35 protein-coding genes (1 of these 35 running past the window's edge) are annotated in these 40,579 nt (G+C 72.0%); 13 read left to right on the top strand and 22 right to left on the bottom strand.

The window, feature by feature from the left end:
* Positions 1–151 precede the first annotated feature (151 nt).
* Positions 152–1,393 carry a polysaccharide lyase family 1 protein gene (locus ACGFJ7_RS22855; RefSeq protein WP_392643638.1) on the top strand — a complete coding sequence of 414 codons (1,242 nt, stop codon included), beginning with the start codon at positions 152–154 and terminating at the stop codon, positions 1,391–1,393.
* Between the two features lie 50 nt (positions 1,394–1,443).
* Positions 1,444–2,061 carry an NAD(P)-binding domain-containing protein gene (locus ACGFJ7_RS22850; protein WP_360258637.1) on the top strand — a complete coding sequence of 206 codons (618 nt, stop codon included), beginning with the start codon at positions 1,444–1,446 and terminating at the stop codon, positions 2,059–2,061.
* Here the strand turns inward: ACGFJ7_RS22850 and ACGFJ7_RS22845 are convergent.
* Both ACGFJ7_RS22845 and ACGFJ7_RS22840 read right to left on the bottom strand, forming a co-directional pair.
* Positions 2,058–2,774: a zf-HC2 domain-containing protein gene (locus ACGFJ7_RS22845; protein WP_360258640.1), complete on the bottom strand. Its 717-nt coding sequence runs from the start codon at positions 2,772–2,774 to the stop codon at positions 2,058–2,060. The two genes, ACGFJ7_RS22850 and ACGFJ7_RS22845, sit on opposite strands and share 4 nt — an antisense overlap.
* On the bottom strand, positions 2,771–3,304 hold the full coding sequence (locus ACGFJ7_RS22840; RefSeq protein WP_360258643.1) for a sigma-70 family RNA polymerase sigma factor: 534 nt from the start codon (positions 3,302–3,304) through the stop codon (positions 2,771–2,773). Before ACGFJ7_RS22840 ends, ACGFJ7_RS22845 begins: the two co-directional genes overlap by 4 nt.
* A gap of 215 nt (positions 3,305–3,519) precedes the next feature.
* Here ACGFJ7_RS22840 and ACGFJ7_RS22835 point away from each other — a divergent pair, with 215 nt between their 5' ends.
* On the top strand, positions 3,520–4,365 hold the full coding sequence (locus ACGFJ7_RS22835) for a hypothetical protein (RefSeq protein ID WP_360258646.1): 846 nt from the start codon (positions 3,520–3,522) through the stop codon (positions 4,363–4,365).
* A gap of 55 nt (positions 4,366–4,420) precedes the next feature.
* Here ACGFJ7_RS22835 and ACGFJ7_RS22830 read toward each other — a convergent pair whose 3' ends face one another.
* On the bottom strand, positions 4,421–5,032 hold the full coding sequence (locus ACGFJ7_RS22830) for a DUF998 domain-containing protein (protein ID WP_360258649.1): 612 nt from the start codon (positions 5,030–5,032) through the stop codon (positions 4,421–4,423).
* A gap of 241 nt (positions 5,033–5,273) precedes the next feature.
* A complete protein-coding gene (locus ACGFJ7_RS22825) occupies positions 5,274–5,795 on the bottom strand; it encodes a GNAT family N-acetyltransferase (protein WP_392643622.1) in 522 nt (173 codons plus the stop codon).
* Positions 5,796–5,819: 24 nt separating this feature from the next.
* Here ACGFJ7_RS22825 and ACGFJ7_RS22820 point away from each other — a divergent pair, with 24 nt between their 5' ends.
* Complete coding sequence (locus ACGFJ7_RS22820; protein ID WP_392643620.1) at positions 5,820–7,109, top strand: GH1 family beta-glucosidase; 1,290 nt, start codon at positions 5,820–5,822, stop codon at positions 7,107–7,109.
* Here the strand turns inward: ACGFJ7_RS22820 and ACGFJ7_RS22815 are convergent.
* Both ACGFJ7_RS22815 and ACGFJ7_RS22810 read right to left on the bottom strand, forming a co-directional pair.
* Positions 7,082–10,258, bottom strand: a complete 3,177-nt coding sequence (locus ACGFJ7_RS22815) for a penicillin acylase family protein (RefSeq protein WP_392643618.1) — start codon at positions 10,256–10,258, stop codon at positions 7,082–7,084. The genes ACGFJ7_RS22820 and ACGFJ7_RS22815 overlap by 28 nt on opposite strands.
* Before the next feature lie 266 nt (positions 10,259–10,524).
* Positions 10,525–12,189, bottom strand: coding sequence for a hypothetical protein (locus ACGFJ7_RS22810; RefSeq protein WP_392643617.1), 1,665 nt, complete (start codon positions 12,187–12,189; stop codon positions 10,525–10,527).
* A 403-nt stretch (positions 12,190–12,592) separates the two neighbouring features.
* Between ACGFJ7_RS22810 and ACGFJ7_RS22805 the strand changes: the two genes are divergently transcribed.
* Entirely contained in the window at positions 12,593–13,549 is a 957-nt protein-coding gene (locus ACGFJ7_RS22805) for a LysR family transcriptional regulator (protein WP_392643615.1), read from the top strand.
* A 302-nt stretch (positions 13,550–13,851) separates the two neighbouring features.
* On the opposite strand, the gene ACGFJ7_RS22800 is transcribed toward ACGFJ7_RS22805, so the two are convergent.
* The 11 genes from ACGFJ7_RS22800 to ACGFJ7_RS22750 form a co-directional block, all read right to left on the bottom strand.
* On the bottom strand, positions 13,852–15,072 hold the full coding sequence (locus ACGFJ7_RS22800) for a VWA domain-containing protein (protein WP_392643613.1): 1,221 nt from the start codon (positions 15,070–15,072) through the stop codon (positions 13,852–13,854).
* Positions 15,059–15,952: an SRPBCC family protein gene (locus ACGFJ7_RS22795; RefSeq protein ID WP_392643612.1), complete on the bottom strand. Its 894-nt coding sequence runs from the start codon at positions 15,950–15,952 to the stop codon at positions 15,059–15,061. Before ACGFJ7_RS22795 ends, ACGFJ7_RS22800 begins: the two co-directional genes overlap by 14 nt.
* Positions 15,949–16,809 (bottom strand): AAA family ATPase, encoded by an 861-nt coding sequence (locus ACGFJ7_RS22790; RefSeq protein WP_392643611.1) that lies wholly within the window; start codon positions 16,807–16,809, stop codon positions 15,949–15,951. The genes ACGFJ7_RS22795 and ACGFJ7_RS22790 overlap by 4 nt, the downstream gene beginning before the upstream one ends.
* Positions 16,806–17,372 (bottom strand): NTP transferase domain-containing protein, encoded by a 567-nt coding sequence (locus tag ACGFJ7_RS22785; protein WP_392643609.1) that lies wholly within the window; start codon positions 17,370–17,372, stop codon positions 16,806–16,808. Before ACGFJ7_RS22785 ends, ACGFJ7_RS22790 begins: the two co-directional genes overlap by 4 nt.
* A complete protein-coding gene (locus ACGFJ7_RS22780) occupies positions 17,369–18,223 on the bottom strand; it encodes an XdhC family protein (protein WP_360258679.1) in 855 nt (284 codons plus the stop codon). Before ACGFJ7_RS22780 ends, ACGFJ7_RS22785 begins: the two co-directional genes overlap by 4 nt.
* A gap of 10 nt (positions 18,224–18,233) precedes the next feature.
* Positions 18,234–20,627 carry an aerobic carbon-monoxide dehydrogenase large subunit gene (locus ACGFJ7_RS22775; protein ID WP_360258682.1) on the bottom strand — a complete coding sequence of 798 codons (2,394 nt, stop codon included), beginning with the start codon at positions 20,625–20,627 and terminating at the stop codon, positions 18,234–18,236.
* A complete protein-coding gene (locus ACGFJ7_RS22770; RefSeq protein WP_360258685.1) occupies positions 20,624–21,109 on the bottom strand; it encodes a (2Fe-2S)-binding protein in 486 nt (161 codons plus the stop codon). The genes ACGFJ7_RS22775 and ACGFJ7_RS22770 overlap by 4 nt, the downstream gene beginning before the upstream one ends.
* 1 nt (position 21,110) lies before the next feature.
* Positions 21,111–21,980 (bottom strand): FAD binding domain-containing protein, encoded by an 870-nt coding sequence (locus ACGFJ7_RS22765; protein ID WP_392643637.1) that lies wholly within the window; start codon positions 21,978–21,980, stop codon positions 21,111–21,113.
* Between the two features lie 86 nt (positions 21,981–22,066).
* The gene (locus ACGFJ7_RS22760; protein ID WP_392643608.1) at positions 22,067–23,416 is read right to left on the bottom strand and encodes an AMP-binding protein; all 1,350 of its coding nucleotides are present in this window, start codon (positions 23,414–23,416) and stop codon (positions 22,067–22,069) included.
* Between the two features lies 1 nt (position 23,417).
* On the bottom strand, positions 23,418–23,972 hold the full coding sequence (locus ACGFJ7_RS22755) for a hypothetical protein (protein WP_392643606.1): 555 nt from the start codon (positions 23,970–23,972) through the stop codon (positions 23,418–23,420).
* Positions 23,973–23,976: 4 nt separating this feature from the next.
* Positions 23,977–24,465 carry an NUDIX hydrolase gene (locus ACGFJ7_RS22750; RefSeq protein WP_392643604.1) on the bottom strand — a complete coding sequence of 163 codons (489 nt, stop codon included), beginning with the start codon at positions 24,463–24,465 and terminating at the stop codon, positions 23,977–23,979.
* A gap of 131 nt (positions 24,466–24,596) precedes the next feature.
* Between ACGFJ7_RS22750 and ACGFJ7_RS22745 the strand changes: the two genes are divergently transcribed.
* Positions 24,597–24,974, top strand: coding sequence for a helix-turn-helix transcriptional regulator (locus ACGFJ7_RS22745; RefSeq protein WP_392643635.1), 378 nt, complete (start codon positions 24,597–24,599; stop codon positions 24,972–24,974).
* Positions 24,975–24,979: 5 nt separating this feature from the next.
* Positions 24,980–25,384, top strand: coding sequence for a VOC family protein (locus ACGFJ7_RS22740; RefSeq protein WP_360258697.1), 405 nt, complete (start codon positions 24,980–24,982; stop codon positions 25,382–25,384).
* On the opposite strand, the gene ACGFJ7_RS22735 is transcribed toward ACGFJ7_RS22740, so the two are convergent.
* The 3 genes from ACGFJ7_RS22735 to ACGFJ7_RS22725 form a co-directional block, all read right to left on the bottom strand.
* Positions 25,377–26,573: an esterase-like activity of phytase family protein gene (locus tag ACGFJ7_RS22735; RefSeq protein ID WP_360258700.1), complete on the bottom strand. Its 1,197-nt coding sequence runs from the start codon at positions 26,571–26,573 to the stop codon at positions 25,377–25,379. The two genes, ACGFJ7_RS22740 and ACGFJ7_RS22735, sit on opposite strands and share 8 nt — an antisense overlap.
* A 35-nt stretch (positions 26,574–26,608) precedes the next feature.
* A complete protein-coding gene (locus tag ACGFJ7_RS22730) occupies positions 26,609–26,902 on the bottom strand; it encodes a glycosyltransferase (protein ID WP_392643603.1) in 294 nt (97 codons plus the stop codon).
* Between the two features lie 91 nt (positions 26,903–26,993).
* Positions 26,994–27,341, bottom strand: coding sequence for a hypothetical protein (locus ACGFJ7_RS22725; RefSeq protein ID WP_360258706.1), 348 nt, complete (start codon positions 27,339–27,341; stop codon positions 26,994–26,996).
* Positions 27,342–27,476: 135 nt separating this feature from the next.
* On the opposite strand from ACGFJ7_RS22725, the gene ACGFJ7_RS22720 reads away from it, so the two are divergent.
* The 6 genes from ACGFJ7_RS22720 to ACGFJ7_RS22695 all read left to right on the top strand — a co-directional run bounded on the left by ACGFJ7_RS22720 (position 27,477) and on the right by ACGFJ7_RS22695 (position 38,589).
* Positions 27,477–27,884 (top strand): PLD nuclease N-terminal domain-containing protein, encoded by a 408-nt coding sequence (locus tag ACGFJ7_RS22720; protein ID WP_360258709.1) that lies wholly within the window; start codon positions 27,477–27,479, stop codon positions 27,882–27,884.
* 71 nt (positions 27,885–27,955) lie between these two features.
* Positions 27,956–31,291: a DUF4132 domain-containing protein gene (locus tag ACGFJ7_RS22715; RefSeq protein WP_392643601.1), complete on the top strand. Its 3,336-nt coding sequence runs from the start codon at positions 27,956–27,958 to the stop codon at positions 31,289–31,291.
* The gene (locus tag ACGFJ7_RS22710; protein WP_360258715.1) at positions 31,288–32,403 is read left to right on the top strand and encodes an AAA family ATPase; all 1,116 of its coding nucleotides are present in this window, start codon (positions 31,288–31,290) and stop codon (positions 32,401–32,403) included. The genes ACGFJ7_RS22715 and ACGFJ7_RS22710 overlap by 4 nt, the downstream gene beginning before the upstream one ends.
* A 3-nt stretch (positions 32,404–32,406) precedes the next feature.
* Positions 32,407–34,707, top strand: coding sequence for a DUF5682 family protein (locus tag ACGFJ7_RS22705; RefSeq protein WP_392643599.1), 2,301 nt, complete (start codon positions 32,407–32,409; stop codon positions 34,705–34,707).
* Complete coding sequence (locus ACGFJ7_RS22700) at positions 34,704–35,813, top strand: VWA domain-containing protein (RefSeq protein ID WP_392643597.1); 1,110 nt, start codon at positions 34,704–34,706, stop codon at positions 35,811–35,813. The genes ACGFJ7_RS22705 and ACGFJ7_RS22700 overlap by 4 nt, the downstream gene beginning before the upstream one ends.
* A gap of 223 nt (positions 35,814–36,036) precedes the next feature.
* Positions 36,037–38,589: a hypothetical protein gene (locus ACGFJ7_RS22695; RefSeq protein ID WP_392643595.1), complete on the top strand. Its 2,553-nt coding sequence runs from the start codon at positions 36,037–36,039 to the stop codon at positions 38,587–38,589.
* A 175-nt stretch (positions 38,590–38,764) separates the two neighbouring features.
* Here the strand turns inward: ACGFJ7_RS22695 and ACGFJ7_RS22690 are convergent, their stop codons facing one another.
* The gene (locus tag ACGFJ7_RS22690) at positions 38,765–40,156 is read right to left on the bottom strand and encodes a M20/M25/M40 family metallo-hydrolase (RefSeq protein WP_392643594.1); all 1,392 of its coding nucleotides are present in this window, start codon (positions 40,154–40,156) and stop codon (positions 38,765–38,767) included.
* A gap of 28 nt (positions 40,157–40,184) precedes the next feature.
* Positions 40,185–40,579: the 3' portion of a FadR/GntR family transcriptional regulator gene (locus tag ACGFJ7_RS22685; RefSeq protein WP_392643592.1), read on the bottom strand. Its footprint extends 289 nt past the window's final position; only the last 395 of its 684 coding nucleotides appear in the window; the start codon falls outside the window, past its right edge; its stop codon occupies positions 40,185–40,187.

Here is a 40,579-nt window from a genome sequence, read left to right as displayed (position 1 = left end):
GACAGCTCCACTCCACAACCGGAGGCCTTCACCCGTCCAGAGTCAGATCAACTCGTCACACCACCTCGACCAACCTCCCTGGACAGCACACCTAGCCCTCCTCCTGACCCTCGGCGCCGCGCCGCCGGCCGTCGCGCACGGCCATGGTCCGGTGCCGAGGGCCGCGCTCGAACTGGCGCGCCAGACGCTGGCCGCCGACGACGGCTGGGCGGCCGCCGGAACCGGGACCAGCGGTGGGGCGGCGGCCGACGACGCGCACGTCTCGGTCGTCCGCAACCGGGCCGAGCTGATCACGGCGCTGGGCGGGGACGCGGCCACGAACGGGCAGAACGCCACGCCGAAGATCGTTTTCGTCAGTGGGCGGATCGATCTGCGGGAGGGCAAGAGCTGCGACGACTTCGCCGATCCGGCGTACGACCTCGACGCGTTCCTCGCCGCCTACGACCCGGCTGTCTGGGGGCGGACCGCCAAGCCGTCCGGGCCGCTGGAGGACGCCCGGGTGCGGTCGGCCCGCGTACAGGGGGAGCAAATCAAGATCAACGTCGGGAGCAACACCACGATCATCGGCCTCAACGGGGCCCGGCTCGACCACGGCAGCCTGGTGCTCACCAACGTCGGCAACGTGATCGTACGGAACCTGGAGGTCACCGACGCCGCCGACTGCTTCCCGGCCTGGGACCCCACCGACTCCTCGGCCGGGAACTGGAACTCGCTCTACGACCTGGTGTCGCTCAGCGGCGCCACCAACGTCTGGCTCGACCACAACACGTTCAGCGACGGCAACAACCACGACGCCGCCCAGCCCCTGTACTTCGGGCGGCCCTACCAGGTACACGACGGGGCCACCGATGTCATCCGCGGGTCCGACCTGGTCACCGTCTCGTGGAACGACTACTACGACCACGACAAGACCATGCTGATCGGCTCCACCGACAACCCGGGCGCCGACGTCGGCAAGCTGCGCGTCACCGTGCACCACAACCGGTTCGGCAACGTCGTCCAGCGGGCCCCGCGCGTACGGTTCGGTCAGGTCGACGTCTACGACAACCTCTACGTGGCGACCGACGAGGAGTACATCTACTCCCTCGGGGTGGGCGTCGAGTCGAGCATCTACGCCGAGAACAACTACTTCCGGCTCAGCGCCGACATCGCACCGGCCGACGTCATCGCGTACTGGAAGGGCACCCGCATCACCACGCTGGGGAATCTGGTGCAGGTCTCCGGGCGTACGCCCAAGCCGGTCGACCTCGTCGGCGCCTACAACGCCGCGTACGACCCGGACCTCGACCCGGACGCCGGCTGGACCCCTACGCTGCGTCCCCGTCTCGACCCGGCCTGGGCCGTCCCGGTGCTGGTGGGGGCGGGAGCCGGCATCCGGCGGCTGTACCGCTGAAATTGCCGGTTCCCCCCTCCTGCGTCGATTCGGCGAGGCACCCTGTTTCCATGCACATCGGCGTCATCGGAGCAGGTCAGCTCGGCGCAACGCTCGCCGAGTGGTGCGCGGAGAGCGGCCACGACGTAGCGGTCACGTCACGGCATCCGGAACGGCTGGGCGACGTGGTCGACCATCTCGGCGGCCACGGCGCCGCCATGGGAGTCGCGGAGGCGGTGTCATTCGCCGACGTGGTCCTGTTCGCCCCTCCGTGGGAGACCGCGCACGAGGCGATCGAACTGGCCGGCGACGGGCTCATCGGCAAGATCGTCATCGACGCGACGAACCCGGTCGGCCCCATTCTCGACGGGGCGCCGAGCGGCTTCGAGCAGCTCATCTCGTGGGCGCCGGAGGCGCACTGGGCCAAGGCGCTCAACACGCTGCCGGCCTCGGTGCTCAGCCACCGGCGCGGGCACGATCCGCTGCTGGCCGAGTTCGTCTGCACCGACCACACGGACGCCCGCAAGGCCACCACGCTGCTCATCCGGGACATGGGCTTCGCCCCGTTCTACGCGGGCGGCGCCAGCACCGCCCGGCTCACCGAGCCGGGCGGGCCGCTGCAGCACAACGCGGTCGACATCTTCGACGCGACCGACGTCCTCGCCGAAGCGATGACCGTCCTGCGTTAGACGGGGACGGTCACGAACTGCTTTCCGGTGGTGTTCACCACGCGTACCGAGGCGACGTCGGCCGGGTCGATCAGAGCGCTCCCGCTCAGCGTCGTCCCGTCGGCCTCGCCGGCGGGCGAGACCAGCCAGCTGCCCGCCACCGCGGGCGTGCCGTCCTGGCCGACCACTTCGAGCACGCATTTCTCGCCGGCCGGGATGCCGCCCACCGTCGCGCTGACCCGCACCCAGCCGGCGGCCGGGATCACCGTCGTCCGCATCGTCGCCCCGGTCGTGGCGTCGGTGGCCGAGCCCGTTCGCGCGCCGGCCGCGGCCGACGTCGTCGCCTGCGCGATCGGTTCCGTCGTGGGCGCCGTCTGCCGGCCCACCACCAGCCCGCCGGCCACCGCGACGGCCACGGCGACCGCGGCGATGCCCGTCACCGACGCCCACCGCCGCTTGCGCCGGCCGGCGCTCTCCGTCCGTACCTGCCGAAGCGTCCTCTGCAGCAGCAGGTCGGCGTCGTCGGGCGGGCCGTCGAGCAGCATCGCCTCGGGCACCTCGCCGAGCTGGGCCGACCACTCGCGCAGCGACTCGATCTCCGCGCGGCACTCGGCGCACGCGGCCAGGTGCTCGTCGGCCGCCGCCTTCTGCTCCGGCGTGAGCATCTCCATCAGATATCCGGCCAGGTCGACGTGGTCGTTGGTCGGGGGGTTCGCGCTCTCCGGCGCCGTCATGATGCCAACCGTTCCGTGCCGGCCTCGCGCAGGGCCCGCAACGCGTAGAAGGAGCGAGACTTGACAGTGCCGGGCGGGATGCCGAGCACTTCGGCGGCCTCGGCCACCGTGTTGCCGCGGAGATAGACCTGCTCGAGCACTTCACGGTGCTCGGTGGACAGCTTGCTCAGCGCGTCCACCACGACCATCGACGTCACGACCTGGTCGGCGTGGTCACCCTCGACGGCGGCGTCCGGCGGGCTTTCGCCCACCTCGGGGGGACGCCGGTTCCGGGCCCGGATCTGGTCCAGCACGATATTGCGTACGACCGTGAGCAGCCAGCCGCGCACGGAGCCCTTCCCGTTGTTCAGGCTGTCCGGGTGCCGCCAGGCGCGCACGAGCGCCTCCTGGACCACGTCCTCGGCGGCGGCGCGGTCTCTGGTCAGCTGCGTGGCGTACGCGAGCATGGCCCGGCCGTGTTCTTGGAACAAGGATCTGACCAGTGCTTCATCGGCCACCTCCCGGTGCGGTCTGGTTCTGCTGGACGGCATCCGTCTCTCTCCCCGCGGCACTGTCTCGCGCCGCTTCGTACGGGTCTGAAGTCGAAGACGACATCGATGAAAGTACTGTGCCGCGGCTACCGGGAGTACGCGGCGGGTGGCTCCCCGGATCAAGATTTTCCGGAAAGTGGCACAACCCGGTGAACCGTTCGGCGAGGGGGTGACGTGTGGAGGGCAATCGACGGTTCTCGACACGGGAGACAGCCATGATGAAGCGGAGCAGGACGATCTACGTCGCCGCCATGATCGCCGGGCTGGCGAGCGTGGCGGCCTGCGGCAACCAGGCCGGCAACTCCGCGGCCCCGGCGGCGGACGCGGTACCGGTGGCGGTGACGGGTTCCCAGGCGCCGCTCAACCCGCAGGGACCGGACCCCCAGCAGGACGACCTGGCCGGGGCCGGTCTCGAGCAGGCCGACGAGCAGCCCTCGGACGCCCCGCCCACCGCATCCGCTCCCCCTTCGGAGGAAGCCGGCGCGGGAGCGGCCGATGCCGCCGAGTCCGATGCCGCCGGCTCCGGCGCCGACTCCGGTGCCGCCGAGGAGCCCACCCCCGCGCCCTCCCCCACGGTGGCGAAGACGCAGAAGTGGGTCAAGATCTTCAGTGGCCCGTCCCAGCAGGACATCACCCCGCCGAAGTCGCGTACGGCCGGCAGCAAGGTGGTCGAGCTGAACGTGACCGAGGACGGCGGGATCGGCCCGCACGTGACCGACGGCGCCGGCCGCACGCTCTACCGCTTCGACAACGACACCAACAAGCCGCCGAAGTCCAACTGCAACGGCGACTGCGCGACCGCCTGGCCGCCGCTGCTCATCAAGTCGCCCGGCAAGATCTTCCCGGACGGCGTCGACCCGCAGATCGTCGGCTACGTGGAGCGCGCCGACGGCCACTGCCAGGTGACGATCAACGGCTGGCCGGTCTACTACTTCGTGGCCGACGCCAAGCCCGGCGACATCAACGGCCAGGGCCTGAACGGCAAGTGGTTCGCCATCAAGCCCGACGGCGGCAAGACCTCCAACACTCCGGCCAAGCCGAGCAGCACCACCACCAACTGAGCTTTTCACCCATCGGGGGTACGCCCGGTGATGGCACCCGCCATCACCGGGCGTGTCATGTGCGTCGCTTCCCGCCGGTGGTGAGAGCAGTGGTGACAGCGGTGCCGACCAGCCAGACGACCGCTTCGGCCAGCAGGAGGCGTTCCAGGGTCGCACCGAGGGTGCCACGACCGGCGAGGAGCATGGTCAGGCCGAGGGCGGCCCCGAGCGGGACGGTCAGCGCGACGCCGCCGGCGGCCAGCCCTTTGCGGGTGCGGTCCCCGGCGTACCACCACATGGCAGCCATGGCCGCGGCCAGCATCAGCATTCCGAGGATCGTGGCGGACGCGTGGACGACGTCGGCCGGCGTGGTCGGCTCGTACGGCGGGAGTGGGCACTGGTTCGTGCAGGGCACGACCCCCGAGACGGCGGCCAGACCGGCCGCAGCGAACAGGGCCGGCGAGGCGAGCGGGATCCGCACGGCGGCGCCGAGCAGGGCGACCCCGACGGCGAGAACGACCAGACCGGCGCGGTACGGGACGGCGTAGGGCACACCGGCGGTGCCGGCCTCACTGACATAGCCGGCCAGCCACGAGCCGGGCGCGGCAACAAGCGCGACCAGCATGGTGACAGCGCCTCCGGTGACGGCGAGTGCGGAGGCGACGGCGAGAAAACGCGTACGGATCATCCCCACCATCATGATCACTCAGGGCTTGCCGGTGGGCGGGCGGCCGGTCGGAGTGTGGTCGGGCCGACCCTCGACGACCGTTCCCCGGCCCCGCCGGAGCGCGCGGCCCTCCAGCGCTTCGCCGCCGCTGACAATCAGCCGTCTGGCTGCGGAGCGCGTGTTCCTTCCGAAGCCGTCGACGCCCTGCGAGCCCTCCTGCAAGATCCGGACCGCCAGACCCGCGGCCGCGCCGGCGTGTGGGTCAGCTGGGCCACTCGTGGGTGAGGATGGCGTAGAGGTCGGAGTCGCGCCAGCCGTCCCGCAGGAGGAGGGTTTCGCGGAGGCGGCCCTCGTGGGTCATGCCGAGCTTGGTGAGGACCCGGGCCGACGCGAGGTTTCGGGGGTCGCACGTGGCGTGGACACGGTGGCGGCCGAACGTGTGGAAGGCCAGGTTCAGCAGGCGGGTGGCGGCGGCGGTGGCCAGCCCCCGGCCCCAGTGGGCCGGGTGGATCAGGTAGGAGATCTCGGCCTGGTGGGGATTTCGCAGCTTGAGCTCGGCGGTGCCCACCACGTCGCCGGCGGCCGTCACGGCGTACGGGAAACGCGTCTGTGGGGTTTGCGCCCAGGCTCGCGCGGCGGTTGTGGTGAAGGCCTGGGACTCGGCGAGGGTGTTGGGGCCCCACGTCTGGAAGCGGCAGACCTCCGGCAACTGGGCCCAGCTGTGGACCGCCGGGAAGTCGGCGGCGATGAGAGGGCGCAGGGCCACCATCCGTTCCTCGATCACCCCCGCAGGCTATAGCCTCAGGCGATGGCGGGTTTCCTGTACGGAGCTTCGACGGCGTCCTACCAGATCGAGGGCGCGGTGCACGAGGACGGGCGCGGACCGTCCATCTGGGACACGTTCGCGCATACGCCGGGGCGGGTCAGGAACGGCGACACCGGGGACGTGGCGTGCGACCACTACCACCGGTGGGCCGAGGATGTGGCGCTGCTGGCCGGCCTGGGTGTGGGGGCCTACCGGTTCTCCATCGCGTGGCCGCGGGTGGTGCCGGCCGGCTCGGGAGCCGTCAACGACAAGGGGCTCGGCTTCTACGACCGGCTCGTGGACGGGCTGCTGGAGCGCGGCATCGAGCCGGTGCCGACGCTGTTCCACTGGGATCTGCCGCAAGCCCTGGAGGATGAGGGCGGCTGGCTCGACCGGGAGACGGCGTACCGGTTCGCCGAGTACGCGGGACATGTGGCGGGCCGGCTGGGCGACCGGGTCCACCGGTTCATCACGCTGAACGAGCCGGTCGTGCACATGGCGCAGGGCTACGCCTGGGGTACGCACGCGCCGGGGCGGACGCTCGGCCTGGGCGCGCTTCCGGTCGCCCACCACCAGCTGCTCGGGCATGGGCTCGCCGTTCAAGCGCTCAAGGCGGCGGGCGCGCGCGAGGTCTGGCTCACCAACAACTGCACGCCGGTGTGGTCGGCCGACGAGGATCGGGCCGCGGCAGCCGTGTACGACGGGTTCCACAACCGGCTCTTCAACGATCCGGTGCTGCTCGGGTCGTACCCGGAATTCCTGCTGCCGGGGCTGGAACCGCACCTGCGGGACGGCGACCTCGACATCATCCGTACGCCGATCGACGCGCTCGGCGTGAACTACTACAACCCGACTCTGGTCGGTACGGCGAGCGACGGCGGCGACCTGCCGTTCGAGATCCGGCCGGTCGAGGGCTATCCGACGACCGCGTTCGGCTGGCCGGTGGTGCCGGACGGGCTCACCGAGCTGCTGACGGGGCTGCAGGAGACGTACGGCGACGCCCTGCCTCCGATCTACATCACCGAGAACGGCTGTTCGGCGGAGGAGGGCGTCGCCGACACCTTCCGGGTCGACTATCTCCAGGCACATCTGGGTGCGGTACGGGCGGCGGCCGAGGCCGGGGTGGACGTGCGCGGGTACTTCGTGTGGTCGCTGCTGGACAACTTCGAGTGGGCCGAGGGCTATGCGCAGCGGTTCGGCCTCGTCCACGTCGACTTCGACACCCAGGAGCGCACGCCGCGCGACTCCTACCGCTGGTTCCGGGATCAGTGCGCGAAGACCTCCAGCTCGTAGAGGGAGATGCCGTAGGAGGTCGCGCGGGTCTGCCCCACCACCCGCAGGTAGCGGGCGTTCGTGGCCGGGAACGCGACCACGTCGGTGCCGCCGTTGCCGCCGGTCACGGTGGCCGCGGTGGTCCAGGCGCCGCCGTCGGCCGAGGTTTCGATCCGGTAGGCCGAGGCGTACGCGTTCTCCCAGTGCAGGAGGGCGCGGGCGACCGGGCGGCTCGCGCCCAGGTCGACCCGCAGCCACTGGTTGTCCGACCAGGAACTGGCCCAGCGGGTGGCCCGGTTGCCGTCGACCGCGTTGGCCGCCGGGTAGCCGGACTGGGCGCTGGAGGCGGTGACCGCGCGGCCGGCGGCCAGGTTGGTGATGTCGTCGCCCCGGGCGGCCGGGAACGAGACGACCTGCTGATAGGTGGGCCGGTTCTGCCACGAGACGAGGTCGTGCTCGATACCGCCGAGCGGACTGTGCACAATCGCGTCAGCACACCAGATGTTCCCGGCGTCGCAGTATTCGTCGCCCGGGTAGGTGGTGGCGGCCGGCTCGGCCAGCGCGGCACTCAGGCTGCTCAGCAGGGCCGTGCGGCAGGCGCTGAGTGTGCCGCCGCCGCAGTACTTCCGCGACCAGTTCGGCACGGCGTCGCCCAGGGTGGCCCGCAGGTCCTTGGAAACCCAGCCCCACCAGCCGTACTGGAAAGCGGAACCCTTGTGGGCCTGGGACTCGTTGGCCGAGCTCGGCAGGCCGGAGACCGGGCCGGTCTGCCCGCCCGAGGGTGACTCGTTGATCTGCAGGGCGTCGACCAGCGAGTCGAACAGGCCGTCGCCGAGCCCGCTGGAGAACTGGGCCACGACCAGCTTCGGCCACCACGCGTCCATGACGCGGATGGCGTCGGCGTCCCGGTACACCTTGCTGTCGGCGGCCGTCTCCTCCCGGTGGGAACCGGCGGCACGCCACGCGCGGAGCTTGGCGATCGCGGCCGCCTGGGCGGCGTCGGTCACCGGCGCGGTGTCGATGACGCGCAGCACCTCGTCCAGGACCTCGGCGCCGCGCAGGTCGGTGGTGGCGGCCGACTCGACCACCTTGAGCAGGCCGGCCCGGTCGTACTTCTGGCCGGCGGCCACGGCGGCCTTGACCGGACGGTCGAGCAGGTCGGCCCGGTGCACGGCGCTGAAGCTGAAGTTGCCGTCGGCCGCCGAGTATCCGGCCGCCTGCTTGTTGTTCCAGCTGACGAAGTAGTCCTGGTTCACGGCCTGCGGGTGGGCCGTGATCGGCCGGTAGGTGGCGGTGTTGGCGGCGGGATTCCATCCGGCCCACTCGTAGGCCGGTTCCGCCCGGGTCGGCAGGTTCGGGTCGGCGCCGGCCGGGCGGACCGGTTCGGCGCCCGAGGTGACGTACGCGATGTCCTTGCTGTTGAGGTAGAACCAGTTGAAGGCGAACACGATCTGGGACGCGGAGTTGGTGAACGCGGCCGGGGACCCCATCTGGGCCGGCTCGTTGAACATCTGGAAACCGACGGCGGAGTCGGCCTCGTGCCGGTAGGTCGAGCGCAGCGCGGTGAACGCGGTGGGCACACCACCGACGAGGCCGCGCCACTGGACCAGGCCGTAGTTGGTGCGCAACGAGGTCAGGCGGTACGAGCCGGCCGGGGTGGAGTCGGCGGTCGTCGGCTTCCACGCGTTCGACTGGGAAAGGGCCTCCATGGCCAGGCACTGGCCGTGGTACAGGTAGCCGGTGGAGGCGACGGTCGGGGTGCCGCCGCCCGGGTTGCAGAGGGTCACGGCGTACGTGTCGGTGATGTCCTGGATGCTCGAGGTGGCGCTCCAGGCGTAGTCGGGGCCGCGGCCGATCAGGGTGTAGAGGTTGAGGCCGGCGAAGGCGATGCCGCGGCTGGAGATGCCCGGGCCCTGAAGCTCCTGGAGCATGAGCAACTGCGGCGCGAAGTAGCCGGTCTGCGGTCCGAAGACGGCGATCGGGTGGCCGGTGGCGGAGTTGGCGGCGCCGACGACGGCGGCGTTGGACATGCCGCGCTGGTTCGGGGCGGCGGCGAGGCTGCCGAGGGCGATCGTGCTCCGTCCGGACACACCGGTGGCGGCGGAGCCGGTCCGGTCGTACACGATGGGCTCGGGGGTGGCCGTGCCGGCGTCGGGCATGGCGACACCGGCCGCGTTCGGGTCTCCGGCGCCGTACGGGAAGCTCTGCCCGTTGTGGAGGGTCAGCACCGCCTCGGGATCGTTCTGCGAGCGGAACTGCTGCCACACCTGGTCGCCGACGGTGTTGCCGTATTTGGCGCGGGCGGCGATGCGGACGAGTGCGGACCGCATCTCGGTGCCGCCACCGCCGCCGAACAGGCCGCCGATGACACCGGCGACGGCGACCAGGTCGGTGAGGACGAACGGTTCGGGGCCACCGGCGTTGGTGATGGCGTCGAGGTGGCCGGTGAGGACGTACTCGCCCGGGCAGTCGCGGGCGGCCATGCAGTCGGCGATGTACTTGTTGATGCCGGCGATGTACGACTGGACGTCGGTGTAGAGCTGCTGGCCGCGTGCGCCCGAGGTGCGAAGGGTCTCGATCTGAGCCTGAAGATCGGCTTCGGTGTACGGGGAATTGCGCCACACACTCTGCTCAAGATCACGGTTTCCGGCGGCGCCACCGGCGAACGGGGTGAGCTTGCCCCGGGCGACACGGCGGAGCAGGTCCATGAGGAAGAGGCGGTCCTGCGCGCCGGCGTAACCGGCGCCGTACATGGTTCCCGCCCGCGTCGTGCCGGTGATGTGCGGGATGCCGAGCTTCTTGTCACGCACGATGGTGACGTCGTCCCGCGGTTTGGTGGTCGTGGCGACGTCGGCGGCCAGAACGCCGTACGAGCTGTCGTTGAAGAAGGTGTTGATCTGCTGGCCGCTGAGGCCGGTGTAGCTGTGCACGAGCCCGTCGTAGGGCCCGAGCTGGTCGTCGGAGTGCGGCGGTTTGGTGCCGAACGCCTGCGAGGCGAGGATCTGCAGCAGGTCGGCGTCGCCGTTCTGGCCCGGCGGCAGGATGTCGGAGCATTCGCCGAGGCAGTAGTCGGTGTTGTCGACAGGGGCGGCCTGCGCCGGGCTGTCGGTCTGCACGAGGAGGGTGGCCATCAGGACGGAGGCCGCGAGGGCGGAAAGGCGTCGGCGCATGAGGTGTCCCTTCGGGGAACGCTCGAACGCGAGAAGATTTCATAGATATTAAAACGTCGATGTCTGTCACGGCTAGACCAGGAAAAGGGGCGGCAGGTGGGGCTCCACTCCCCACCTGCCGCCCGCGGTTCCCCCTCGGGTAAGCCCGTGCCGCACCTCTCGCCGCCTGCGCCGCTCCCCGCCCGCGCCTCCCCGCCCGCGCCTCTCTACCCGTCCGCGTCGCGCGCCGGCTGGCCTTCGCCGGCCCCGACCTGCTTGGTCTTCGGTCAGCCCTGTCGGCGACGGCGGGCCAGGGCCACGGCCGCGATGCCCAGGATCAGCAGGACGGCGCCGCCGGTGACCACCGCGAAGACGTTGTTCCCGGTGCGGGCCAGGGCGCTGACCTCGGTCGAGTCGGCAACCTCGGTCGCCTCAGCGGTGCCGGACCGGCCCACGGGCTTCGAGGAACTTCCCGCCACCCGCGGCAACTCATGAGGCTGCGCGCCGGGTTCCCCGCCGAGCGCGCCGGTGGTCCTGCCGGGCCTCGTGGTGGCCGCCGGGGTGCCGGCCGCCTTCGCCGTCGCCTTCGCCTTCGCCTTCGCCTTCGCCGGAGTGGTGGACGCCTGCGCGTAGAGATAACCGAGCGCGACGTCGAGAAGATGCGCCTTCCCGAGAAGGACCTCGACGCGGAGCGCGGCCGCCTCGGCCCGAACGTCACGGTCCCCGATCACCTGGCGTGGTCCGCCCAGCGAGATGCGAGCCGAGAGCAGGGATGGCACCACCCCGGCCGCGGAACCGCCCTCAGCCGCGGACCTACCCTCGGTCGCGGACCCACCCTTGGCCGTGGAGCCGCCCCCGGTCGGGGAGCCGCCCTTGTCCGGGGAGCCGCCGCCCTCGGTCGCGGAACCGCCCTTGGCTGCGGGGCTGTGTTCGGATGCGGCGGCGGGCTCGGGGGCGAGGCTGCCGAACAGGTCGACGCCCACGCTGGCGCCGGCCGTGTCGAGGGTGGCGACGGGCTTACCGGCGGCGGTCACCTTGAGGACGGCCGGGCGGTACGCGACTGATGAACGTTCGCGGTCACCGGCGGCTACGACGGTCAGCGTCGGCTGGGTCACTACCTTGATCGACACCTCCTGCGGGGTGCCGCCGAACAGGGTCAGGTCCGACAGCGCCACGCCGGCGGCGGCGCTGACGCCGCGGTGGCCGCCGTCGAGGCGTACCACATCGGTGGCGCTCTGGGTCGAGCCCGTCGGGCCGAGCCGCAGCAGGCTGGTCTTGCGCGCGGTGTCGCCCGGGCGGCGCAGCGCTTGCAGGGCCGGGGTCCGGCCGCCACCACTGAGAAGCTGGACGCCGGCGAGCATGGTGGCGGTGCGGGTGAGCGGCCCGGTCGCGCCGCAGTTGTACGTGTCGAGCCAGCGCGCCTCGGCCGTCGAGCGGCCGAGCTGGACCGTTGCCAGGCCGGCGGCCCGCAGGCCGGCGAGTTCGGCGGTGGCGGCCTGCCGGCTGGGCGGAGCCTGGCGCTGGGCGGCGGTGCCCGGCGCCGGAAGCCCGGGAAGCTGCATGCCGAGCAGCTTGGCGTCGGCGTACCGCCCGGCGGCACTCGTCTTGGCCCGGCAGGCAGCACTGTCGGCGCGGCCGTGCGCGCTTCCGAGCCGGACGTCGGCCAGCGACGGAAGACCGGGCCGAAGCACCCCGGCGTCGAGCACCGACACCTTGACGAGGTCGGCCTGCGCAACGGCGGTGAAGCGGGTACCCGCCCGATCGACAGACTGATCCTTTTCAGCCACGCCGCGCGTGTCGGCACGAACTTCCCCGGCCGGGGTGTCGCCGGGTTTGCGGGCGGTGGAGCTCTCGACGGCGGGGCGGAGGCCGGCGCACTTCCCGGAGGCGTCCCGGCTCTCCCGCGCGGCCGCCGGCGCCATGGGGGCGGCGACCACGGCGAGCGCGGCCACCGCGGCAGCCGCGCCGGAGAATGCAGGATGCGTTCGCGGTGGGCGGGAAGGGGTCGGCATGAAGGTCCTCGCAAAGCCGGTCGACGACGGTGTCCGGCTTGACCATCGAGAAGCCGTTCTTGAAGGTACGGACGGAGCACCGGTTATCCGCCATCCGCGCGTTCCGGCAAATCCGGCATGTCTGACACGGGCCCGTAGCTTCAACGAAGGATCACGCATCACGACACCTTGTACAGCGCGACCCGGGTTGACGTGACGGACGGTCAGATGCCGAGGGGCAAGATATTTGTCAACGTCGATCCACGGTGACCGGATGATCCACATTGGTGATGTCGGGTCTGACCAGGGCGCCAGTAGCGCGATAGATTGCGAGTGAGACGCGCACCACTACTCGGGGGGACGGATGACGCCGACGCAGCTGCGCGCCTACTCCGCCGTGGTCCGGCTCGGCTCGGTCAAGCTGGCGGCGGCCCAGCTGTCGGTCTCCGAGTCCGCCGTGTCGCTGCACATCGGGCAGTTGCGCCGTGAGCTCGGTGATCAGCTCTTCTCCCGTACCTCATCGGGTCTGGCCTTCACCCCGGGCGGCCTCCGGCTGGCCAGCCGGGCCCAGGAGATGCTGGGGCTGCAGGACATCACCGTGCTCGAGGTGAGCGCCGCCGGACGCGGGCGGCGGCTGCTGCGGGTCGGCGCGTCGAGCCTGTTCGCCGAGCATGCCGCGCCGGGGCTGATCGAGCTCTTCGCCGGGCGCGCTGCCGACCTGGACGTGGAGCTGAGCGTCCGCGATCCGGCGTCGTTCGCCACGGCCCTGATCGGCCGCACCATCGACGTCGCGATCGGGCCGCCGCCGGCCGTGCTCCCTCCCGGGCTGACCACGCGGCCGGTGATGAACTACCGCATCGAGGTCGTCGTCGGCCCCGGCCATCCGCTCGCGGTCGTGCGGCCCTCCCCCGGCCAGCTGCGCGACCAGACGTGGCTGCTGGGCCCGTCGGCCGCCACCGACATCGGCGCCGTACCCGACCTGCTGCGGCGGCTGGGCGTCCCCGAGGAGCGGCAGCAGATCTACCAGAGCAACGCGGCCGCCGTCGAGGAAGCCAAACGCGGCAAAGGGCTGGCGCCGGCGTTGTCGTTCGCTGTCGCTCCGGAGATTCGCCAGGGTCATCTGGTACGGGTGGCCGGCCCTCACGCCGTACTGGAAGCCGGCTGGCACGCCGTCATGCTCGATGAGCGCAACGCCCCGCAGGCCGCCCGGGAACTGGCCCGCTTCGTCTCGACGCCCCGCGCCATTCAGGCGATGATGCGCGGCACCGGCGTCAACGTCGGCCACTTCCGCCCGTCCGTGCACGTGACCCTGTGGAGCTGAGCGCCCCCACACGACGGCTCCGAAGGGCGACGGCGCGCGCGGCTGTGGGGTGGCCGGCGCCGGTGTGAGCCGACGGCCCGGATCGGCCGGCCCCGCGCTGAGGAAACGCACTGTCGAGGGCGGGTGGGATGGCTGGCCCGCGCGGGAAAGGCCGCTGTCGAGGGTGGGGGTGGGAGTGGCCGGCCCGCGCCGGAGAGGCCGCTGTCGAGGGCGGGTCGGAGTGGCTGGCCCGCGCGGGAAAGGCCGCTGTCGAGGACGGGTGAGAATGGCCGGCCCGCGCTGGAGAGGCCGGAAGGGCACTGTCAGGGGCGGGCCAGGAGCCGGACGGCCGCTGCGAGGTCGGCGAACGTCGCGGCCGGCAGGAGGTGGTCGCAGAACGGGAGGGCGGCCGCCATTCCGGCCACCTTGGGGGCGTAGCCGGGCGCGCCCGCGCGCGGGTTGAGCCAGAGGATTCGGTGGGCGCGGCGGCGCAGGCGGGCCATCGCGGCGCTCATCCGGGCCGGTGGGTCGCTGTCCCAGCCGTCGGAGGCGACGAGGACCAGCGCGCCGCGCAAGCTGTTGCCGTGGTGCGAGTCGAGCAGCGCGGTCAGGTTGGTGGCGATCCGGGTTCCGCCGAAACGGTCGCCCACCGCCTCGGTCGCGCGGGCCATGGCCTCCTCCGCCGACGTGCGGCGCAGCGCCGGGGTCAGCCGGGTCAGCGTGGTGGCGAAGGCGAAGACCTCGGCGTCGGCCACGAGGGTGAAGGCCCGCATCATGTGCAGGTAGGCGGCGGCCTGGGCGCGCATCGACTCGCTCAGGTCGCAGATCAGCACCGCGCGGCGCGGGCGCCGTACGGGGCGTTGCCGCACGACCGTCACCGGTTCCCAGGCCGTCCTCCGGGCCCGGGCGATGGTGGGCCGCAACGCGATCCGGCGGCCGGCGGGGTCGATGGCGTGGCGGCGGGTCCGCCGGGCCGGCCAGCGGGCGAGGCTGTCGCGCACCGCGTCGCCCAGGAGCGCGAGCTCACGAGGGTCCAGTTCCTCGAAGGGCAGCTCGGCCAGGGCCGCGAGGGCGCTGGGCCGCCGTTCGGGCGTGCGCAGCGGGGAATCGCCGGGCTCGGCGGCGGCGACTGGCGGCGGCAGCGTCGCCCACGGCAGCCCACCACCGGCCGCCGGCTCGTCAACCCCGTGGGGCACGGCCAGGTGCACATCGTCGCGCTTGCTGGGGGGTACGGCGGACCGCGTCAACGGCAACGGCGGCGCCTCGCCGAAAACCGCGTGGAAAACCCGGTCGAAGGCATCAAGGTCGGCACGGCGCCGTACGAACGCGATCCGCGCCGTCCAATAGAGAACGTCCACGGACACGGGCGGGCTGACCTCGAGCGCGTGCACGAAGTCCCCGGTCTCGCTGAGCCCGGCCGCCAGTCCCGCCCCGCGCAGCCGGTCCGCGAACGCCACCGCGAACCCGGCCCGGTCCGTCCCCCGCAACAGCACGATCCCGCCCCGCCGCTCGTCGCTGACGGAGCGCGGCTCAGCGTCGGCCAACGGCCCACACGATGACGGCACCGACGACGACCACACCGACCGCCACCGGGATGAGGCGCTTGTAGAGGGAGCCGCCGGCCAGATCGAGGAGGTCGAGCGGCTCGGTCTCGGCGGTGGCGGCGGCGTCGATGGCCGCCGGGGTGGCGACGGCGGCGGCGTCGATGGCCGCCGGGGTGGCGACGGCGGCCGCGGCCGAGGTCGGCGCCCTTCCGTTGAGGGCGTGCCCCGCCGGACTCGCGGCGAGTTCGACGGCGGCCGGGGAAATACTGGTCTCCGCCGCCGTTTCCACCGCCGCGGCGGAGGCGGTGGTAGCGGCAGTGTGATCGGCGGCCTCGGCCGACGAGTCGGCAGCCTCAGGGGCGGGCGGCGCAGAGGCGGGCGGCGCAGAGGCGGGCGGCGCAGAGGAAGCGGGACCGGCGGTCGGCGTGGTGGCGTCGGTGGCCAGTTTGGCTTCGAGGTTGGCGACGAACTGGGTGAGGAGTTTGCTCGAGACTTCCTTGATCATGCCGCTGCCGAACTGGGCCAGTTTGCCGCTGATCTTCAGGTCGGTGTCGACGCTGACCAGGGTGCTGTCGTCGCCGGACGGGGAGAGGACCGCGGTGACCAGGGCGGCCGCGTTGCCGGCGGAGCGGGCGTCGCGGCCCTTGGCGTCGATGACGGCCCGGTACGCCGACTCGTCCTTCTCGGTGAACCGGGCCGTGCCCGCGAACTCGGAGACGACCGGGCCCACCTTCACCTTCACCTTGCCCTGGTACACGTCGCCCTCGACGCCGGTCAGCTGGGCGCCGGGCATGCATCCGGCGATGCCCTCCAGGTCGGTCAGCACCCGCCAGGCGCGGTCGATCGGGGTGTGCACCGTAAACTCGTTGGTGATTTTCATGAGGGCTCCTCAGTGGCAAGGCGGGACACGGCGATCCGGTCGTCGGGCGTCTTGGCGATCGTGCCGATCGTGCTGACGACGTCGGCGGCGACCAGATCGGTGACGCCCAGGGCGGTCAGGGCCGACACCCAGTCGATCGTCTCGGCCAGGCCTGGTGCTTTGTCGAGCTCGAGGCCGCGGGCGCGGCCGATGAACTCGGTGGCGCCGCGGATCAGCGGGGCGGACGCGCCGGGAACCGAGCGCCGGACGATCTCCGCCGCGAAGGACGGTGACGGGAACTCGATCCAGTGGTAGAGGCAGCGGCGGCGCAGCGCGTCGTGCAGATCGCGGCTGCGGTTGGAGGTGAGGACGACGATCGGTGGCCGTACGGCGGTGAAGGTCCCCAATTCGGGAACGGTGATGGCGGCCTCGCCCAGGAATTCGAAGAGCAGCGCCTCGAACTCGTCGTCGGCCCGGTCGATCTCGTCGATCAGCAGCACCGGCGGGGTGCTGCCCTCATGCCGTACGGCCCGCAGGATCGGTCTTTCCTGCAGGAATTCGGCGGTGAACAGGTCGGCGTCGCCGATCTTCTCCTGGCGGGCCTCGGCGAGCCGGATGGCCAGGAGCTGGCGCTGATAGTTCCACTCGTAGAGGGCTTCGCCGGCGGTCAGCCCCTCGTAGCACTGCAACCGGATGAAGTCGGTGGCCAGCGCGGCCGCGAGTGCCTTGGCGGCCGCCGTCTTGCCCACGCCCGGTTCACCTTCGAGTAGCAGCGGCTTGCCCAGGCGCAGGGCCAGGAACACGGCCATGGCCAGGCCGTCGTCGACCAGGTAGTCGACCGCGTCGAGCCGCTGCCGCACGTCCTCGGGCGAGTTCACTGGTGCTCCAGGAGGCGTCGGTAGTCGTCGGCGGTGTCCACGTCGATCGGGATCGGCCCGTCGACCCGGATCTCGGCGACGGGATGGCGGCCCGAGTGCAGGAGTTTCCACACCGCCTTGTCGCCGTGCAGGGCGAGCAGGTCGGCGAATACGGGACGGCGGAACAGGAACGGGTGCCCGAGGCCGTCGTCGTAGCGGCAGACCGCGAGCGGGGCCGGCGCGGCGAGCAGCGCGGCGACCGACGACGGTCGCACACCGGGCTGGTCGCCCAGGAGGAGGACGAGGGCGCCGGTCGTCGCGGCTGCGGCTCCGGAGCGGATGGAGGAGCCGCAGCCGGACGAGAACGCGGCGTTGTCGATCACCGTGCATCCGGTGAGGTCAACGCGCTCGCGCACCTCGGCGGCGGATCCGCCGAGGGTGACCAGCAGTTCGTCGAAGCCGCAGGCGCGGGCCAGGTCCAGGGTGGCGTCGAGCAGGGTCCGGCCGCGGTACGGCAGCAGCTGCTTGGCCTCTCCGAGCCGCAGCGAGCCACCGGCCGCGAGCACGAGGCCCGTCGTGCTCAAGCCGCGTACCTGTCCCGGCATCCCGTGCAGCAGAACCAGAAGTCTTGCCCGTCGACGACGGCGTGTGGGGTGTTCTCACCGATCAGGACCGTCATCCCGCACACCGGGTCGACGGCCTGGCGCGGTGCTTCCCCGGTCACCGCGGGGGCGACGCTTCCGCGCCGCACCTCACCGACGATCTCGGCCAGGATCGAGAGGGCGATCTCCTTGGGGGTACGGGCGCCGATGTCGATCCCGGCGTGCGCGTGGACCCGTTCCCGCTCGGCCGGGGTCAGCCGCATGGCGTCGAGGACGGCCGCGCCGCGTTTGTGGCTGGAGACCAGGCCGATGTACGGGACCCCGGCCTCCAGCGCCGCGTGGATCTGCTGCTCCTCGTCGCGGCCGAGACCCGCGACCACCACGGCCGACGCGCCCGCGTACGACCCCGAGGGCGTCACCTCGAAGTCGAGGAAGGCGGCCAGCTCGCGGATCGCCGTACCGATGGGGGTGTTGCCGGAGATCCCGACCAGCGGCTTGGGCAGCATCGGCCGCAGGAAGATCTCCAGCGCCCCGCCCGAGTGGCACGGGTTGACCACCACGAGCGCCCCCGGCGTCTCCGGGAACGGCGCCGACTCCTCGGGCAGCACCCGCAGCAGGACCGTGTTGCCGTCGCGCAGCGAGTCGAGCGCGGCCTGCCGCACCGAGCCCTCGGCGCACACCCCGCCGACGAACCCCTCGATGGAGCCGTCGGCGAGGATGACCGCGTCGTCGCCGGGCCGCGCCGAGGTGGGTTCCTGGGCGCGGACGACGGTGGCGTGCACGAACGGGCGGCGCTCGTTCGTCAGTTCTTTCGCGCGTTCCGCGATCAGCACAGCGGTTTCCTTAAATGGGAGGCGTGGCCTGGCCCCGCATGGCGTCCCAGACGCGCGAGGGGGTCAGCGGCATGTCCGCGTGGCGCACGCCGAACGGCTTGAGCGCGTCCACGACCGCGTTGACGATGGCCGGCGGCGAGCCGACGGTGGCCGACTCCCCCACGCCCTTGGCGCCGATCGGGTGGTGCGGCGACGGGGTGACCGTGTATCCGGTCTCCCAGTCGGGCACCTCGAGCGACGTCGGGATGAGGTAGTCCATCAGCGAGGCGCCGAGGCAGTTGCCGTCCTCGTCGAACGCGATCATCTCCATCAGGGCCATGCCGACGCCGTCGGTGAGCCCGCCGTGGATCTGCCCCTCGATGATCATCGGGTTGATCCGGGTGCCGCAGTCGTCGACGGCGATGAAGCGCCGCACCTTCACCTGCGCCGTTCCCGGGTCGATGTCGACCACGCAGATGTACGCCCCGTGCGGGTACGTCAGGTTCGACGGGTTGTAGCAGATCTGCGCTTCCAGGCCGCCCTCGATGCCGTCCGGCAGGTCGCCGGCCCCGTGGGCGCGCATGGCGATCTGCTGGATCGTGACCGACTGGCCGGGGTCGCCCTTGACCTGGAACTTCCCCTTCTCCCATTCCAGGTCGGCCACGGTGACCTCGAGCATCGCCGACGCGATGATCTGGGCCTTGTCGCGGACCTTGCGGGCCACCAGCGCCGCCGCGGCCCCGGAGACCGGCGTCGAGCGGCTGCCGTACGTGCCGAGGCCGAACGGGGTCTGGTCGGTGTCGCCGTGCACGACCTCGATGTCGGCCGGCGGGATGCCGATCTCCTCGGCCACGATCTGCGCGAACGTGGTCTCGTGGCCCTGGCCCTGCGTCTTGACCGACAGCCGCACGACGGCCTTGCCGGTCGGGTGCACGCGCAGCTCGCAGCCGTCGGCCATGCCGAGGCCGAGGATGTCCATGTTCTTGCGCGGGCCGGCGCCGACCGCCTCGGTGAAGAAGGAGATGCCGATGCCCATCAGCTCGCCGCGGGCCCGCTTCTCCTCCTGTTCCCGGCGCAGGTCGGCGTAGCCCGCGATGTCCATGGCCAGGCGCATCGTCGGCTCGTAGTTGCCCGAGTCGTACACCCAGCCGGTCTTGGTCTCGTACGGGAACTGCTCGGGCCGGATGAAGTTCTTCAGCCGCAGCTCGGCCGGGTCCATCCCCAGCTCGTAGGCGAGGGTGTCGACGATGCGCTCGACCAGGTACACCGCCTCGGTGATGCGGAAGCTGCAGGCGTACGCGACGCCGCCCGGCGCCTTGTTCGTGTAGACCGCTGTCATCTTGCAGTACGCGGCCTCCAGGTCGTAGCTGCCGGTGAAGACGCCGAAGAAGCCGGCCGGGTACTTGACCGGCGCCGCGGTGCCGTTGAAGGCGCCGTGGTCGGCCAGCACGTTCGTACGGATAGCGAGGATCTTGCCGTCGCGGGTCGCCGCGATCTCGCCGCGCATGATGTAGTCGCGCGCGAACCCCGTACTGATGAGGTTTTCCGACCGGTCCTCCATCCACTTCACCGGCTTGCCGGTGACGATGGAGGCGACGATCGCGCACACGTAGCCGGGGTAGATCGGCACCTTGTTGCCGAAGCCGCCGCCGATGTCCGGCGCGATCACCTGGATCTTGTGCTCGGGCAGGCCGGCCACGATCGCGTAGAGGGTGCGATGGGCGTGCGGGGCCTGCGTGGTCGACCACAGGCGCAGCTTGCCCTCGATGGGGTCGAAGTCGGCGACCGCGCCGCACGTCTCCATCGGCGCCGGGTGCACGCGCGGGTAGACCACGTCGGTCTCGACCACCACGTCGGCCTTGGCGAAGACGGCCGCGGTGGCGTCCTCGTCACCGGTCTCCCAGTCGAAGCAGTGGTTGTCCGCCTTGCCCTCGAGGTCGTCGCGGATCAGCGGCGCGCCCGGCGCGAGCGCCCGGCGGACGTCGACGACCGGGTCGAGGACGTCGTACTCGACGTCGATGAGCTCGAGCGCGTCCCGGGCCTGGTAGCGGTCGTCGGCCACGACGAACGCGACCTCCTGGCCCTGGAAGCGCACCTTGTCGGTGGCCAGCACGGCCTGCACGTCGTTGGAGAGGGTCGGCATCCAGGCCAGGCCCTGCTCGGCCAGCGCGGCGCCGGTGACGACGGCCCGCACGCCCGGCGCGGCCTCGGCGGCGCTGGTGTCGATGGTGACGATCCTCGCGTGCGCGAACGGCGAGCGCAGGATCGCCAGGTGCAGCATGCCCGGCAGTTGCACGTCGTCGGTGAAGCGGCCCCGGCCGCGCAGCAGCCGCGGGTCCTCCTTGCGCAGCATCCGGCCGTAGCCGACCGGCTTCTGGTCGTTGTCGTCGAAGGTCGTGAGCTTCGGTTCCTGTACGGCCGTCATGCCTCGACCTCCTGCTTGGCGGCGGCCTCGTGAACGGAAGCCCAGCGGACCGAGCGGATGATCGTCGAATACCCCGTACACCGGCAGATCTGACCGGAGATGGCCTCGCGGATCTCGGCGTCGGTCGGGTCGGGATTCCGGTCGAGCAGGGCCCGGCAGGTCATCATCATGCCCGGCGTGCAGAAGCCGCACTGCAGGCCGTGGCACTGCCGGAACCCCTCCTGGACGGGGTCGAGCTCGGCGCCCTTGGCCAGGCCTTCGACGGTACGCACCTCGTGGCCCCCGGCCATCGCCGCGAGCACGGTGCACGACTTGACGGGCTCGCCGTCCAGCCAGACCACGCACGTACCGCAATTGCTGGTGTCGCAGCCCCAGTGGGTGCCGGTCAGGCCGAGGTGGTCGCGCAGGAAGTGCACGAGCAGCAGGCGCCCCTCGATCTCCCGGGTGACCTCGACGTCGTTGACGGTCATCGTGACCTGCATGTCAGCTCCTCGCCCGCTCGACGGCCCGCCTCAGCGTCCGCCTGGTCAGCTCGTTGGCGAGGTGCCGCTTGTACTCGGCGCTGCCCCGCTGGTCGGTGGCCGGATCGCAGCTGCGCGCGGCGATCGCCCCGGCCCGCTCGTACAGTTCCTCGGCGGGCGCGTGACCGGCCAGGGCGGCCGAGATCTCCGGGATGCCGGTCGTGTTCGGCCCCACCGCGGCCAGGCCCACCCGGGCGTCGGCGATGGTGCCGTCGGCGGCCAGCCAGACCGCGGCGCCGGCCGAGACCACGGCCCAGTCGCCGGCGCGGCGCTCGACCTTCTCGTACGCGCTGCCACCACCCGGGCGCAGCGGGATCCGGATCTCGGTCAGCATCTCGTCGTCGCCGACCGCCGTCTCGTACGGCCCGACGTGGAAGTCCTCCATGCTCACGACCCGCTCGGCGCCGCCCGGGCCGCGGATGACGCAGCTGGCGTCGAGCGTGGTGCACACAGCCGACAGGTCCTCGGACGGGTCGGCCTGGCAGAGCGAACCACCGAGCGTGCCCCGGTTGCGCACGATCGGATCGGCGATCACCCGCTCGGCGTCTCGGAAGATCGGGAACGCGGCGGCCAGCTCGTCCGACTCGAGCAGCTCCCGATGCCTGGTGAGCGCGCCGATGCGTACCTCATCGGGCGTTGTCGTCACGTAGCCCAGCTCCGCGTGGAGCGGATTGATGTCGATCAGATACTCGAAGTTGGCCAACCGCAGCTTCATCATCGGCAGGAGGCTGTGCCCACCCGCCACGAGCCGCGCTGAGCTGCCCAAACGTTCCAACAGCCCGATGGCATGGTCCACAGTGGTGGCGCGTTCGTATTCGAACGGAGCCGGCACCTGCACGATGCACCTCCCGCGATCGCGGGTGAGACTTCCTCGCCTCCTGTCCAATGTCAACAGCTACCTAAGCGATCTCTTAACTCTCAGGTGCCCTTGAGGGCCGCCTTCCGCACCTTGCCCATGGCGTTACGGGGCAGCTCGGCGACCAGGTGAACGACGCGGGGACGCTTGTGCGCGGCCAGGCGCTCGGCCACGAAGGCCGTGAGCTCCTCGCCCTGGACGGAGTCGGCGACGACGTACGCGGTGATCTGCTCCCCCAGGTCGGGATGCGGGGTGCCGACGACGGCGGCCTCGCGGACGGCCGGATGCAGCAGCAGGGCGTCCTCGACCTCGCCGGCGCCCACCCGGTAGCCGCCGGTCTTGATGAGGTCGGTGGACGCCCGGCCGACGATGCGGTGCCAGCCGTCCGGCCCGATCGAGGCGACGTCGCCGGTGGTGTACCAGTCGTCCACGCGCGGCGGCTGGTGGAGATAACCGTCGAAGAGGGTCGCCCCGCGCACCTGAAGGTGCCCGACGCCGTCGGCCTCGTCGATCAGGCGGGTCTCGACACCAGGGACGGGCAGGCCGACGTGGCCGGGACGGCGTTCACCGTCGGCGCGGGTGCTGACGGTGATGAGGGTTTCGGTCATGCCGTAGCGCTCGACCGGGGCCTGGCCGGTGAGCGCCCGGAGGTCGTCGAAGACCGGCACGGGAAGCGGGGCGCTGCCGGAGACGAGCAGCCGGGCGCTTCTCAGCTCGCGCGCCTCCGCCGGCGAGGCACAGATCCGCGACCACACGGTGGGCACGCCGAAGTACATCGTGCCGGGCGTGGCGGCGTACGCCAGCGGTGTGGGTTTCCCGGTGTGTACGAGCCGCGAGCCGATCCGAAGCGGTCCGAGCACGCCGAGAACGAGCCCGTGGACGTGGAAGAGCGGAAGCCCGTGAACGAGCGTGTCGCCGGCGGTCCACTGCCACACGTCGGCCAGCGCGTCGAGATCGGCGGCGAGGGCGGCCCGGGAGAGCACGACACCCTTGGGGGGCCCGGTGGTCCCGCTGGTGTAGAGGACGAGAGCGGCGGCCTCCGGCCCGGGTTCCTCCGGCACGTCACCGGGCGGCCGGTCGAGCGTGACGGGGAGGATGGTCCCGCCGGCACGGGGATCGTCGGCGAGCATGAGTTCGGCTCCCGAGTCCCGCAGGATGTGCGCGCGCTCGAGCTCGCCCGCGTCCGGCGGCACGGGAACGGCCTTCACGCCCGCCAGCAACGCCGCCGTGATCGCCACGACGGTCTCGACACCCGGAGTGGCATGCACAGCAACGGTTTCCGCACCGCGCAGTTCAGCGGCGAGCGCCGCCGCCCGCCCGAGAAGTTCATGCCGCGACAGACCCTGCCGGGGGTCGCGGACGAGGTCGGCGGAATCGGCGGAGTCGTGCAGAGCGTCCAGCAGCCGTGGCACGTCAGGCCTCCAGTCGGGTGAGCATCGGGCCGAGCAACTCGTTGACCTCACGAACCAGCACGGTGACGGCCCGCTCGGCGAGATCGACCATGGCCGGCCCCGGCCCGTCCGGCACGGGCGGCAGCGCCCCGAGCGGAACGGGCGCGTCGACGCTCAGCGTCGACCGCACATGCGGAACCCGGCTCAGCTCTTCCTGGGACGGCTGAAGGAACTGCCCGAACGTCTCGGGCCACCCACGCCACCCACGATCCTGCTGCCAGACCCGGTCCCCGGCCAGAGCCTCCGGCCACGGCGCCACAAGTCGAGCCTGGACGGTCAGCGACCCGTCCCACTCGTTACGCACGCACTCGGCCGACAACACCCGCCGATGCAGCCGCACATACCCCGGATCAAGATGCGGAGCGGTAGCCAGCCGCCAGGCCACACACGCGAACCCCACGGGCGAGACATCACCCCAGCAGTGCGCGAATTCCTTACCCGCGGCCACCACATGCGCGGCGAACCGCCCACCGCTCTCCCGGTCGTACTGCCGATCGATCCAAGCAACGGAAGGCATCGGATCACCCTATCCCTGTTCGCCCTCGCGGGGTCTGCCCCGGTGTCTTCGCCCAGCGCGCGGCGGTGGCCACCAACTCCGGAAGCTCGGCCGGCGTCCGTAACGCCGTGACATCGACGACCGGGATCCACCGAGCGTCGGCGACCTCCTCCGGCCGGGCGTTCACTTCGGTGTTCGTCGCGCGGCACACGTACACGAAGTCGATGTGACGGTGAGCGCCCACCTGGGAGTCGGACACGTCCATCTCGATGATCGCCCACGGCGACACATGGCCCCGGACGGCGGCGTGGACGAAGGCCGGCTCGCCGAGCACGGCCACGTGCACGCCGGTCTCCTCCAGGACTTCGCGGACGGCGGCTTCGGCCGTGGTTTCGTTCGGGTCGACGTGGCCGCCGGGGTACAGCCACAGGCCGCTCTTGTTGTGGTGCACGAGCAGCACTCGATCGTCGCCGTCGAGAACGACGGCGGAGGCCGTGAAGTGGCGAATGGTCATGGATGGTGCCTCCGACGCTCACACTCCGGCTTACGCGTCCTAGGAGGCTAGTACTTTTGGTGGACTCAGTGTGGGAGGGTGAAGGGGTGGAGCTGGAGGATCTGCGGCGGCTGCGGCGGGCCCGGGATGTGATGGATCGGGACTACGCGGAACCGCTTGATGTGCCGGCTCTGGCTCGGGTGGCTCTGATGTCGCCGGGGCACTTCTCGCGGAGCTTTCGCAGTGCGTTCGGTGAGACGCCGTACAGCTATCTCATGACCCGGCGGATCGAGCGGGCCAAAGCGCTGCTGCGCCGCGGGGACCTGTCGGTGACCGAGGTGTGCTTCGCGGTCGGCTGTACGTCGTTGGGGTCGTTCAGTTCGCGCTTCACCGAGCTTGTCGGGGAAAGCCCCAGCGCCTACCGCGCCCGCGACCATCAGGACCAGGGCATCCCGGCGTGCATCGCGAAGATCTACACCAGGCCGGTCAGGAACGGAGAAGCCCGGGCCGGGCGCGGCCGCCTAGCGTGACGGGCATGGACATCTGGGTTTCGACCTGCTTCGTCGCCGTGGACGACCATGACGCGGCGCTGACGTTCTACCGGGACGCGCTGGGGCTGCGAGTGCGCAGCGACGTCACGTACGAGGGAATGCGCTGGATCCGTCTGGGATCGCCGTCGCAGCCCGGCGTGAGCATCGTGCTCGAGCCGCTCGTCGCCGACCCCAACGCGTCGGGCGAGGACCGGCGGGCCATGGCCGAGCTGTTGGCCAAAGGGCTGCTCAAGGGGATCGTCCTGAGCACCGACGACATCGACGCGGCCTTCGAGCGGGTCCGGGCCGCGGGAGGCGACGTCCTCCAGGAGCCGATAGATCAGCCGTACGGAGTGCGGGACTGCGCCTTCCGCGACCCGGCCGGAAACCTGCTGCGGATCGCTACCTGAGTACGCGCTTGTCGACGTTCAGGGACTTCGGCAGGGCGATGGTGATCCACTCGTTGTTGTCGGCGACACCCGCCGTACGGCCGCTGGAGAACGGGAAGTTGTTGTCGTTCAGCACGGCGATGGTCTTGTCGTCGAGGATGACGACGTCCTCGATGGTCTGGAACGGGAAGGTGAACGTGGGGCCGAAACCGGCGAGCTGGCGCGGGTTCGCGACGTTCATCAGGTCGACCAGCAGGGTCTTGTCCATCACGCCGTCGCGGTTGCGGTCCCGCTTGTCGGCGATGAAGATCTTCTTGAAGAGGGCCGTGGCGCCCTGGCCGCCGTCGCGCTCGATGACCAGGAAGCGGTCCTTGTCGACGGCGATGGCGTCACCGATCGCGTTGTCCGGGTTGTCGAGCTGGTAGATGAAGCGCTTGCCGGTGTACTTGGCGGCGCGGCGGTCGAACTCGTTGAGGCGCAGCCGGCCCGCCACGTCACCGGTGACCGTGCCCTCGAGCAGCGGGTAGAGGTAGCGGCCGTCCGGGGAGGCGGCCATGCCCTCGAAGCCCTTGCTGCTGCGGGCGGTCGCGGTGACCCCGGTGCGGGCGGCGGTCTCGGGGGCGACGACGCCCTCGAGCGGGATCGGGGCGCGCAGCAGGCGGCCGGCCCGGTCGAAGTTCAGCATGAACGGGCCGAACTCGTCGCCGATCCAGTACGAGCCGTCGGCGCCCTTCACGATCGACTCGGGGTCGAAGTCGGCGCCGGTGAGGACACGGTCCGCACGGGTCAGCTTCCACGAGACGAACCCGCTGGGGTCGGACAGGGTGACCCCGCCGAGCACGTCGACCTTGTTGGTCTTGAAGACCGGGGCCAGGCGCTGGACGCGGAGCAGGAAGTCGGCCGAGCTCGCCTGGGTGCCGTACCCGTTGTCGGACAGCACGTCGAAGGTGCCGTCGCCGTTGTCGGCGATGCCGGAGAAACCCTGGACGGGCTGGTCGGCGAAGGGCAGCGTGAAGCCGTTGGTGTTGCCGGAGGCCTGCGCGCCGGACGGCTCGCTACCGGGGACGAAGGTGGCGGCCGGCAGCGAGGCGAAACCGGTCAGGGTGGGCTTGGCGACGTGCTGGCCGCCGGCGTTGGCGGTGCCGGCGAGGGTGAAAGTCAGAGCAAGCGCGCCCGAGGCGGCGAGAACGTTAGCGACCGTCTTTCTCATGAGGCTGGACGCTAAGGAGCCGGGGTTAAGCGTGATCAACCTCTTGATGGCGTCTGCGCCAATGTCTCCACTCCCCCGCCGAAACCGGCCGCGACGACCGCGGCGACGACGGTGACGGCGCGCAGCGCGTGATAGCCGCCGTGGCCCATGGTGGCGGCGACCAGATCACGGGCGACGGCGCGCGGCAGGGTCCGGCGCGCCGCGTGGTGATCGACCACCACGATGACCTCGGCCGGCCGCATCGCCTGGGCCAGGGCGGAGTCGACCGTACGCCGGAGCGAATCCCAGCGCCGTTCGGTATGGGTCGGGATGACGATGCTCGCGGTCATGAGGCCGAACGTAGAACGCGATCCGATGAATCCCACGAGAATTCGGCGCACGTTCCCTTTCGAACGTGCGCCGAATGTTTCGCGAGTGAAGTCAGCGCCAGAAAACCGCCACCGCGGCGTTGGCCAGGGTCAGCGTGATGATGCCGATGAAGTGCCCCTTGTTGACGGCCTCACGCTTACGCGGGATGAAGACCATGATGAAGATCAGGATCGCGATGACCAGCTTCACACCCAGCTTCACCGGGCTCGGCTCGTCGTCACCACCCCCACGCAGCGGCGCCGCCAGCCCGATCCCGCTGACCAGCTGGATGATCGACCCCCACAGGATCGCCGGGTTGATCCGGAACTTCCCCGACACGAATTGCGCGACCGCCCCACCGAGCAGCAGCGCGAACCCGACCAGGTGAATGAACAGCAGGATGAGCCGAAGTGCTTCCACGGGCTATGAGCTTGCCAAACCCCACCCCACCAGCCACACCCGGGGCGGATTTAATCCCTGGCGGAGGAGGACCGGGGGCCGTGGAGGGCGTGCACTGAGGGCCACATCTCCTCACCCCTGGCGAAGGGCGCCCCGATGTTCGACGACAACGGTTCCTTCCTCCTGGCGACATTCGAGTTCTTTCTGTTCATCGCCTGGTTCATGTGCCTGTTCTGGATCTTCGGCGACCTGTTCCGCAGCAAGGACCTGGGCGGATGGGCCAAGACTCTCTGGACCCTGTTCATCATCATCCTTCCGCTGGTCGGGACGCTGGTCTACCTCATCGCCCGAGGTGGCGGCATGGCCGAGCGGACCGCCGCCAGCCAGCAGGCTCTGCGGCAGCAGCAGGACGCGTACATCAGGTCGGTCGCCGGCTCCAACGGCGGGGCGCGCAGCGTGGCCGACGAGATCTCCTCGGCCAAGGGGCTGCTCGACTCGGGCGCGATCACGGCCGACGAGTACGACCGTTTGAAGGCGTCCGCCCTGGCCAAGAGCGCCGCCTGAGTTTTTGTCGGACCCCACCGCTAGCCTTCCCGGCACCAAGTTCGTGATGGGCCGGAACAAAAGGTTGGCGCATGCAGACTTCCGAGGACACCTTCGACTTCCCCGCCGGTTGGCTCAGGCACCGCTTCGCCCGCCGGGGCGGCTCCGGGCCGGCGACGTTCACGCCCGACAAGAAGGCGCGCGCGTTCGTCGATGCGGAGCTCGCCCGGCGGTCCGAGGTGGTGCTGCCGGTCCTCGAGGCTCCGGCGACGCCGGGTGATCTGCGGGCGAACGGGCTGGCCTGGCTCGACGGCAAGCCCGACGTGTCGCCGGCCGGTGCCGCCGCGGTGGCGCTGGCCGTCGTGCTCGGCAACTGGCAGGCCGGTGACAAGCTGACCGCGTTCGCCGACGTCTGGCTGGCCGAGCGGGGGCCGGTCTTCGCCGCCCTCGCGGCCGTCGAGTTCATGTCGCTCGAGACGATGCACAGTCCGGGACCGGCCCTGCCCGGCGTCGCCCAGCGTTACGGTGTGCGGCACATGCTCCCGGGAAATCAGCGGCACAGCTGGCGGGCCGACATTCCGATGCAGACCCTCTTGCGGGTACGGTCGGCGCTGGCCACGACGACCGACGAGGTGTACCAGGAAGCTGTCGCCGCCCTGGCCGGCCACCAGCACGGCCACCTTTACGCCCGGGCCGCCGCCGCCACGCTCGTGCCCACCGAGACCGCGTGGGTCGATCAGGCCATCGCCGGCACGGTCGCCACCCAGGACATGTATCTGGCGAATCTGCTGGCCGCCGCGGCCGGCGACGGGCGGCAGTTCGGCGAGCTGGCCCCGCTGACCGGCGGCTGGACGCTCTGGGGCTCGATCGCGATGCTGGCCACCATCGCCGACGGGGTGGGCGCGGCCGTCGCGCCGACGTTGTTCGGGTGGTTCGACCAGGACGCCGGTGACGCCGAATCGATCCGCCGCATCTTGAGTGTGCTGGCCGTGTTGCCCGGCGACGACGTGATGCGCGGCCTGATCGAGCGGGCCGGCCGCAAGCACGTGACTCCCTACCTGCTCGAGGCGGCCGGGCGTTACCCGCGCCGCGGGCTGCGCCTGCTCGCCGAGTCGGGCCGGCACGACGACCTGCTCCGGGCCCACCTGCTCAACCACCCCGATCTGGTCGCGGAGGTGCGGCCGGAGCTGAGCGCGGCGGCCGCGGCCCGGGTCGAGGCGATCACGGCCGAGGCCGCGTCGCTGGTCACGGCGCCGATCGAGGCGGTGCCGCCGGTTCTGGCCGATCCGCCGTGGAACCACCGGGTCAAGGCGGCCAAGCCCGTAGTCATCGCCGGGCTCAGCTGCGACGACACGCCCGCGACGGAGTGGCTGCCGGGCGAGCGCGACGCGTGGCGGGCCACCCCGATCCGCCACTACGACAAGCCGGCGGAGGGCTGGGAGGAGCTCGCCCACCGGATGGCCTCGGGTACGGCCCAGTGGAACGATCCGGTCCGGCTTCTCACCGACGGTCCCGACGAGGTAGCCCGCCGGGTGCTGCACCGTTGGCGGCCCACGTACGCGTACGACGCCGGCTCGTGGCTGCGGGTGGCCGCCGACCGGTTCGAGGCCGCCCTGCTGCCGGTGATCGTCTCGCTGGCCCGGCAGTCCCCCGGTGAGTACGCGCCGCTGCTGGCGCCCTTCACCTCGCCCGAGGTCGCCGTGCTGATGGCGGGCTGGCTGGCCCGGCTCAAGGCCACCCGGCAGCAGGCGGTGCAGTGGCTCCTGCGTCATCCTTCCGCCGCCGCGCGCGCCCTCGTGCCGGCCGCCTTGCAGAAACCCGGGCCGGCCCGGCGCGAGGCCGAGCAGGCTCTGCTCGCGCTGCACCTCAACGGTCACGGCGACGCTGTGCGGACCGCCGCGGGGTCGTACGGGACGGAGGCCGTCGCCGCGATCGGCACGCTCCTCGCCACCGACCCGCTGAGCGTGCTGCCGGCCAAGATGCCGCCGGTGCCGTCGTGGGCCGTGCCGGGCCTGCTGCCGCCGGTGCGGCTGCGTGACGGCTCGGGGGCGCTGCCGCCCGGCGCCGTGACGAACCTGGTGAGCATCCTCGCCATCTCGCGGCTCGACGACCCGTACGCCGGCCTGGCCCCGGTCCTCGAGGCCTGCGAGCCGTCGAGCCTGGCCGAGTTCGGGTGGGGGCTGTTCCAGCGCTGGCAGGCGGCCGGCGCCAACGCGAAGGAGAACTGGGCGCTGTCGGCGCTCGGGCTGATCGGCGACGACGAGACGGTCCGGCGGCTGAGCCCGCTGATCCTGGCCTGGCCGGGCGACGGCGGGCACGCCAAGGCGGTCACCGGGGTGAACATCCTGGCCGCGATCGGCAGCGACGTGGCACTCATGCGGCTGCACGGCATCGCCCAGCGGGCCAAGTTCAAAGGGCTGAAGAACACCGCGAACGAGAAGATGGCCGAGGTCGCGGCCGCGCTCGGGCTGAGCGCCGAGCAGCTCGCCGACCGGCTGGTGCCCGACTTCGGGCTCGACGCGGCGGGCAGCCTGCGGCTCGACTACGGCGGCCGGGAGTTCACGGTCGGCTTCGACGAGCAGTTGCGGCCGTACGTGGCCGACGCGGCCGGCAAGCGGCTCAAGGCGCTGCCCAAGCCGGGGGTGCGCGACGACGCGGAGCTGGCGCCACAGGCGTACAAGCAATTCTCCGCTTTGAAAAAGGACGTGCGGACCGTCGCCACCGACCAGGTCCGGCGCCTGGAGCAGGCGATGGTTTCCGGCCGCCGGTGGAGCGCCGGGGAGTTCCAGCAGCTGTTCGTCGGCCATCCGCTGCTGTGGCACATCGTGCGGCGGCTCGTGTGGGCGGTGTGGCATTCCGACGGCACGCCGGCCGGCGCGATCCGGGTGGCCGAGGACCGGACGCTCTCCACCGTGGCGGATGAGGAGACGACCCTGCCCGAGGACGCCACCGTGGGCGTGGCCCACCCGTTGCATCTCGGCGGCGACCTGGCCGCCTGGTCGGAGCTCTTCGCCGACTACGAGATCCTGCAGCCGTTCCCGCAGCTGAGCCGCTCGACGTTCGCGCTCAGCGGCGAGGAGGCCAATACCAGCCGGCTCACCCGCTTCGAGCAGGTCACCGTGCCCACCACCAAGCTGCTCGGGCTGGAACGGCGCGGCTGGCGGCGGGAGACGCCGCAGGACGCGGGCATGCAGAGCCGCTTCGAGCTGGCCGTCGCGGCCGGCGTCGAGGTGGCCGTCGAGATCGAGCCCGGCATCGCGGTCGGGTACGTGGGCGAGTTCGGCGATCAGAAGATCACGATGGTGATGCTGCACAACGGCACCGGCAGTCGCTGGCACAGCGACCCGCGCGGCCAGCTGGCCCTGGGCGAGCTCGACCCGGTGGTCGCGTCCGAGATCATCCGCGACCTCACGGAGGTGACCGCGTGAGCCTCACCGAGATCGAGGTGACCGACCCCGCCGACAGCGTGCAGCGGCCGCCGGCCGAGGTGCGCTTCGCCGCCGAGCTGGCCCGGCTGCGCGCGGCCGACAGCGCGGCCCGGCCGCCGGGCTGGGTGCTGAGCGTGCAGGCGGCCCGCCGGTTCGTCGTGGGCGACCCGGCGCTGAAGGTGAGCCGCAAGTTCGTCGGCGACCCGTCGCTGATCGACCGGGCGCTGATCACGCTGGCCACCAGCCGCGGGCTGATGCTGGTGGGCGAGCCGGGCACGGCCAAGTCGCTGCTGTCCGAGCTGATCGCGGCGGCGGTCAGCGGCGACTCGACGCTGACCATCCAGGGCGGCGCGGCCACGACGGAAGACCAGATCCGCTACTCGTGGAACTACGCGCTGCTGGTCGCCGAGGGGCCGTCCACCCGCTCGCTGGTGCCGGCGCCACTGCTGCGCGGCATGGCCGAGGGGCGCACGGTCCGGTTCGAGGAGATCACCCGCTGCCCGCTGGAGGTGCAGGACTGCCTGCTCTCGCCGCTGTCGGACCGGGTGCTGGCCATTCCCGAGCTGACCGGGCCGGAATCGATGGTGTTCGCCCGCGACGGCTTCAACATCATCGCGACCGCCAACACCCGCGACCGGGGCGTCAACGACATGAGCTCGGCCCTGAAGCGGCGCTTCAACTTCGAGACGGTCTTCCCGATCGCCGACTTCGCGACCGAGCTGACCCTGGTGGCCGACGAGGCGGCCCGGCTGCTGGCCCGCTCCGGAGTGACGGCGGAGCCCCGCCGGGACGTGCTCGAGGTGCTGGTGACGACGTTCCGCGAGCTGCGTACGGGCGAGACGGCCCGGGGTGACTCGATGGACCGGCTGTCGGCGGTGATGAGCACGGCCGAGGCGGTGTCGGTGGCGCACGCGGTCGGGTTGCGGGGCTGGTTCCTGCGCGGCGAGCCCGGCAACGCCGAGGACATCGTCGCCTGCCTGGCCGGCACGGCGGCCAAGGACAACGCGGAAGATCTCGCCAAGCTGCGCCGCTACCTGGCCCAGCAGATCACCTGGCGGGACGGCAACCAGTGGCAGGCGCTGCACCAGGCCCGCCACCTGCTGCCGGGCTGAGCCATGCCGGTCACGTTCATCGGGGTCCGCCACCACAGCCCCGCCTGCGCGCGGCTGGTGGCCGACACGATCGGCCGCCTGCGGCCGGCGTACGTGCTCATCGAGGGCCCGGCCGACGTCAACGGCCGGATCGGCGAGCTGCTGCTCGGTCACCAGCTGCCGGTCGCGGTGTTCAGCAGCTACCGCGACGACACCCGGCGGCACGCCTCGTGGGCGCCGTTCTGCGAGTACTCACCGGAGTGGGCCGCGCTGACCCACGGGCGTGCGGCCGGCGCGGCGCTGCGCTTCATCGACCTGCCGGCGTGGCATCCGGCGTTCGAGGGCCGCAGCAACCGCTACGCGGACGCGGAGCTCCGCTACGCCGACGTGATGGAGCGCCTGTGCCGCGCCTTCGAGGTCGACAACGTGGACGCGCTGTGGGACCACCTGTTCGAGATCGCGCCCACCGAGGGCCTGGCCGAGAGGCTGGAGACCTACTTCGATCTGGTACGGGGTGAGTCCGCGGCCGGCGACTCCGACACCGCCCGCGAGTCCTACATGGCCTCCTGGGTGGCAGCCGCCGCGGCCGCCGCCGGCGACCGGCATGTAGTGGTCGTCACCGGCGGCTTCCACCGGCCGGCGCTGGTTCGAGCCCTCGCCGCTTCCGAGGCGGCCCGGCCCCGTTCCGGCGCCTCTTGGCCGCACATTCCCGAAATGCCGGACGGGGCGGTCGGCGGGAGCTTTCTCGTGCCGTACTCGTTTCGGCGGTTGGACTCGTTCGACGGGTATCAGTCGGGGATGCCGTCGCCCGGGTACTACCAGGAGCTGTGGGAGTCGGGTCCGGACGGGGCCGCCCGGCATCTCGTCGAGGCGGTGGCGGAGCGGCTTCGCCGGAAGCGGCAGCCCGTGTCCACGGCGGATCTCATCGCGGCCCGGGCCACGGCGGAAGGGCTGGCCACCGTGCGCGGGCATCATCGGCCCGGGCGTACCGACGTGCTCGACGGGCTCGCGTCGGCGCTGGTCAAAGAGGCGCTCGACGTGCCGCTGCCGTGGGCGCGGCGGGGCACGCTGGAAGCCGGCAGCCATCCGGTCGTGGTCGAGATGGTGGCCGCGCTCAGTGGTACCCGCGTCGGCCGGCTGCACCCGGAGACGCCGGCGCCGCCGCTCGTGCACGACCTCGACGCGGAGCTGGAACGCGCCGGGCTCGACGGGGCGGCCGAGGTGGAGCTCGACCTCACGCTCGCGACCGGCCGGGAACGCAGCCGCCTGCTGCACCGGGTGCGCCTGCTCGGTGTGCCCGGGTTCGAGCGGGACAGCGGCCCCACCACGGGCCTCGACCCGGTTCTGCGGGAACGCTGGACGCTGCGCCCCGGACCCGGACGGCTGACCGCGGTGATCGAGGCCGGGGCGTACGGGGCGACGCTCGCCGACGCCTGCGCGGCCGTGCTCGCCGAGCGTGCCGCCCAGGCCGGGCGGGACGTCGACGCGCTCGCCCTCGTCCTGTTCGACGCCGCGTTGTCCGGCACGGCCGACGTCTCCGCGCGCACCCTCGCCGACATCGAGGCGGCCGTCGGCGCCGCGCCCGACCTGGGACCGCTCGGGCGGATGCTGGCCGTGGTGCTGACCATGTGGCGGCACGACGGGCTGTTCGGGACCGCCCGCGGCGCCACCCTGGGCACCGTCATCGCCGCCGCCGTCCGCCGGGTGCTGTGGCTGGCCGAGGGCGTCCGCGGCGGTGACGCCCCGGCCGACCCGGGACGCATCGGCGCGCTGGCCGCCTGCCGCGACGGGCTGCGGCACGCCGGCCGGGCGCTCGGCCTCGACCGGGACGCCGCGATCGAGGTCGCCGCCCGCGTCTGCACCGACCGGGAGGCCCCACCCGACCTGCGCGGCGCCGCGTTCGGTCTCCGCTGGGCCCTGCACGACGACCCGTACACCGTCGAGTCCCTGCGCGGAGTCCGCGGAGCCTTCGTGCCCCGGTCGGCCGGCGACTGGCTGGCCGGCCTGTTCGCGGTCGCCCGGGAGGAGGTTCTGCACTCCCCCGACGTGATCGGCCTGCTCGACGAGTTGCTGTCCGGCATGTCCCCGGACGACTTCCTCGTCTCGCTGCCGGCCCTGCGCCAGGCCTTCGAGTACTTCCCGCCCCGCGAACGCGAGACCATCGCCGGCCAGATCCTCGCCCGGCGAGGCCTGGCCGGCTCGGGGCGCGCGCTCCTTCGTACGGCCGGGCCCGGCCCTTCCGTCGTAGCGGCCGGAATGGTGCTGGACAGCCGCGTCGACACCGTCCTGCGGCGTGAGGCCCTGATCATCGGAGACGTGCCGTGACCGATTCTGATCTCGAGCGCTGGCGGCTCGTGCTGGGCGACCCGGCGGCCGCCCTGGGTGATCTCGGACCCGACGCGGTCCGGCGGGACGCCGCGCTGCGATGGCTCTACGGGCGGGACGACGAGCACGCCAAGCGGGACGTGCGCACCGGCGGGGACGGCGCGCCGGCGCTGACCACCGTGGACTGGCTCGGCGACATCACGCGGCTGTTCCCCCAGGAGACGGTCGAGCGGCTGCAGCGGGACGCGGTGGAACTCTACGAGATCACCGACGTGGTCACCGACCCCGAGGTGCTGCGGACGATCGAGCCGAACCCGGGGCTGCTCCGGGCCGTACTGCAAACCAAGCATTTGATGAACCCCGAGGTGCTGCGGCTGGCCCGGCGGATCGTCGAAGCCGTCGTCCGCGACCTCATGGCGACGATGGCGACGGAGGTGCGGGCGGCGTTCACCGGCACGCGGGCCCGCAAGCCGAGCCGCTGGAAGCAGGCCCGCGACTTCGACGTCACCCGGACGCTGCGCGCCAACCTGGGCCACTACCGGCCCGACGAGCGGCGGCTTTACATGGAAACACCACACTTCTTTTCCCGTACGCGCAAGCAGGTCGACCAGTGGCAGGTGATCCTGCTCGTCGACCAGTCGGGCTCGATGACCGATTCCGTCATCCACTCGGCGGTGACGGCGGCGTGCCTGTGGGGCCTGCCCGGCGTGCGGACACACCTGGTCGCCTTCGACACCGAGGTGGTCGACCTGACCAGCGACGTGGACGACCCGGTCGAACTGCTCATGAAGGTCCAGCTCGGCGGCGGCACCAACATCGCCAAGGCGGTCCTGTACGGCGCGAGCCTCATCGAACAGCCGCGGCGGGCCATCGTGGCGCTGATCAGCGACTTCTACGAGGGCGGCTCCGAGCAGACGCTGGTCCGCGCGGTCCGCGACCTGGTCGAGCAGGGCACGAAGGTGCTCGGCCTGGCCGCGCTGGACAGCCAGGCCAACCCGGCGTACGACCGGTCGACCGCCCAGAGGCTGGCCAACGTCGGCGCCCCGGTCGGCGCGATGACCCCCGGCCAACTGGCCCAGTTCATCGCCGAGCAGGTGACCCGATGAGCACACGACTCTTCGCCGCGACAAGCGCACAGCTCGATCCGGAAACGAACGCGCGGCTCGGTGCTGGAACGAGTGCGCGGCTCGGTGCTATGACTAACGTGCCGCTCCGCCTTACGACCAGCGCGCGGCTCGGTGCTGGGACGGGCGCGCGGCTCGGTGCTGGGACGGGCGCGCGGCTCGGTGCTGGGACGAGCATGCGGCCTGCTGTCGAGGGAAGGGTGTCATGAGGGCCGATCTGCGGGCGCTCACGGCGGCGACGCTGGCCGAGCTGACCAATCGGGGCCTGGTCAAGCGGGCCGCGCGCGAGCTGGAACGCGACACTCCCAAGCTCTCCGAGGACACCGACGGCACGGTACACGCGGTTTTCCCGGACGGGACCGTCACTGATCTGCCGCCCGGTGGCCTCGAAGCGGGCACCTGTAGTTGTGGCGCCACCGGCATCTGCCGGCACGTGATCGGGCTCGTCCTGGCCTATACGCCTTGGTCGGAAGGGCCGCCGGCCGACGGCTCCGGAGCCGCTCCGGGTGAGGCGCCGACGACTAAGGCACCGGGCGGCGACGCGCGAACGACCGGAACCGACAGCAACGCCGACGCGGCCGGAACCGACAGCGGCCCCAACGCGAACCCGAACGGCAGCAAAGCCGACACGGGCGGGGACGGCGGTAAAGCCGACACGGGCGGGGACAGCGGTAAAGCCGACACGGGCGGGGACAGCGGTAAAGGCCGCGCGGTCGGGCACGGCGGCAAGGGCAGCGCGGTCGGAGACGGCGACAAAGCCGGCGCGGCCGGAGACAGCGGCACGGGCAACGCGGTCGGAGACAGCGACAAAGCCGGCGCGGTCGGACACGGCGACAAAGCCGGCGCGGTCGGAGACGGCGACAAAGCCGGCGCGGCCGGAGGCAGCGGCATGGGCAACGCGGGCCGGGACGGCGGTGTGGGCAACTCGGGCGGGGGCGACCGTGACGGCGCCTCGGCGGGTCATTCGAGTGGAGAGGCGCTGGATCCGGCCGCTGGGAGCGGCGGTCTTGGTTCTTGGGCGGTGGCGGGTGGTGCGGCGACTGCGACGGCTCGGGGCGGCGTCGCTGGCGGCCGGCCGGGCCGCATGGGTGCTGGCAGTGGGGAGGCAGGGGCGGGTGGGTGGTCGCCTGGGGCGTTCACGGATGAGCAGCTGACGGCTCGGGTCGGGGCCCGGATGATGGCGGCGGCCCGGCGGATCCTGCGGGCGGGGTATGTGGCTCGGGTTCATCGGGGGCGGGTGTCGGACCCGGTTCCTACTGTGGAGCTTCCCACGGCGACGGTGCGGTTTCTCGTACCGCATGATCTGGGGTTTGCTCGCAGCGATGCCGTGGCCGGGAGCCGGGATGACGTGCTGGCGCTGGCGGTGTGGGCGTTTCGGGCCGCCGACGAGCAGGGTGCCGGTGAGGCTGACGTTCAGGTGCAGGTGGGTGGGGCGCCGGCCGGTCAGACGGGCGTGGAAGGGCTTGAGCGGGCGGTCGCGCTGGCCGGGACGGTGGTGCGGGAAGGGGCCGTTCATCTCGGGGCCGGGATGGGCGGGGAGATCGCGGCGGTGCGGGCGGGGCTGGAAGCGGCTCGGATGCGGTGGCCTCTGGGGGCCGTCGACGACCTTGCGGAGCAGTTGACGGCGTACCGGGAACGCAGTGCTCGTTATCGGCCCGAGGCGTTGGCCGATCATGTGGCTGAGCTGGTGGCCCGGTATCGCAGTGTGACGCGGGGTGGGGCTTCGCTGGCGTCGCGGGTGCTGGGGACCGATGAGGCGTCGGAGACGCCGCTGCGGCGGGCGCGGCTGGACGGGCTCGGGGCGCGGGTGTCGGCGGTGGGGGACGAACGTACGGTCGACGTGTTTCTGGCCCATGCGGACAGTTCGGCGGTGCTCGTGCTGCGGCGGCGGTACGTGACCGACGAGAGTGGGCCGGAACTGGGGCGGCGGCGGGTGGCCGGGGTGACGCTGGGGGCGCTGGCCGGCGGGGCGGTGATCACCGAGTCGGCGGCGCGGAGTGCGAGCCGGGCGGTGCGGCTGGGGACGCGGCGGCTGAGCCGGACGGAAGCGATGACCACCCGGGACACGTGGCAGCATCTGCCGGGGAGTCTGCTCGTCCCGGATCTGGCCGGGCTGGCCGTGGAACTCGACGCCCTGCCGCCGCGGCCGATCCGGGCTCGGGTGGAGGCCGAACTGGTGCGGGTCGTGCCGATCGCGGAGGTGCGGTCGGTGACGTACGCGCCGGGGGCGCAACGCGTCGACGCCGAGATCGCGGACGGGAACGGGGTGACCGCCCGGGTGAGCGCGGTGCACGCGGCGTGCGCGCCGGGGCGGCTCGACGCGGTGGTGGCGGCGCTGGAGGGCGGCGCGCGGTTCGTGGCGGGCAGCGTTCGGCGCAGCGGGGGCACCGTCGTGATCGACCCGATCGGGTTCGCCTCCGGTGACGGGGTTGTCGTGCCGGATCTGGCGGAGGGCGGTGGGGTCGGCGATCCCCGGGACCGGCTGGGCGAGGTGACGGATCCGCTCGGGCGGGCCGTGGTGGACGCGCTGGAACTGCTGGCCGAGGTGGCGCACCGCGGGCTGCTGCATCTACCGTCGTCCATGGGCGGGCGGCTGCGCGGCGCCGCCGAACGCCTGGAGACGGTGGGACTGCGCCAGGCGGGTGCGGCGGTCTCCGCGCTCGTCGCCCGGTTGGGGCCGGATCCGGGCGACGAGGCCTTCGAGGTGTGGGCCGACGCCTATCTGCGGGTGGGCCTATGCGCTGAACTGCTGCCGTAAACGCCGGCCCGGGCTGGGCCGCCGAGACGCGCCGGGCCGGCGGGAGCGCGATGCCCAGACGCCGGCAAAGCCGCCGACACACGCCAGGCGGCCAGGAGCGCGATGCCCAGACGCCGGCAAAGCGGCCGAGACACGGCGGGCGGGAGCACGGTGAAGGGCGTCGGGGCGCGGTGGGTCAGCGGGCGGGGTGGGCCAGGGCGGCGGGTGGGAGTTTGGCCAGGCGGGGCCAGAAGGAAGCCAGTGTGGCGGCGCCGGCTAGGAGGACGTCGATGGCGGTTCGTTCGTCGCTGTCGTGCCAGCGGTCCTCGGGGAGGCCGGTGCCGAAGTAGACGACCGGGGCCTCCAGCATGCGGGCCAGCAACTCGGCGGGGCCGCCGCCGGCGTTGCCCATGCGGCCGGCGGGGGTGTCGAAGCCGTCCTCCATCGCGGCGGCCAGGGCGGCCACCGCGGGGTGGTCGGGTGGGGTCGCGTACGGCTTCTGGCCGGTCTCGGCGGAGACCGTGATCTCGTAGTCGACCCGGTCGCTCAGTGTCTCGGCGGCCCAGCGGTGCAACTGGTCGGCGACCGCCTCGGGGGTCTGGTCGGGGACGATGCGGATGCTCAGGGTGGCCTCGGCCTGGGACGGGACGGCGCCGCGGGACGGGCCAATCGGGTCGCCGCCGATCAGGCTGATCACCTCGGCCTGAGGGCGCAGCCACAGGCGTTCGAGGACCGTCCAGCCGTGTTCGCCGCCGATGCTGCGGGTGGCCGAGCGCTCCAGCCAGTCCTCGTCGGAGTACGGCAGCGCCGCCAGTTCGGCCCGGCGGCGAGCGGTCGGCTCGGCCACGTCGTCGTAGAAGCCGGGCAGGGTGATCACGCCCTTCTCGTCGTGCAGGGAACCGATCAGGCGGCTGAGCTCGATCAGCGGGTTCGGCGCGGGGCCGGACACCGCGCCGCTGTGCATGTCGCGCAGCGGGCCGCGTACCTCCAACTGGGCCAGAATCATGCCCCGCATGCTCGTGCACACCGCGGGATGGTCGCGATGCCAGAGCAGCGTGTCCGAGAAGACGACCAGGTCGGCGGCGAGCCGTTCCCGGTTGCTCTCCAGCAGGCCGGAGAAGCCGGCCGAGCCCGTCTCCTCCTCGCCCTCGACCAGCAGCTTGATGTTCACGGCGGGCGCGCCGGCCTCGTCCACGTGGGCGCGCAGGCCCCAGACGTGCGCCATCACCTGGCCCTTGGCGTCGGAGCTGCCCCGGCCGTAGACGTAGCCGTCCCGCTCGATCGGCTCGAACGGCGCCGTCTCCTTCCACTCCTCGTCCTTGGCCGCCCGCACGTCGTGATGGCTGTAGACCAGCACCGTCGGGGCGCCCGGGGCCGCGCACCACTCCGCGTACACGGCCGGCGAACCGTCGGCGTCCCACACCTCCACCGTGGGGAAGCCGGTCCGGCGCAGCGTTCCGGCCAGCCAGTTGGCCGAGCGCAGCACGTCGATCTCGTGCTCCGGCACACCGGCCACGGACGGCACCCGCAGCCATTCGGTGAGCTCACGGATCAGATCCGCGCGGTGCGCGGTCAGGTAGTCGGGCATGGCCGCCGACTACCCACGGATCTTCGGTTCAGTCCCGCCGTAACAGGGCCAGCGTGTTCCTCAGCTCCCGGCGCAGGGTCCGCTCGGCCGCCTCCGGGTCCTGGGCGCCGACCGCCGCGACCAGGGCGGCGTGACTGTCCTCGCCCGGGTTGGGCAGCTGCGCGCGCAGGTCCAGCAGCCGGACGAGGTCGATCAGGCCGTCCCGCAGGACCGGCAGGAACTCGGTGAACAGGTTGAGCAGGATCGGGTTGTGGGCGGCGGCGACGATGGCGGCGTGCAGCGCGATGTCGGCGTCGACGAACGCGGCGTCGTCCTCGCCGGCGGCCTCGACCCGGCGCCGCATGGCGGCGTCGATGGCGGTCAGGTCGTCGTCGGTCCGGCGGGCCGCGGCCAGGCGGGCCGCCTCCACCTCCAGGGCCACGC

Origin of the sequence: Actinoplanes sp. NPDC048988, from assembly GCF_043197815.1 — a bacterium.
Classification (GTDB): domain Bacteria; phylum Actinomycetota; class Actinomycetes; order Mycobacteriales; family Micromonosporaceae; genus Actinoplanes.
Note: the sequence above shows the minus strand (reverse complement) of the source record. Positions and strands in the feature narration are given on the sequence as shown.

Excerpts from the sequence above, each read along its gene's own strand:
- ACGFJ7_RS22850 (WP_360258637.1), top strand. The coding sequence starts at position 1,444 with ATGCACATCGGCGTCATCGGAGCAGGTCAGCTCGGCGCAACGCTCGCC.
- ACGFJ7_RS22845 (WP_360258640.1), bottom strand. The coding sequence starts at position 2,774 with ATGACGGCGCCGGAGAGCGCGAACCCCCCGACCAACGACCACGTCGAC.
- ACGFJ7_RS22840 (WP_360258643.1), bottom strand. The coding sequence starts at position 3,304 with ATGCCGTCCAGCAGAACCAGACCGCACCGGGAGGTGGCCGATGAAGCA.
- ACGFJ7_RS22835 (WP_360258646.1), top strand. The coding sequence starts at position 3,520 with ATGATGAAGCGGAGCAGGACGATCTACGTCGCCGCCATGATCGCCGGG.
- ACGFJ7_RS22830 (WP_360258649.1), bottom strand. The coding sequence starts at position 5,032 with ATGATCCGTACGCGTTTTCTCGCCGTCGCCTCCGCACTCGCCGTCACC.
- ACGFJ7_RS22820 (WP_392643620.1), top strand. The coding sequence starts at position 5,820 with ATGGCGGGTTTCCTGTACGGAGCTTCGACGGCGTCCTACCAGATCGAG.
- ACGFJ7_RS22815 (WP_392643618.1), bottom strand. The coding sequence starts at position 10,258 with ATGCGCCGACGCCTTTCCGCCCTCGCGGCCTCCGTCCTGATGGCCACC.
- ACGFJ7_RS22805 (WP_392643615.1), top strand. The coding sequence starts at position 12,593 with ATGACGCCGACGCAGCTGCGCGCCTACTCCGCCGTGGTCCGGCTCGGC.
- ACGFJ7_RS22795 (WP_392643612.1), bottom strand. The coding sequence starts at position 15,952 with ATGAAAATCACCAACGAGTTTACGGTGCACACCCCGATCGACCGCGCC.
- ACGFJ7_RS22775 (WP_360258682.1), bottom strand. The coding sequence starts at position 20,627 with ATGACGGCCGTACAGGAACCGAAGCTCACGACCTTCGACGACAACGAC.
- ACGFJ7_RS22770 (WP_360258685.1), bottom strand. The coding sequence starts at position 21,109 with ATGCAGGTCACGATGACCGTCAACGACGTCGAGGTCACCCGGGAGATC.
- ACGFJ7_RS22755 (WP_392643606.1), bottom strand. The coding sequence starts at position 23,972 with ATGCCTTCCGTTGCTTGGATCGATCGGCAGTACGACCGGGAGAGCGGT.
- ACGFJ7_RS22750 (WP_392643604.1), bottom strand. The coding sequence starts at position 24,465 with ATGACCATTCGCCACTTCACGGCCTCCGCCGTCGTTCTCGACGGCGAC.
- ACGFJ7_RS22745 (WP_392643635.1), top strand. The coding sequence starts at position 24,597 with ATGGATCGGGACTACGCGGAACCGCTTGATGTGCCGGCTCTGGCTCGG.
- ACGFJ7_RS22740 (WP_360258697.1), top strand. The coding sequence starts at position 24,980 with ATGGACATCTGGGTTTCGACCTGCTTCGTCGCCGTGGACGACCATGAC.
- ACGFJ7_RS22735 (WP_360258700.1), bottom strand. The coding sequence starts at position 26,573 with ATGAGAAAGACGGTCGCTAACGTTCTCGCCGCCTCGGGCGCGCTTGCT.
- ACGFJ7_RS22730 (WP_392643603.1), bottom strand. The coding sequence starts at position 26,902 with ATGACCGCGAGCATCGTCATCCCGACCCATACCGAACGGCGCTGGGAT.
- ACGFJ7_RS22720 (WP_360258709.1), top strand. The coding sequence starts at position 27,477 with ATGTTCGACGACAACGGTTCCTTCCTCCTGGCGACATTCGAGTTCTTT.
- ACGFJ7_RS22715 (WP_392643601.1), top strand. The coding sequence starts at position 27,956 with ATGCAGACTTCCGAGGACACCTTCGACTTCCCCGCCGGTTGGCTCAGG.
- ACGFJ7_RS22705 (WP_392643599.1), top strand. The coding sequence starts at position 32,407 with ATGCCGGTCACGTTCATCGGGGTCCGCCACCACAGCCCCGCCTGCGCG.
- ACGFJ7_RS22695 (WP_392643595.1), top strand. The coding sequence starts at position 36,037 with ATGAGGGCCGATCTGCGGGCGCTCACGGCGGCGACGCTGGCCGAGCTG.
- ACGFJ7_RS22690 (WP_392643594.1), bottom strand. The coding sequence starts at position 40,156 with ATGCCCGACTACCTGACCGCGCACCGCGCGGATCTGATCCGTGAGCTC.